The organism is Paraburkholderia sp. GAS38 (assembly GCF_050434965.1).
Taxonomy (GTDB): domain Bacteria; phylum Pseudomonadota; class Gammaproteobacteria; order Burkholderiales; family Burkholderiaceae; genus Paraburkholderia; species Paraburkholderia phenazinium_A.
Map to the genome: position 1 here is coordinate 230,321 of NZ_JBNDJO010000003.1, position 55,594 is coordinate 285,914.

The window sequence follows — 55,594 nt, forward strand, 5'->3', positions numbered from 1 at the left end:
AGGGGCGCACCGACTGGTCGCAGTTCATCAAGGCCGACTGGCTCGGCATCGTCGGACTGGCCGCAGGGCTCAGTTCGTTGACCGTCGTGCTCGAGGAAGGGCAGCGCGAACGCTGGTTCGAATCGTCGATGATCACGTGGCTCAGCGTCCTCTCGGCGGCGGGCATCCTGCTGCTGGTGATCGCGCAGTTCGTGGCGAAAACGCCCATCGTGCGCCTGAAGCTCCTGAAGAACACCCGCTATGCCAGCGTCATCTTCATCGTCTTCACCGTCGGCGCAGGGCTCTATTGCGTTTCGTACCTGCTGCCGCAGTTCCTGAGTGGCGTGTCGGGCTACAACGCCGAGCAGTCCGGCGCGGTGATGCTGGTGTCCGGCGTGCCCGCGTTTCTGTTGATGCCGGTGCTGCCGCGCCTGATGGGCCGCGTGGATACGCGCCTGATGGTGATTGCCGGGCTGTGCTGCTTCGCCGCGAGCTGCATGCTCGACATTTCGCTCACCGCGCAAAGCGTCGGCCATGATTTCACGTGGTCGCAACTGCTGCGCGGCGTGGGGCAGGTGCTGGCGATGATGCCGCTCAATCAGGCGTCGATGGCAGCCGTGCCGCGCGAAGAAGCGGGCGATGCCGCCGGTCTCTACAACATGGCGCGCAACCTGGGCGGGTCGGTCGGGCTCGCGCTGCTCGGTACCTTCATCGACCGCCGCAACACGTTTCACGAAGACGTGATCCGCGAATCGGTGACGGCCAATTCATTGATCGGGCAGGAACACCTCACGGCGAGCGCGGCCAGTTTCTTCGCGCAGGGCGGCGACATGGCCTACGCCAAGCTTCAGGCAATCGGCCAGTTGAGCGCGACCATGCAGCTGCAAGCGCTGGTCATGACGTACTCCGAAACGTTCTACGTGCTTGGCGTCGCACTGTTGCTTTGCATTCCGCTTGCGTTCTTTCTTAAGAAGCCGGCTGTCGGCACGCCGTCGGCAGGACATTGAAAACACCATGAAGTCACTCAACACCGCTCTCTGTCTTGGCCTGCTTCCCGTGACGGCCGCGCTGATGCTGGCCGGTTGCACGGTGGGACCCGACTATCACGGCGCACCGCAAGCCGCCCCCTTGGCGGCGAAAGCCGGCGCGTTCAACCGCGCGCCACCGGGCACGGTGTCGACGGCGCCGGTGGCCGCCGCATGGTGGCTGGCGCTGAACGACCCGCAGCTCAACGCGTTGATCGATACCGCGCTCAAGAACAGCCCCGACCTGCACGCCGCCGAGGCGCGCGTGCGAGAGGCACGCGCCGGGCTCACGGAGAAGCAGCGCGAGGAATTGCCCAAGAGTTCGGCGACCGCCGGGTATCTGCGCACGCGTTCTCCAGATCTGACGTCGCTCGAAGGCGGCTCGAGTTCGTCCTCGAGCGGCGGCGGACCGATTGGCTTTTACCTCGCGGGCTTCGATGCGACCTGGGAAATCGACATCTTCGGCGGCACGCGGCGTGCGATCGAGGCGGCGTCGGCCGAGGCGGATGCCTCGCAAGCCGATCTCGCCGATGCGCATGTGCAGCTCGCCGCCGAGGTCGCCCAGGCGTATGTGGGCTTGCGCGACCAGCAGCAGCGCGTGACGATCGGCCATGAATCCGCGGACCTGGAATCGCGCATCCTCACGCTGACCGAGCAGCGCCGCGCGCGCGGGGTCGCTTCCGATCTCGACGTCGAACGCATCCGCTCGCAGGTCGAGAACACCCAGGCGAGCATCATTCCGCTCGACGCCCAGGTGGCCGAGTCGCTCGATGAACTCGCCGTGCTGACCGGCCGCGAGCCCGGCGCGCTGGATAGCGAACTGGCCGTGCCCAAAGCGCTTCCCACCTTGCCGGCCACGGTGGCAGTGGGCGACCCTGCGCGCCTGTTGCGCCAGCGTCCCGACATTCGCGCGGCGGAGCGGCGCCTCGCGTCGCAGAATGCGCAGATTGGCGAGCATGTCGCCGACTGGTTTCCGAAGGTCACGCTGTTTGGCGACCTGAGCTTTAGCGCGTCCGATCCGGGGCATCTGCTGCGCAAGAGCAACTACACCTGGCTCGGCGCGCCGTACCTGCAATGGAATATTCTCGATTTCGGCCGCAACCAGGCGAGTGTCAATCAGGCCAAGGCCGGCCGCGACGAGGCCGAGGCGAAGTATGAGAGCGCGGTGCTGGGCGCGCTGAAAGACGCCGACGTGGCGCTGTCACGTTACGGACACGAGCGCCAGAACGACGTGAGTCTGCGCGAGGTGGAGAGCTCCGCCACGCACGCCGCGGTGCTGACGGAACAGCGTTATCGCGCGGGCACGACCACTGCGCTCGACTGGCTCGATACGGAGCGAACCCGCTATTCGGCGGAACAGAACCGCATCCAGAGCGACGCGCAATTGATCAACGATTACGTCGCGCTGCAAAAGAGTCTGGGGCTGGGGTGGGAGACGCCTGAATAAAAGCTTGCGCTGCTGCGTGGGGCGGGTGCGCGTCGTCAACCGTACGGCGTTGGCGTTGGCGTCGATGGCACGCCCTGCAGCAAACGTGGAACTCCGTTAGTCTTCTGGTTCGCCCACATTATTTGCCCACCTGGCGGCAATGGAGACTTTATGGCACTCGCGTTACACGATATTCCCCTGAAAGCGATCGACGGTCAGGACAGCAGCCTCGCGCACTATCGCGGCAAGGTTCTGCTGGTGGTCAACGTGGCGTCCAAATGCGGCCTCACGCCGCAATACAACGCACTGGAGAGCCTGTACCAGACGAAGCGCGCCGACGGCCTCGAAGTGCTGGGCTTTCCCGCCAACAACTTCAAAGGCCAGGAGCCCGGCAGCGACGCGGAGATCGCTTCGTTCTGCTCCACCGAGTACGACGTGCACTTTCCGCTGTTTTCGAAGATTTCCGTGCTTGGCGAAGACCAGCATCCGCTGTACGCGGCGCTGACGGAAAAGCAGCCGGTCGCGACCGGTGACGGCCCGTTCCGCGAACGCCTGAAGGGCTACGGCGTGAATCCCGAGAATCAGGCAGACGTGCTGTGGAACTTCGAAAAGTTTCTGATCAGCCGCGACGGCGAAGTGGTGGGGCGCTTTGCGCCGGACGTCACGGCGGACGATCCGCGTCTGGTTGCCGCTATCGATGCGGAATTGGCCAGGCAGTAAGTCTTGCGAGGCGGCCAGTGGGAATCTGCTGGCCGCCAAATGCTTTATCGAAGGCTCTGCGTTCCGCGGCTTGCTGCTGCCAGCCTAACGCTTGCCGTCGTCTTCAATTCAAATTCAACTGACCGCGTAATGCTCGAGCCAATGCGCATACGGCGGCGGGTTCAGGCGCCCTCGCCGCAGCGGAAGTGTTCGATGCTTTGTCCGGCTGCTACGGCGCGCTGCAGCCACTCCGGCAGATCGCCGCGGCCGTTCCAGGTGTTGCCCCATGCATCCCGGTAAGACACGACCTGCTGTTTCTTGAGGTCGGAATCGAGCGACTGCGCGAGCGCCGCGTGCGTAATGCCGAATTCTTCCATGCGATGGCGAATCCAGCGGATCAGACGTTCGCGCGCTTCTCCGTCAAGGCGTTCAATCGTCGTAGACATGGTTTCTGACAAGCCAAAACAAAAGCCGACGGACGACGCGCTCAGTTGGTCCGCTTGAGCTGCGGCGAGATCTTGCCGACCGCCGAGTCGAAGAAATCCTGAGCCTCGGCGAGTTCGTCCAACGCCTGTTCAAGCTGGCGAAGGGCCAGCGAATGCTCGATATGCCGGCTGTGCGGCACGTCCTCGCCTCTGACCACGCGAAAGGCGATATCTACTTGCCTGGTTGCACGAACGAATCGTTCGGCAGCGTTGGCTTCACGCGAGTGTGCATGGGTCGACATGGTGAACCTCCACGCTTTAAGCGAAAGATGGTGGATTGCAGGGGTACCGGGATAGTGTGGCAGTCCCAGGCAAATTCAGATGATGTCGATTACACCACTTTAGTTGGCGATACGCCAGGAGAAATACCTGAGAACAGCGACCGATTTCCATAGCTTGCCAGGAACTGCGGCGAAGCGCCAGGGCGTGTTGCGAAATATCACTTTAGGGCTGTTAACTGGGGCCGATTGGTGTTAACTTGTCAGGCTCGGTTCGCGCGAATGCGTTGCAGCATCGGTCAAGCGTGCGTGGATCCGCATTCCGGGCGCGCCTCGGTTATCCTTTCATCCTTCAAGCACGTGCGCATACCTTGAGGCGAGCCAGGATGGAACCGTACGACGACGAACTCAGGCAGTTTGCAGCACACGGCGCGGCACCTCTGCCGCCGGCGAGCCGTGAGGGCCATGTCGAGCATGACGGCGCCCGGATCTGGTACGCCACGTATGGCGCGGGCACGCCGGTGATTCTGCTGCACGGCGGCCTCGGCCATAGCGGCAACTGGGGGTATCAGGTACCTGCGCTGATCGGCGCAGGGCATCGTGCCGTCGTGATCGACAGTCGCGGACACGGACGCAGTACGCGCGATGCGCGTGCCTATTCCTATGAATTGATGGCGTCGGACGTGCTTGCCGTCATGGATGTCCTGCAACTCGGGAAAGCCGCCCTGGTGGGCTGGAGCGACGGTGCCTGCATAGCCTTGATTTTGGGCGCGCAAGCGCCTGAGCGTGTTGCCGGGGTATTGTTCTTTGGCTGCAACATGGACCCGAGCGGCACGAAGTCATTCGTCGCCACACCGGTGATCGAACGGTGTTTCGGCCGTCACGCCACGGACTATGCGCAACTGTCGGCCACACCGGACCAGTTCGACGCATTTGTCGGCGCAGTCAGTGAAATGATGAAGACGCAACCGAATTACACCGCCAACGATCTCGCGAGGATTCGCGTGCCGGTCACGGTCGTACAGAGCGAGCACGATGAATTCATCAAACCGGAGCACGCGGAATATCTTGCCCGCAGCATTCCCGGTGCGGAGTTAATCACGATGCCTGGCGTGAGCCATTTCGCTCCGCTACAGAGGCCCGAACAGTTCAACGACGTGATGGCCGGCTTTCTTGCCGGGGTTCTGGATTGACCATGAAAAACGCTGCGATCTCATCGACGAAGGAAACCGCAGTCCAGAGCTTCTGGCGCGATGAAGCGCTGCCGTTTATCGAAGCGCGCTCGGTCGAGGATGGCCGCGAGGTGTGCTACGGCAAGCACGCTCACGAAGCGTTTTCAATCGGCGCGGTCACCGGTGGCCGCAGTACGTACGTGAACGGCAAGGTGCTGGAACGCGCCGGGCCGGGTTCGGTGGTGGTCATCAACCCGGACGTGGTGCATGCCTGCAATCCGGACGACGATCAGCCCTGGTCATACCGCATGCTGTATGTAGACGTGGAATGGCTGGGCAATCTGCAGCACGAACTGGGCGTCAGTCAGGACCCGGGTTTCCGCCCGTTCTCAACCACCCTGACGACGCAAGTGGGTCTGTACGACGGCTTGAACCGTTTGCATGCCGCGCTCACGGACGAGTACGCCGACACACTGCAAAAGCACAGCGCCGCCGTTGAGTTCTTTTCCGGCATGTGTCGCACACTGAGTCCTGCGCCGGTTCCGGTGGCGGGGGGCGACAACCTCAAGCTGGCGCGTGCTGCGCAATACATCAGGGAGCATTGCGTGCGCTCGTTGCGGCTGGAGGAGATCTGCGCCGCAGCGGATCTCTCGGCGTCCTATCTGATTCGCGCCTTCAAGGATCGCTACGGCATGACGCCCCATGCTTACCTGGTGAACTGCCGCATCGAATATAGCCGCTCGCAGCTCAAACGCGGACGCGCGATTGCCGAGGTGGCCGCGGAAGCAGGCTTTGCCGATCAGGCCCATCTGCAACGGGCCTTCAGGAAATTCGTAGCGGCTACGCCGGGGCAATATCGCCGCTGAGCGTAACGCGCGAAGCGCGAAACACGATATCGCCGGTCTTCAGGCTTCGAGCAGATAAACGGCGCTGGCGACTAGCAGCAGCGCCATCAGGCGATTGAACAGCCGCACCCGGGCGGCGTCGCGCAGATGCTGACGCAGAAACGACCCGGCGAAGGCCCAGCACGCAATGGATCCATAACAGATCAGGAAGTAGAGCGCGGCGAACTGCCAGACCACGCTCCGGTCGCCGTTTGCGGCATAGGCCCCCATGCCCGCAACGGACGCTAGCCATGCCTTTGGGTTGAGCCATTGCATCGCGGCGCCGGATAGCGCGGACGGTCCCCGGCCTGCTTGAGCGCGATCGGCGCCCAGCCGTCCATCGTCGACGGCGAGCTTATAGGCCATGAAGAACAGAAACCCCACGCCGGCCCATTGAATCACCGTGGTGAGCCACGGCCACTGATTGAGCACTTCACGCAGGCCCAAACCGATTAGCAGGAGCAGCAACGTAAAGCCGACCGTCGCACCGGTTACGTGCCGCATGCTGGCGCCCAGTCCGTATTGCGCGCTGCTACTGAGGGCGACGAGATTGACCGGCCCGGGAGAAATGGACGAAGCCAGCGCAAACGCCGCCATGGAAAGAAAAATACTCATCGCCTGCCTTTGATCGATTGGTTCGGAAGTGGTGAGGTCCGAAGGTATCGGGCGAGGGCGTGATGCGTATTGAAGAAAACTACCCTTTGGCGGTTTTTCAGACCGGAGCGACGCCAAACGTCGGCTCGGACCCAATGCTAAGATGGCCCGCAGAAGTCAGATCGCGCCCGCCAACCCGCAACGCAAGGATGAGACGACATGGCCGCAGGAGACCGCATCAGGAACGGCACGGGCGCTGCGGGCATCGAGCGCATGGAGGCGAGTTTCCATGGCCGGCCGTTTGCCCCGCATCGTCACGACACGTATGCCATCGGCGTGACGCGAGCGGGGGTGCAGAGCTTCAATTTCAGGGGGCAGCGCTGGCACTGCCTGCCGGGTCAGTGCCATATCCTTCATCCCGACGAGACGCACGACGGCAGCGCGGGCACCGAGGAAGGCTTCAGCTACCGGATGGTGTATATCGATCCGGCGCTCGTGCAGGAGGCGCTAGGCGGAAAGCCGCTGCCGTTCGTCGCCAATCCGGTGGTGGAGGCAACCCGTCTTGCGGCGTTGGGTGTGACCGAGGTCTGGGATATCGACGAGGACATCGACGAGCTCGCGCGCGTCGACCTTGTGGCGGCCATCGCCAACCTGCTCGTTCATGCCGCGAGCGGGCCGCAGACGAAAGCCGCGCCGCTTGCGCTCGATCGTCTGGCGCAAGTCCGCGACCGGCTGGCAAGCGCGCCGGTCGTGCGTCATCCCATGGACGAACTCGAACAACTGGCCGGTCTCGACCGTTGGGCACTAGCGCGGCAGTTTCGCGCCGCCTTTGGGACCAGTCCGAGCCGCTTTCGCACCCATCGGCAACTGGATCTGCTGCGTCGTTCGGTGACGAGCGGCGCGAGCTTGATGGACGCCGCGCTCGAAGCCGGCTTCGCCGATCAGAGCCACATGTCGCGGCAATTCAAACGTGCCTATGGGCTGACGCCCGCAAGATGGGCGGCGGCGCTTCAATAGCGCCTCGGCCCTCACGCGCCGGATTCGGTTCGCGCCTCGAGCGCGTGGACGACCGCCGCCATGTCTTCCTGGCCGTGCCCTAGCGCGAGGGTCTCGCCGAATAGCGCGTAGCAGACGTCGAGCAGTGGCGACGCCACCTTGGCTTCTCTGGCCGCCTCCGCGATCAGCCGATTGTTTTTTAGCACGTCGGTGATGGCGGCCTGAACCTCGAAGTCGCGCGTCACGAGCTTGAGGATCTTGACGCGTGAGATGCCGCTTGCCATCTGCCCCGCATCGACCACGGCGCGGAATTGCTGCATGTCCAGTCCATGCTGTTCGGCAAAATGCGCCGCTTCCGCAAGACCGGTGACCGTGGTGATGAGGAACAGGTTGACCGCGAGTTTCATCAGGAGTCCGCTCGGAACCGAGCCGCAGACGATTGTTTGATGGCACATGGGCTGCAATAGCGGACGGACGCTTTCGACCGCTTCGCTCTCGCCCGCGAGCATCGCGACCAGTTGCCCGGCCTCCGCGGGTTTGCGCGAGCCGGAGACGGGCGCTTCCACGTAACTGCCGCCGGCGGCGCGAATCTCCGCTTCGAGTCCGCGCGAGTATTCGGGCGAGGTCGTCCCCATATGGACAATGGTGTGCTGCTCGACGTTCGTTCGGAACTGCGGCGTGCCGCGGCCTAGCACGGTGTCGATTGCGTGGTCGTCGGCCAGGATCAGGATGACGACACGCGCTTGCCGGAAGATGTCTTCAGGATTGCTTGCGATGTGAGCGCCGGCCGCGCGCAACGGTTCGCTTCTTTCGCCGGAGCGGTTCCATACGATAAGTTGTGTGCCCGCGCGGGCCAGATTGAGCGCCATGGGCTGTCCCATGACACCCAGGCCGATGAAACCGATGTCCATATGTGCCTCCATCCCATGCTGTGGCCGCGTGCGCGACGCGGCGGGTGCGTTGCTTTTGCCGTTCGTATCGTACGAGTGCCTGGCTTCGTACTTCATACGCACGGCATCCGCTCAGGATGGTAGGCCCGGGTGGCGTGTATCGTCTTGAACGATTGTGCAGCGCACGCGCCGCGTTCGCGGCGACGCCAAGACCTCTGAGGGACCGCTTTACGGCCGCTTCGCGGCCTGCTGAAATGCAGGACGGGTGCAGCAGCGGTCGAGCCAGTTCGAGACGTTGGGCCGCTTCTCTCGCTCGAAACGCCGCACAACACTGATCACGCTTGCAACGTTGAGATCGGCCGCGGAGAACGCGGTTCCGACCAGCCATTCCGATCTGGCCAGCGCCCGTTCCAGGTGGTCTAGCGGACCCTGCATCTGCACTGCGGCCGAGGCCGCGAGCGCGGCGTCGCGCGCCGCTTCCGGGAGCCAGTAGGTATGCGACGCCCACTGCGTATAAGCGGTTTCGAGGGAGGTGGCGACCCACAGTGTCCATTGCAGGGTCAACGCCTGATCTTTCGCGTTGCCGGGCCACAGCATGCCGGACTTTTGCGCGAGATAGAGGTTGATGGCTAGCGATTCCGCAAGGACGAAGCCGTCGTCGGAGATGGAGGGGATCGTACCGGCCGGATTCACCAGTCGATACGCGGCGTTTTGCCGACAGTCCCGCCAGTCGAGCGGCTCGTGGTCGAATTCGAGGCCGAGCTCGGTTGCCATCCAGAGAACACGTAAAGCGCGCGAGCGGCTGGTGCCGTAAATGATCAAGGACATGAATCGTCAGATGCCGAATGAATGGGTTCGAATGGGCTTCTACGAGTATGGCATTGCGCGATCTTTGGCTGCAACTGTGAGCGATGGGTCAAGCCATGCTCCGTCCTGGCGTCTCGTGCTTCGGCGCGCGGTTCACCCGGTCCCCATAAGGGTTTTCTCGATGCAATGCGTGGCCGGAGCCAATCCCGGAAGGCGCTCTGCGGTTGGAAAATCCATGTCGCGCAGATCGCCGATAAGAAAAAGAGATGGCAATTGCGACTGGTTTGATAGGCGGCCCTGGGGGCTTCGGGCCTAGAATCAAAAACTGCTCAAAGCGTTTGGGCAGGTGGCGTCATCGCAATCAAGGGCCTCGAAGAGCTCACGATGGAGCCGCCCCAAAGGAGACAAAGAATGCTGAAGTGGTTCACCGAATTATCCGCGCCCGAGAAGCGCACCTTCTGGGCATGCTTCAGCGGGTGGGGCCTCGACGCCATGGACACCCAGATGTATGCCCTCGCAATTCCAACCCTCATTGCGTTATGGGGCATGACGCGAGGACAGGCAGGGCTGCTGGGCACGACAGTGCTGATCATGGCGGCACTCGGAGGCTGGGGTGCCGGCATTCTCTCCGACCGTTATGGACGCGTGCGGATCCTGCAACTCACCATCTTGTGGTTTTCCGCCTTCACCCTGCTGTCCGCCTTCACGAATTCGTTCTGGCAACTGATGGTGACGCGCAGTTTGCAAGGTATCGGTTTTGGTGGCGAATGGGCCGTCGGCGCGGTGCTGATCAGCGAGACCATCAACCGCGAAGTGCGCGGACGGGTGGTGGGTGCGCTGCAAGCGGGCTGGGCACTCGGCTATGGCGTCGCGGTGCTGCTGTCCACAATCATGTTCGACTATCTGCCGCCCGCTATCGCATGGCGCGTTCTGTTTGGCCTCGGCATTTTCCCCGCTGTGCTGGTGCTGTGGATCCGGCGCAATATCCAGGAAGCGCCTGTTTATGCAAAGACCCGCGCGCAGCACAAAGGCAAAACGAGCGTATGGGATGTGTTTTCCGCGCCGCTGCGTGGCACGACGCTCAAGGCGATCCTCCTCACGTTCGGCATCTATGGCGGCAACTATGTGATGATCACGTGGCTGCCGGCGTACCTGAAACTGGCCTTGCATCTGTCGATCAACAGCATCGGCGGCTACCTTGCGTTGAATATCCTCGGCTCCTTCGCCGGTGCGTTTCTGAACGGCTGGATGGCCGATCGCCTGGGACGCCGCTACACGTTCATCACGATCGCCTGCTGCCAGGCGGTGGCGGTAGCGATCTACACGTTTGCACCGATCAGCCTGACTGTGACGCTGTTCTTCGGCTTCCTGCTAGGCACCTTGCAATCGGGGACAGCGGCCGGCACGGGGGCTTATATTGCGGAGCTGTTTCCGACCAGCATCCGCGGCTCGGCACAGGGCCTGTGCGGCAACGCCGGCCGTGCACTCGGCGCGGTGATGCCGACGCTGGTCGGCGTGCTGAGCGCAAAGGTGCCGCTGGGTGCCGCGATGGGATTGTGCGCGGCGCTGTCGTACTTTCTGGTCGTGGCGGCCGCATGGATGCTGCCGGAGACGCGTGGTCGCGATCTGGCCGACGTGGCCGATCCCACGGAGCATACGGCGCACGCCTCGCGACCGGGCGAGGCGCACTCCTGAGGGTGTCCTCGCCGGTGGCGCTGGGTGACGGTTAGCCGTTGGCTTCCGTTTGCGCGGCGGACACGATCGTAATCGAAAACCCGTCCCAGCCTTTTGCGCCGACCGTCTGCACCGCGGTGCTGTCGGCGCCCGGCGTTGCGGCGAGCATCTTGAAGAACGAGCGGATACCCACGATATCCGGCTCCTGATTGGCCGGGTCGCCGAGTCTGCCGCTGCGAACCACGTTGTCCGCTACGATGACCGTGCCCGGTCGCGATAGCTGTAGCGTGAGCCGCAGGTAGTCGGGATAGCTGCTTTTGTCCGCATCGATAAAGATGAAGTCGAACGGCGGCGTCTTGCTGCGGATCAGTTCTTCGAGGCTCTCGGCTGCGAGGCCCGTGAGTACCGAGACCTTGCCGGACAAACCCGCTGCGGCGAGGTTCGCTCTCGCGACATCGGCGTAGTCCGGATTGGCTTCCAGCGAAACCATCGCACCATCCGCAGGAAGCGCTCGCGCGAGCCAGATGGCGCTGTATCCGCCGAGCGTGCCGATCTCGAGAATCCTGCGCGCCCCGTGTATCTTCGCAAGCAAGTGGAGAAACTTGCCTTGATTCGGCGCGACGCTGATGGCGCGAAGGCCGGCCTTCGCGCTGGCGTCAAGCGCGGCTTCGAGTGCCGCGTCGGATTTGACGAGCTCGCGAGAAAAGTAGTCGTCTACGGTGTTCCAGAGTTCGGTCGCCATGAGGTTCTCCGTGCCTGGGAAATGGGGTGATGCGGGGGTGTACGGGCTGCCATACGCTTGCCAGTGTAAGGCGTTTTCGCATCCCCGGCACGCTGCCCATCTCTCCCCCGCTTACCAATGCGGAGCCGCATCCCTGAGCCGGTTGGCCCGATGCTGCCGCATGATCAGCAGCATCACGACGATCACGAACGAACTGAATATCACAATGATCGTGGTGATGGACACATGAAACCAGACCAGGACGGTGTACAGGCACAGCGTCACGAGGATGGACAGATTTTCGTTGAAGTTCTGAACCGCGATCGAATGTCCCGCGGAGAGCAGGACATGGCCGCGATGCTGGAGCACGGCATTCATCGGGACAACGAAGAACCCGGACAAGGCGCCGATGCAGGCCAAAAACACGCATGCAATCGCGATGTAGGCGGGGGCATGGTAAGGGCCGATGCGAACAACCCACGTGGCCGGCACCAGATCGTGCGAGAAGAACGCCATCATGAGGATCGAGCCGCCAATGGCCAGTCCCACAGGCAGCGTATTCAAGGCGCGCCGTAGCGGAATCTTCGCTGCGGCGACGACCGCGCCCACCGCCACGCCGATTGCGACGAACGCCTGCAATATCGAGGCTTGCGACAACGACAGCCCCAGCGAATGTTGAGCCCATTGCAGCACGATGAATTGCAGGGTCTGGGCCGCGCCCCACAGGAGCGTCGTGACGGCGAGAGAAATTTGCCCGATACGGTCGGTCCACAACACCGTAAAGCAGTTGGCAAAATCCTGCGCGAGGCGAATGGGGCCGTGCTGCTGTGGCGGATAGCGAACGCCCGTGTCCGGAATCCGCAGGTTAAAGACGGCTGCCACCAGGTAGATGACGGTGATGATCAGGATGGCCGCTCTGGGGGCGTGGCCCGTGAACGGCATCGGGTGGTGAATCATGTGTTGAACGATATGCGGACTGATCAGGATGCCGCCGCATACCGTGCCGAGGACAATCGACAGCACCGTGGTGCCTTCCATCCAGCCGTTGGCGGCGACCAGCCGGTCCGGCGGCAGGAGCTCCGTGAGGATGCCGTATTTCGCGGGAGAGTAGGCCGCCGCTCCCAGTCCGACGATACCGTATGAAATCAGCGGCGGAACGCCGGCCAGCATGGCGACGCAACCCACTACCTTGACCAGGTTGGTGCCGAACATGACGCGTCCCTTGGGGAACGCATCCGCGAAGGCCCCGACGAACGCCGCCAACGCCACATAGGACAGCACGAAGAACAGCTTGAGAACAGGCGTCATCCAGGGCGGCGCATGTTGCTCGGTGAGCAGGGCGATGGCGGCGATAAGCAGCGCGTTGTCGGCAAGCGAAGAGAAGAACTGCGCGGCAATAATCGTGTAGAAGCCTCGTTTCATGCGCGTCCGGCGTCAAATAAGCCTGGCATGCAGAAAGAGTGTGCTGCTTCGGAGGGGGCGGTTTTCATGGCCGTTATTTCTCTCGTGGATTCCGCCTGCCATAGTCGCCGACGCGGTAAAGCACAGCCACTGCCGCAGTAGCCATGACCGCGGACGTAATGTCTTTCCAGTAGGGGATGTCGACGCCCGGTTGTAAAACCTGGACAAACAACGTTGCCAGAAGCGCTGCAACAAAAATCCGGGCATCGCGCATTGGTGCACTCCCATCGGATATCAGTGCCGTTGGGCATGATACCGCATGCAATCCGGATGATTGTCGATGTCAGCCACGCGCGCCGGTTGCCGCCGCCAGGCCGAAGAGGCTCGCGGCTCGTCTGCGGCGCGCGTTAGCGAAGCCCGCAAGGCCTGCTAACGCGCGGCAAAAAGCGAAGGATTTCGCTTAGTTCGAAACGTACGCCACATAAGGGCCGGTGCCGCCTCCTGTCGAAGTGGCGCCCGTGAAGCCGTAGTACACATGCCGGCCATAGAAGAACGGCAGACCGAAGTCCAGCGTGCCGCTCGAGTACGCGCCCAGGTCGTTGAACGCGTTGTTCCCCGATGCGCTCAGCGTGAAGCCGTTCGCAATGTTGAAGCCCACCGTCGCCGTGCCCGAGTTACCCGTGAACAGCGTGGCGGTACGGCCCACCGTCGCGGTCGGGATATACAGCGAGCTGTTGCTGCTGCTGGCGTGCGGGATCGTCAGGTCCCCGAAGAACAGCGCGCTCGATCCGGAGTCGAGGAACGCGCCGTTAAACAGCGTGGCCCCGTTGAAGCTGGCCGTGAAGTTGCCGCCGGAGACGGTGGGGATCAGCGTTGCGCCGGTGCCGTTCAGGCCGTTGTTGCTCTGCGTGTCGATGCCGAACACCAGGGTGCCGGTTGCGGTAGTGCTGCCGCTGTCTGCGACTTGAGCCATTTCCAGAATCACGCCGTTGTTGTCTTGCGCGAACATCGTGGCCGGATTGGTGACCTGTTGCGAGAGGGGCGCCGTCGTGACGTTGCCGGCGTTCGTGTAATAGAACTGGTCCTGCGGTGTGTTGACGCAGCCCGACCCGCAGTCCTGTTTGTTCACACCGATCCCGATGATGCCGTTCGCGCCGAGCGCGGTGGGCGCGCTCAGGTAGGTACCCGTGACGCAGGCGCTCGGCACGCTTGCCGTCAGCGCCGAGTCGGCCATGACGTGAATCGGTACGCTACCGGCAATCTCGGTTCCGAGCTTGACGTCGGCGGTGTGCACCGTGCCCCACCCGTAGGCGCTGACGAAATCCGCGCATTCGGCGAGCGGCAAGCCGGAGCCTGTGTCGTTGACCGCGCCCAACGCGGCGAAAGTGGCGCTCGGAATGACCGAGCGGAACAGGCGCAGCCCATACGAGCCTGTGTCGACCAGCACGTTCGGAATGGTCGTGCAGGTGGCACCCGTTGCGTTGGTACCCGGCGCGCAGAGGGTGACGCTGACCATCGGCTGATTCTGGATGCCGGTGGCCGACACCGTGACCGGAATCGCATTGGTCGAGTTGACGACGGCCGGCACAGCCGAGGCGTCCACCGCGAGCGTGTTGCTCGACGATACGCTTGGGCTGTTGACCGGCGTGTTCGTGCCGTTCGACGTATTGGTCGCCGTGGGGGCCGGCGTGTCGCTGCCCCCGCCGCCGCCGCATCCGGCCAGACCCAGCCCGAGCGTCGCGACGATGATCCATGCAAGTTGGCGCATGTTGTTTCCTCGATTTTTTATTGGCGATTTATTTGATGTCGTCGGCGCTCACGCCCTGCGGCAACGCTTGCGGCAGATAGGCGCGTCCGTAGAAGGCGCCCATGTGGCCCCCGGTTTCGACGACGAGGGCCGACTGATGCACGGCAGCCGGTCCATGGCCGCCGCCGTTCGCGGTGTGCACCGCGGCGAGGCCTTGCACGTAGGACGGGAAATAGCTGCCCAGTAGCGTTTGCAGCGGAGCGATCGTCGGGCCGCGCCAACTGAGTCCGAAGACCGTGTTGCCGGCGCTCACGTACTCGCTGACCACGGTGCCCGAGGAGAGCGTGGTCTCGTTCACGGTATAGCTCGCCGCATTGCTGGTCGACGCCTGAGCGAGGCTCGCGGTGCGGGTGGCGCCGGTGCTTGCAGCGTAGGTCGGGGCGCTGCCGAGTGCGGCGTAGGCGGGCGTGAGCGCGGCCAGGTCCGCGGCAAGCGCGGCAAAGACCGCCAGCGTACGAAGTTGGGTTATTGTCATTTTGATCATCGGTGTTTTGAAAGCAGGTCTGCGATGTCGCGACACGCTGCTTGCGGTCGCTGGGAGCCGATCATACCGACGCGTCCGCCAATTGAACTGACGAATAGCGGTGTGGATTGGGTGTTGTTGGCGCAATAGAAAACAAGGCGAAAGTGCCGTCCAGCCCCGTCGCCGATCGCTGCCTATCGCGCGCCCGGCTCAAGCCCCATACCGGACGGCCGACGTGCTCGCGAGTCCGGGCGTGGCGGACAACGGCTAAACCTTGGCGCATCCATTCGACGCTTCAGTCCGTACGTGACGAGGTAAAGGCCAGGAGTCACTCGGGCGGCGCTTGCAGCAGCGTGCAATGCGCGTACGCTATGCACAGCATGACGGGATAGACCTCATGATCACGAACCCGATTGTTCAACCCAAGGTAGCGATCGTAGCGAGCCTTCTGATCGGCGCGCTAACGCTCGCGGCGTTCTTGCTGCGGCCCGACACGGGCCGGCAGCCGGCGGAGCAATCCGGCTTCGGGCATCGTGACGCCTCGTCAGCAGGCGGCCCGGAGGGTCCGCGCTCCACCGCACTCGCGTCGGGCAAGGTGGCCGCACAGAGCCAGTCGGATGCCGACGTCGCGGTGGTTCTCGACGCGGTCCGCACCAGCCTGAAACGCGACGATCTTGCGTCCGCCCGAGTCCTGCTGGGCGCCGAGCAGGCGCTTTACGCAAACGATCCACGGGTCATCGCACTGCAGCGGGAACTGCAGGCGCGGGAAGAGGCCGGTGGTCATGGGATGGCCGTCGAACCTACGGTAGCGGGGTCGGTGTCGGTGCCGCCGCCTGCGTCGTCGCGCTCGAGCCGGTATGTGGTGCGATACGCGGCCCGAGCCGAGCGTGTTCACGGCGCTTCATCGCGGAGTCGCGAACGCGCTGGCAGTCCTGTGGAATATGCAGGAAGCGGGCACGTCCTGCCAACCGAGGCGGTATCGGATCCGGGTGTGAGGCGGTCCGCGCCGAGCGTTGTCCCAGCTAACCCCGAGACGGATTCCACCGCACTGCGGGTGGTCCCTTCCGCGGCCGCAACCTCTTCTTCTTCTTCTTCGTCTTCGTCTTCGCAATCAGGCGCGCTCCCGCCGCCGCTGACGCAGGCATCGCAGAACAACCCGAGCGCGCAGACTGTGCAGAGCGCGCCGAGTGCGCAACCAGACTCGACCACGACCACGCCAGCGCCGCCGGGCGCATCCACTCAAGCGCCGAAAACCCGTGCCCAGGTGCGCATGGAAGTGGAGCAGGCCCGCGCGGACGGCGCTCTGCCGCGTTTCGGCAACCCCGATCCCGCCGGACCGGGCGGCGCACCGAGCCGCATCTCGCATGCCGTGGTGCTCGACTGGTAGCGTGTCGATTGAACGGCCTCAACCGAACCGGTAACCCGAGCCTCTCACCGTCTGAATCACCGGGCGCACGCCCAGCGCCGCCACCTTCTTGCGCAGGCGTCCCACATGTACGTCGACGAGGTTGGTGCTGGGATCGAAGCGGATACCCCACACGGCCTCGAGAAGCATGCTGCGCGTCAGCACCTGACCCGCGTGTCGCATCATGAATTCGAGCAGACGAAACTCGGTGGGCTGCAAACGCTCGGCGCTGTGCTGGTGCGCCATCCTGCGTTTGATCAGGTCCAGTTCCAGCTCGTCGATGCGCAAGACCGTCTTGGGACTGGGGAGGCCTGGCCGTCTGCGCAGCAGCACTTCCATTCTGAGCAGCATTTCTTCCGATGAAAACGGCAGGCAAAGATAATCGTCCGCTCCGGCGCGCAGTCCCTCGACGCGCTGCGCGGCGTCGGCGGTCGCGCTCAGCATCATGATGGGCGTTTCCAGGCCGATACCGCGCAAGGTCGTCACGACGGCGAGGCCATCGAGATCGGGCAGGATGCGATCGAGAACGACTGCGTCGTAGGGTCGCGCCATCGCGCGGCTCATACCGATGCGGCCCGACAGGGTCACGTCGACGCTAAAACCGCTTTCCTCCAGCGTAGGGACGAAGTCGCGCGTGACGTGTTCGCCACCCTCGATAGTCAAGACGTTCCGCATGAGCTGCTCTCCGTTGATAAGCACGGGTCTTCTTCGTAGGCGCTAACACGAGCACCGTCCGCTTTATTCCCATTTCCCCGCGGTTTTGCGCGCGAGCGGAATTTTTGTGGCGCAGCACCTGAATTTTCGTTTTGCCGGGAATAAAAGCCGGGCAAGCCGGGTTCTCCCACATGTAGGCCGACTCACATTCACAGGAGTTCATCATGAAGAAGATCGTATTTGCCGCGCTGTCTGTCGCCGTACTCGCATCGTCAAGCGCTTTCGCCGAAGGGAAGACACGCGCACAGGTGTATCAGGAACTGATCGAGGCCCAGCAAAACGGCCTTAACTTTGTAACCGATTCCTCGTATCCGGATGTAAATCCGATCTACGCGCAACAGGTGGCCCATATGAAACAACAGGCTCTGGCTTCCTCGGCAAACGCGAGCAAGATTGTTGGCGTCAATGTATCTGATAGTAGTGCAAACTAAATTGGCAAAGGTTCGCTGCTGGTCCTTCGCCCGTTCATCCGTCATCCGTTTAGGTTCGGTCTTGATCAATCAAGGAGATTGACATCATGAAAACGCTCATCTGTCTTAGCCTCGCCGTCAGTGCGCTCGCTAGCCCGGCGCTTAGCTTCGCGCAATCCACCAACGCTCCGGTCACGCGCGCCCAGGTGTATACCGACCTCGTGCGCCTCGAGCAAGCCGGTTATAACCCGTCGACCTCCGGCGACGCCAACTATCCCGCCGACATTCAAGCGGCCGAAGCGAAAGTCGCCGCGCAGGATAACGAAGGTCTCGCGAACAATGCCAACGCTGCCGCCGAAGCGACCGGCATGGGCGCGGGTCTTTCGGGATCCAGCGAAAGCGGCACGCATGCGCCGGTCAGGGGCACCGTGAACAACCCGGCATGCGTCGGTCCGGTCAGCTTTTGCTCGCTCTACTCCGGCAGCTAGGATCGCGATGACGGGCGAATTCGAATCTCCGCAAGTGGGCAGGCTCAAGTCGATGCATGACTGATTGTCGGGTTTGCCGCACTTGCGCGATTTATTCGTCGAGCTTCTTATTTCAGATGTGAGGTTCTGTTCGGATGCCAACCGCGGAGGCGTTACCCATGAAACCGATGCTCGGCTTGCTCGCGTTGTTTGTCGCAGCGTCCATCGTCACGGTGTTTGCCGGTTCCTACGGCGACGGTGTGGTGCGTGCGGCCGGCTATGTGGCGACGCTTGCATTGGGTGGCGTGATCGCGCTGCTGGTGCAAAGCTGGAAGAGCCGCCGCCCAGGCACTCGCCCGCCGCGTTAGCGTCCTGCACGCGTAAGACCTACCGGGTGGATGTCGTTTTTCCCTGGTAGCGCGACCCCTCGGCGCTTCTCCATGCGCCTCTCCCTCTCCTTGCTTGCCTCGCTTTCGGGTCCGCTACGGCGTGCCTGTTGCATCTTGACGTCTTCTACTCGTTCCATTCTTCGACCTGGCCCGCAATTTGCGTTGTAGAGGGCAGCCGCGACACGCTCGCTCATCGTCCAGGGAGGCCGCATGAACCAAGACCAGATCAAAGGCGTGGCCCTAAAGGCCAAAGGCAAGCTGAATGAAGCAGTCGGCAAGGCAACCGGCAATAGATCGCAAGAGCTTAAAGGCGGTTTGCAGCAGGCTGCCGGCGGAATCCGTCAAACCTTCGGCAAGGCCAAGGCGCGGATCAGGAAATCGCTCGGCTGACTCGTTGTCCGAGGCTCGTGACCGAGACTCGGGCGGCGCTGCCGGCAACCGTTGCATCGACTGATCGCTGCATCACTCTCTCTTCTACATAAAACAAGGAATCAATCATGCGTCGCCGACAATTCATTCTTTCGGGCAGTGCTGCTCTCGCCGCCAGCGGTTTCGCGCTGGCCGGCTGCACGACGACTCCGCCGTCCTCCGATACGGGCGCATCGCAAGATGCAGGCAAGCGTCAGACTATCAATGCGGGGGTCGACTCGACACTCTCCCGTCTCTATGACACCGTCCATGGCTCGCACGAACTCGTCGCCAAGGCGCAGGGCGTGCTGGTGTTCCCCTCGGTCATCTCGGCCGGCTTCTGGGTGGGCGGCCAGTACGGCCAGGGTGCGCTGCGCGTAGCAGGACACACCTCGGGGTACTACAGCATTGCAGCCGGATCGTTCGGTCTGCAGATCGGTGCGCAATCCAAGGCGATTGTGTTCCTGTTCATGACGCAGGACGCGCTCAACAAATTCCGCGAAAGTCAGGGCTGGGCGGCGGGTGGCGATGCAACCGTGGCTGTGCTGAAGGTGGGCGCGAACGGCGATATCGATACTTCGACCGCGACGAGCCCGGTGCAGGCCTTCGTCATGACCAACGAAGGGCTGATGGCCGGCGTCTCGCTGGAAGGCTCGAAGATTTCGCGGCTGGTGATCTGACCTCGGCTTAAATAGCCGGGTAGTGTAAGAGCGGCAAGACGGTCACGCGGTGACCGTCTTGCCGTTTGTGCAGGGTGCGCGGACGTTCAATGCCGGACGTTCAATGCAACACCGGCGACAGCGCTCGCGAGCCGGGCGGGTTTTATGCCACCCCTTGAGCGTATGCCTCATGCCAGCCGCCGAGCAGGCGGTTGACGGTTTCCCGCGCGTCGCGAATAGCTTGCGAGAGAGCGTCTTCGGCTTCGCTTGCCGGACGCGATCCGGCGTCAGTGTGCTCGTAGCGGGCGGTGTAGCGCTCGCCGAGTTGCCGCGTGATCTGACGACGAACCCGCAGGCTGCGACCGTCATCCACGACGGCCTCGACCTCGATCTGAAACCCGCGGTACGTCTCGCTGTGCGCTTGCGCCATGGCAATCGTGCCTCTGCGTTCGGTGGAATGAACCAGCGTCAACATCGGCTCAAGCCGCCGCGGCGCTCAGCGGACGTTTCAGCAAACCCACCGCCAGCGCGGTGACGACGGTGCCCACCGCGATCGCGACCACATACATGCCGAGATGCGTGACGGCATTCGGAATCGGCAATACGAAAATGCCGCCGTGGGGCACCTTCAGTTCGACGCCGGCCGCCATCGAAATGGCGCCGGTGATGGCGGAGCCGACCACACAGGCCGGGATGATCCGCATCGGGTCGCGGGCCGCGAATGGAATCGCGCCTTCGGTGATGAACGCCATGCCGAGTACGGCCGCCGCATTGCCGGCTTCGCGTTCGTCCAGCACGAAGCGGTTGCGGAAGACCCAGGTGGCGAGGGCGATACCGAGCGGCGGCGTCATGCCGGCGGCCATCGCGGCTGCCATCGGCGTGTACACCTGGCTTGCGATCAGCCCAGTGCTGAATGCGTACGCTGCTTTGTTGACCGGACCGCCCATGTCGAACGCCATCATTGCGCCGAGCAGGAGGCCGAGCGTCACGGCGCTGCCGGTTTGCATCGAGCGCAGCCAGTTTTCCAGGCCGTGCAGTGCGGTGGCGACCGGTGTGCCGACCACGTAGATCATCAACAGCCCGACCACCAGCGTCGAAACCAGCGGAATGATCAGTACCGGCTTGAGTCCTTCGAGGTTGCGGTGCAGCTTCAGCTTGCGACTGATCAGGAGTGCGGTATATCCGGCGAGGAAGCCCGAGATGATGCCGCCGAGAAAGCCCGCGCCCAGGCTCGCAGCGAGCATGCCGCCCACCATGCCGGGCGTGATGCCGGGCCGGTCGGCGATCGAATAGGCGATATAGCCGGACAACACCGGCACGATCAGCGCGAAGGCCGATTTCGCGCCGATCTGGAACAGTGCCCACGCGAGGGTGCCTTTGTGCGCATCGTCGAACGCGTAAATGCCGCCCAGCGCAAACGAGATGGCAATCAGCAAGCCGCCTGCAACCACGAACGGCAGCATGAAGGACACGCCCGTCATCAGATGCCGGTACGGGCCGGAGCTTTTGGCCGAGCGTTGCTTCTTGGCGGCGGCGACCTGATCGGCCAGTGCCGCGCCTGCAACGGCCGGCTGATTCGCCGCATTGGACGCGCCGCTCACGTCGCCTTCGAGCGCCGCCTCGGCGATGGCCCGTTCGATCAGTGCGGCGCCTTTGCCGATAGCGCCTTTGGTGCCGGTTTCATAGAGCCGTTTACCGCGAAAGCGGCTTTTGTCGACTTGCGTATCCGCGGCGATGACCACGAGGTCGGCGGCGGCGATCTGTTCGTCCGTCAGCGTGTTTTGCGCGCCGACGGAGCCCTGCGTTTCGACATGAATCTCATGGCCGAGCGATTTGGCGCCTTGGGCAAGGCCTTCGGCGGCCATGAACGTGTGGGCGATGCCGGTCGGGCACGATGTGATCGCAACGATTTTCAGCATGCGCGGGGCGGTGGCTGCCGCGGCTTGCGTCGACGCGGAAGCTGCGCTCGCCGTGCTAGAGGAACTCGCGCTCGCCACGCGTGCCAGCACGGCATCCGCTTCGCGGATCGCATCGTCGAGCGACACGCGATGAATCGTCTTGCCCGCGAACGCGCTCTCGTCGATCCGCTCGCCGGCGTCTGCTGCAATCAACACGCTGTGCGCGGAAGCGATCTGCGCGGCGGTGAGCGGGTCCTGCACGCCGAGCGCGCTGCGTGTTTCGACGGCCAGGGTGGCGCCGCGTTTTTGCGCGGCACGGTTGAGCGCTTGTGCGGCGACTGCCGGCGCTGCGCTTTGTTTGGGTGACGACACCAGTCCAATCAGCTTGTCCATGGTTCTCTCAGGTTTGCGCGGCGTGTTGTTGGGTGGCGTGCCGCGTGTTTGCGGCGACGCTGAAGGTGGCGACCTGAACCTGCGCGGCAAGCGCGTCGAGGCTTGGGCGATCGGGCAGATGAGGACCGACGCGCGCCAGCTTGCCTGCGGCAAAGGCGGTGGCGCGCCGGCCGAGTTCCGGCCATGGGCGTACTTCGACGAGACTCGCGATCAACCCTGCCACGAGCGCATCGCCCGCGCCGACGGTGCTGGCGACCGGCACGCGCAACGGCGCGGCGTGCCAGCCTTCATACGCAGGCGCGGCGTCTGGGGCAGCGGCGTTGGAGGCACGCGTGACGCCCAGCGCTCCGCGCTCGCCGAGCGACACCACGACGTGCGCAATGCCGCGTTCGACCAGTCCGCAGGCCGCATGGATCAACGCGTCTTCGTCGACGAACGACAGACCCAGTGCGGCTTCCAGTTCGGCCCGGTTCGGTTTGATCAGGTCCGGCAATTCGGCGGCGTCGGTTGCGGCGAGCGCATCGGCGAGCGGCGCGCCGCTGGTATCGAGTGCGACGCGCGCGCCCACGGCATGCAAAACCCGCGTGACGCTACGATAAAACGACACGTCGACGCCCGGCGGCAAGCTGCCCGCCAGCACGAACCAGCGGCCCGGCACGGCCAGCTCGACGATGCGCTGCTGCAGGGCCGCGACATCCTCGGCGCTTGGCAACGAGGTCGCGAGATTGATGTCGGTCGTCTCATGGCGCGCGGTGTCGACGAGTTTCACATTGATACGCGGCCGTCCGGCGATGCGCACGAAGCGGTCCACAATCCGCTTCTCTGCAAACATCGCCTCGAACGCCGCGGAATCGTCGGAGCCGAGCAGACCCGTGGCGATGGTTTCGATGCCGTAGTCCGCGAGGCAGCCGGCGACGTTCACGCCCTTGCCACCCGCATTGAATTCGAGCGACGCCGCGAGGTTGACTTCGCCGAGCGCGAGATTCTCGACGCACACGGTCTGATCGAGCGCCGGATTGGGCGTAACGGTTACGACGGTATTCATGCGGCGGCCTTGATTTCGGCGTTGTCCAGCGCGCGCACGGCATCGACGTCTTCGCAATCGAGTGCGCGTCGCGCGAGCGCCTGCAGCGCATCGAGACGCGAGCCGCGCAGCCGTGTCTTCACGGCGGGAATATCGCGCGAGCTCATCGACAATTCGTCGACGCCGAGGCCTGCGAGGATCGACGCACCCAGTGGATCGCCCGCGAGGCCGCCACATACGCCGACCCACTTGCGATGCTTGCGGGCGCCATCGACGGTCTGCTTGATCATCCGCAGCACGGCCGGGTGCAGACTCTCCGCCATGCGCGCCAGCTCGGGATGCTCGCGGTCCACCGCCAGCACGTATTGCGTCAGGTCGTTGGTGCCGATCGAGAAGAAATCGACCAGCGCCGCGAAGTGATCGGCAAACGCGGCGGCCGATGGCGTTTCGACCATGATGCCGAGCGGTACCTTGGGCGCGTCGAGTTCGGCGCGCACGGTTTCCGCGAGGGCGATGGCCTGGCGCGCTTCGTCGAGCGTCGAGACCATCGGGAACATGATCCACAGCGGGCCTTCTTTCGCCGCGCGATACAACGCGCGCAATTGCGGCACGAACAGGTCGGGGCGGCGCAGGCACAGACGCACGCCGCGTACGCCGAGGAACGGATTCGATTCGTGCGGCAGGTTCAGATACGGCACCTGCTTGTCGCCGCCAATGTCGAGCGTGCGGATGATCAACTGGCGCCCGCCGCTGGCTTCGATCATGCGCCGGTAGGTGTCGTATTGTTCATCCTCGCTCGGCGCGTCGTGACGTTCGAGAAACAGGAACTCGGTGCGCATCAGCCCAACGCCGTCCGCGCCGTTGGCGAGCGCGTCGCGCACCTGCTCCGGACGGGTGATGTTGGCGCCGATCTCGAGGACGTGGCCGTCGAGCGTCGCGGCCGGCAGCGCGCGATTGGCGGCGGCACGTTCGGCCTGCTCAAGCAGGTGCAGTTGCGTTTGACGGGCCCGTTCGCGGTCCTGCGCCGACACGCCGACATAGAGGCGCCCCGAGGTGCCGTCGAGCACCGCTTCGCTGCCGTCGGCAATCTTCAGCAACGACGCGCCGCACGCCACCGCGGCGGGCACGCCGAGCGTGCGCGCGAGGATCGCGGTATGCGAGGTCGGGCCGCCGGACACCGTACAAAAGCCGAGTGTCACGGCCGGGTCGAGCATCGCGGTGTCGGAGGGCGTCAGGTCTTCGGCAATCAGAATCGCGGGCGTGTCGAGACGCATAGGTGTGGCGACGTTTTCGCCGAGGTGTTTCAGCACGCGCCGCGCGACGTCGCGCAAATCGGTGGCGCGCGCGGCGAGCAGCGGATCGGGCAAGGCGGCGAGGCGCGCCGCCTGTTGCTCGGCGGCCTGATGCCACGCCCAGGCCACGCCGTGACCATCCAGCAGCAGACGTGCCGCGTGCTCCAGCAACGTGCTGTCGTTCAGCAACTCACGATGCGCGGCGAAGATTTCGCCCTCGGCTGCACCGAGGCGAGCGGCCGTGTCGCGGGTCAGGGCTTCCAGTTCGTTAGCGGTGCTATGGAGTGCGGCATCGAGCTGATGGGTGGCGTCGACGGTATTGCCGGGACGGTCCTCGATCTCCAGTTGCGCGGCCCGCAGCACGCGCACGGTGCCAATCGAAAAGCCGGGACCGGCACTGACACCTTCGAACACGTCGGCCGGATCCAGCGGCGTCCACAACACCGGTTGCGCCTTCTGACGGCGAGCACGGGCCGCGGCGGCGCGCTCGTGTTCCTCGGCCGAGAGCGCCTCGATGGTCCGCTTCAAGGCCACGAGTGCATCGCCTGCGTCGACGCCTTGCGCGGACAGCACGAGCTGCGCATTCGCGCTCGCACCCAGTTGCAGCAGGCTGACGAGGTTCTTCGGATCGGCGGCGGTGTCGCCGTGACGCACCCGCAAGGCCGCCTGATAGCGTTTCGCGGTGGCGACCCATGCGCTCGCGGGCCGCGCGTGCAGGCCGTGCGGATAGTCCAGCACGAGTTCGACGCGCTGTTCGAAGTCGGCCGGGGTGCTGTCGACGACGCTCGGACCCGTATGGGCAACCGCACCGTTCAGGGCGTCGACGAGAATCTGCGGATCGCGCGCTTCGACCAGCGTGCGCAATTGTTGCGGATCGCCGATCAGGCGCGTCAGACGCTGCAGCAGCGTGATGTGCTCATCGGACTGCGCGGCGATCGCCACCACCAGGTGAGCCCGTTCGCCGTCGTGCCATTCGACGCCCTCGGGCAATTGCAGCACCGCTACGCCCGTGCGGCGGATCAGGTGGCGGTCTTCCTGCAAGCCATGCGGAATGGCGACGCCGTTGCCGAGATAAGTGTTCGAGACCTGCTCGCGACCCTGCAGGCTCTCGAGATAGCCGGGCTCGATGAAACCCGCTGCAGCCAGCAACTCGCCGGCCTGGACGATCGCGTCCTGTTTCGAGGCGGCACGGGCGTTGAGTCGGACCAACTCTGCGGTAAGCAGCGACGGCATCGCGTCTCCTGGATAGGATCGTTAAAGTGAGCGTATTGGAATCGATACCACATTGAGAGTCAAGCGCTCCCGTGGTCTGCGGAAATTCGCTGGGATTCGCGCAAAGCCAGCTAGAATGGTCGGAGAAGGCCGTGTGCCAAGTGTTCGGCGCTGGGCGGCCGTCGGACGGCTACAAAGGGAATCCAGGGAAAATACCGATCAGCTTAAGGAATCGATACCACTTTCATGAATCTACGAATCAAGGATGTTGCGGAAGCGGCAGGGGTGTCGGTCACCACGGTTTCGCGCGTGCTGTCGAATAACGGCCCGGTGCGCGACACGGTCCGGCAACGCGTGCTGAGTGCGATCGAGCAGTTGGGCTACCGGCCCAATGCCGCCGCGCGCCGTTTGCGCTCGGGCGACACCGCGACCATTGGCCTGATCGTCTCGGACGTGCGCAATCCCTTCTTTACGGAGGTCAGCCGCGCCGTGGAGGACGCCGCGTATCAGCAGGGCCTGCGCGTGATCCTGTGCAACACGGACGAGAACCCCGAGAAAGAAGCGATGTACCTGCGGCTGATGGAAGAGGAGCGCGTGACCGGCGTGATCTATTCGCCGACGCATGACGCCGCGCAGCGTTTCAAGGCGCAGCACTACGATTTCCCGGTGGTGATGATCGACCGGCCGGGGCCGGCGGGCAGCGCGGATGCGGTGGTGCTGGATAACCGCGATGCGTCGGCGCGTCTGGTCGAGCATCTGGTGGAGCGGGGCTACCGGCGCATTGCCGGCCTGTTCGGCAACGCCAGCACGACTGGCCGCGAACGTCACGAAGGTTTGATGGATGCGCTGCGCCGTCATGGTTTGCCGGCGCAGGCCGAGTTTGTCGATCCGAATCCAGACAGCGCCTTCGTGCATGTCGGTGCGTGGCTGGCCGGCGAGCGCGACACGCGTCCCGATGCGATTGTCGCGAGCAATGGCTTGCTGCTGCTCGGCGCGTATCGCGCCATGCGCGCGTGGCGTGCGCGCAGCGCCACGTCGACCGATGACGTGGCGCTGGCCGGTTTCGACAACGATGCGTGGACCGACCTCGTGTCGCCGGGCGTCACGGTGATTGCACAGCCCGTGTACGAGATCGGCAAGAACGCCATGCAGTTGCTGACCCAGCGGCTGGCCGATCCGTCCATGTCGACCCGCACGCTGGTATTGCCGGGCGAACTGGTGATCCGCGGTTCGACCGAGCGGCGGGTGCTGCCCGTAGGCGGCTAGTTACTGCACCGTCGGAGGGAGCGGCGGCGCTGGCAGGTGTCAGCGCGCCGATCGAGAGCAGGCTGCCGAACATGAGCGCGGCGGCCAGACACTTTTTGAGCAGGGTACTCATAATATGGGTCCTCGTAGGGACGTGGGTCAGAACGGGGTGAAGGATGCGCGGAGCGGTCAATCCGCCGTATCGGTCAAAAAATGACCGGGGCCGGGTGATGGCGCGTGCATCTTCGCTTTGCGGCGGCGTCCCACGAGGTGCCGTGACGTCTCGTCACAATGAGCGGCGCTGGTCGGCGCCGTCGAAGCGGCGAACCTCCGGACAGAACTCAAACAGGTCGACATCTATGGCAGACGCTTCAACCATCCGTGCACTCGACGCCGTCAAGGCGCTGGCGTTCATCGGCGACCTCAGCATGGGCCAGCCGACGGATCATTCGCTGCGCACCAGTTGGCTGGCCGCGCGGCTCGCTGCCGAGGCCGGCCACGACGACGCGCAATGCTGCGTCGTGCAGGAGGTGTCGCTATTGCGCTGGTCGGGCTGCACGGCGAACGCGGCAGGTTTTTCGGAGTGGCTCGGCGACGATATCGGCGGCCGCGAAGCGATGCTCGCCATGCGGCCCGGCTGGGGCGGCGAGGCTGACGTCGAAGGACGCATGGAGGCGACGATCCAGCCGCTCGCACAGATTCACTGCGAGGTGTCGGGGGAAATCGCCCGCATGCTCGGTCTTGAGGAGATGACGCAGACGGCGTTGCGCCACATCTTCGAAGCCTGGGACGGCGGCGGCTTTCCCGAACGGCTCGATGGCGCACGGGTGCCGCAAGCGGTGTTTCTGGTCGCGCTCGCGAGCGACCTGGAGATTCTCAGTCGTGTCTACGGGCTGGAGGGCGCGCAAACATTGATTGCGCAAAAGGCCGGCCGCCAATACCCGGCGGCGCTGTCGCGGATAGCCTGTGAACGCGCGGCTGGCTGGCTCGCCGAACTCGACCAGCAAAGCGCCGCAAACCGCGACGCGACGCTCGATGCGCTGCCCATGCAGCAATCCACCGCGCCTGAAATCGTCGCCGACGTGATCGATCTGAAACTACCGTGGATGGCCGGTTATTCGCGGCGTGTGGCCGAAGCCGCGGCGGGCTGCGGGACGCGCCTCGGCTTCGACGCGGAGCTGCGTCAACGGACCTATCTGGCCGGCCTGATTCACGGCATGGGACGCATGGCGGTGTCGAATGCGATCTGGAACACGCCGGGACGCCTGTCGCCCGCTGCGTGGGAGAAGGTGCGGCTGGTGCCGTATTGGACGGCGCGCGCCGGCAAGCAGATCGGGGCGCTTGCGCGGGAAACGGAGATTGCCTCGCAGGCCTACGAACGGCTCGACGGCTCCGGTTATTTTCGCGGCGCGGCGGGCGGTGCGATCGGAGCGGAAGCGCGCGTGCTGGCTGCGGCGGCGTGCTGGGTGGCGCTGCGCTCGCCGCGTCCGTGGCGCGCCGCGCTCTCCACCGACGAGGCTGCTGCCGTGCTCGGCGAAGAAGTGCGCGCGGGACGCCTCGACGCCGGCTCGGTGGATGCTTTGTTGTCCTTCGAGACAGACGGTCACGAGCCGGCGGCCGATCGAAACCGGCCGGCCGCGGCCCGTGCCTCGCTGCTCTCGCCGCGTGAGGCGGAAGTGCTCAAGCACATCAGCCTCGGCGCAAGCAACAAGGAAGTGGCCCGCACCCTGCAGATGAGTCCGAGCACGGTACGCACGCATGTGGAAAGCGTGTTCCGCAAGCTCGAATGCTCAACCCGGGCCGCCGCTACCTTGAAGGCGTCGACGCTCGGGTTGATCTGAGCTCGCGTTGCGCGATTTATAGCGGCGCGCCCTTGTTCTTGCCGTCTTCCGGGAAGTCCGCGCCGACGGTCGTGGCTTCCCAGGTGTCGAAATCCTTGCGCAGGAAATCGAGCTTCTTGCGGGCCAGTTCGAGCGCGGTCTTGCCGAGCAGCAGCCGCAACGGCGGCGTGTCCGAGAGCGCGGCGTCGATGATCGCCTGCGCGGCGCGCACCGGATCGCCCGCCTGGTTGCCGCTGCGCGCCGCGGTCTGCTTGCGGCGCTCGCCGGCGGTGGCGGCGTAATCGTCGATCTGCGTGGCGGACTGCTTGATCGACGGCCCCGCCCAGTTGGTGCGGAACGGTCCCGGCTCGACGATCAGCACGTCGATGCCGAGCGGCTTCACTTCGGTCGCGAGCGATTCCGAAATGCCTTCCACCGCGTACTTGGTGCCGTGGTAATAGCCGGTGGCCGCAAAGCTGGTGAGGCCGCCAATCGACGACACGTTGACGATCAAGCCGCTGCGTTGCTTGCGCATCACCGGCAGCACGGCCTTGGTCATGTCGACCAGGCCGAACACATTGGCCTCGAACATCTCGCGCACGGCCGCGTCTTCGCCTTCCTCGATGGCGGCCAGATAGCCGTAGCCCGCGTTATTGACCAATACGTCGATGCGGCCGAAACGCTCCTTGGTCGCTGCGACGGCGGCGTCGATCTGCCCGCGATCGGTGACATCGAGCGGCAGGACGAGCGCCTGGCCGGCGTGACCTTCGGCGATGTCCGCGACTTTCGATGCATCGCGCGCCGTGACCACCGCGCGCCAGCCGCGTGCCAGCACCAGTTTCGCCAGTTCGCGGCCGAAGCCCGTTGAACAGCCCGTGATCAGCCAGACGGGGTTGTCTCGATTCATCATTTGGGAAACTCCTGTTCGTTTTGCAAAAGCAAAGGGAGTGGATGTGCCTCACGGCGTGGTGAGCCGCGACGGACACAGGTGACGGGGGCGAAAAACATGCCTGACCGACCTCCGCTTCGCACCGGCTGCATGCGTGGTGCGTGGAGGCGTCGTTGCTGCCTTGTGCCGCAGGCGCGCCGGGTCGCTGTGCTTGCTTGCGTACGGTACGTACGCGAAGGGCGCCTGGAGGACGGCAAGATAGCCAGACTATTGTCGCTGATCTGGCGATTCGGCGTGAGAACGCTGCCATGCGTCGTGGATTGCCGCACAGGGCGCGTTGGCCGGGGAGGGCGTGCGGTATTCGGCTCGGCGAGCTTTGATCGATAGACGCAGCGCGTGGCGGCTGCAGGGACGAACGGGCGACCGCTGGGTTGGTGCCGCTCGCGCCCAGGCGGGCGGAGAAGCGTCAGGCCGTCAGTGCAACACCAGCATGATGGTCGAAGCCACAACGATGATGAAGAGGCAGGCTGCGGTCAAAACGTCATACGGATAGGTCATTTTGGGTAACCCTGAACGTAGTGAATTGATGACCCAATCATAATCTCAAAATAGCGCGGTTGACTGTCAACGATTGCAAAATATTGGCATTGTGTGGCGTTTGTAGGCCTTCAAATTTCGTGCTTCACATTCCCGTAGAGCATGTGATCTGCACCGAAATGTCGTTTGAGGCCGGGCGGCGATTTCGCTTCAATGGAGAGACGGACAGTTGGGCCAGACGCGGCGATCGTGCTCGCGCCTGTGCGACTGGCCGTTTATCTGGAGCGTCCATGTCTACTTTTGCTGAACCGTCCTTGGGATTCTCTTCGTCCTCTCCGCCCTCTCCGCTCTTGCATCCTCGCGGCACGCCGGTCCGCTCGTCCACGCCCGGCGATCGCCAGGCGGTCGTCGCAGGTCTGAGCTATCTCGCGCCCACCGCGCAAAGACCGGTCAGCTATGCCTACGATCCGCCCGCCGGCGAGCCGCGCGAAAACTGCGCCTATGTCTCGCACGCCATGCCGATCACCGACGCGCGCAGCCTGGCCGGAGGCGCCTCGATCCATCGCGAAGGCTTCGAACTATGGGACGCGCCGAGCGCCGTCAAAGACTTCTTCGACGAGGAGGCCGTGCGCTCGACCTACTACGCCGAAGCGGCCGAGCTCGCCCTCGCGGCGACCGGCGCGCAGCGGGCCTACGTATTCGATCATCTGGTGCGGCGGCGTGAACCGCGGCGCGCGGCGCTCACCTTCGGGCGGCGTGGCGAGGATGGGGTGGCGGCCGCCAACGGCCGCATCCATAACGACTACACGGAGGCCTCAGGACGCAGCCGCCTCGCTCGTGTCCTGACCGATCCCGCGCTGGCTGCGCAGGTGCGGCGCTACAGTATCGTCAACGTGTGGCGCTCGATCAAAGGTCCGGTGCTGGACACGCCGCTCGCCGTCTGCGATGCACGCACCGTGCTGGCGGCCGATCTGGTGAGCAGCGACGTGCGCTACCCGCGCCGCACCGGGGAAATCTACGTCGCGCTGCATTCGCCGTTGCACCGCTGGTCGTATTTCTCCGCGATGGATCGCCACGAGGCGCTGGTCTTCAAGCAGTTCGACGCGCAGATGAGCGGCGTGGCGCGCTATACGCTGCACGCGGCCTTCGATCATCCGCAGGCACCCGCCGATGCACCGCCGAGGGAAAGCATCGAATTGCGCTGCCTGGTTGTGTATGAATGAGTGTGTACGAACGAGTGTGTACGAATGAAGGAGTAAGTCCGATGACCACCGCATTGTTTGACACAAGCTCGCCGGCGATCGATTTCTGGTTCGACTTCGGCAGCAACTACAGCTACCTGAGCGTGATGCGGATCGAGGCGCAAGCCGCGCGGCATCACGTGAAGATTCGCTGGCAGCCGTTCCTGCTCGGTCCGGTGTTTCAGGCACTCGGCTACGAGACGTCGCCGTTCGTACTGCAGAAGGAGAAGGGCGAGTACGTGTGGCAAGACATGGCGCGGCAGTGCGGCAAATATGCGCTGCCGTGGCGCAGGCCGTCGGCGTTTCCGCGTCGCGCGTTGCTGCCTCTGCGAGTGGCGATGCTGGGAGCCGACGAGCCCTGGATCGGCGCGTTTTGCCGCGGCATCATGCGCTTGAACTTCGCGCAGGATCGCGAGATCGACTCGCCCGAGGCTGTGAGCGAGGTGCTCATGCAACAGGGACTGCCGGCGCAAACCATCATCGCCGACGCGCTCGCCGATGCCAACAAACTGGCATTGCGCGAGCAGACCGAACGGGCGCGAGCGAAGGGTGTCTTCGGCGCGCCGACCTTCTTCGTGGGCGCGGAGATGTTCTGGGGCAATGACCGGCTGGACGATGCGCTGGCCTGTGCGGCAGGGCTGCCGCTTGCGGGCAATTGAGCGTTCGCCGTGACGCGGACGGGGCCGCCGCTCCGCCGCGTCGATGCCTCACCGTCTCAAACGCTGCGTCTGCGCCTCCGACTCGATCCATGCCGCGACCTGACGCACGGCGTCGCGCGCGTGGTCGTCGCCGTGGAGCAGCCAGTACGCGTGGGAGGTTTCGCTTGCCGCCAGCGCGGGCGCGAGCTGGATCAACTGCTGTGTATCGAGCAGCGGCTGGATCAGTTCGAGTCGCCCGAGCGCAATGCCGTGGCCGGCAAGCGTCGCCTGGATCACCTGGTCGTACTGGTTGAAATGCAGGACCCCTTGCGGCTTCACCTGCTGCAGACCGTGCGCGGCCAGCCAGTCGGGCCACTGCAGCCACTGATGCCGCTCATCGTCGAACTCCAGCAGCGTGTGCTGCGCGATGGCGCGCTCCGAGCGCAAGGTCTTGATGCCGAGCGACGGATGCGCCACCGGCGCGATCGATTCGCCGAACAACTGGATTGCGCCGGCGGGCGCGAGCGAGGGCGAGGTGTAGCGAATCGCCAGATCGATGCCGTCGCGGCGCAGGTCGACGAGGCCGTTGTTGGCGCTGACACGCACATCCACGCCCGGATGGCGCTGCTGAAAGCGGCTGAGGCGCGGCAGCAGCCAAAGCCCCGTGAAGCCGATGCTGGCGCTTAACGTCACCGGGCGCGGCACGCCCGTCGTGCTGATTTCGCCGATGACATCCTGCATCTGTTGCACCGCACCGTCCGCGCTGCGAAAGAGCCGCTCGCCCTCGGCGGTGAAGCTGATGGCGCGATGGCCGCGCACCAGCAGCTTGGCGCCGATCTGTTCTTCGAGCGCATGGATTTGCCGGCTGACCGCGGACTGGGTGATGCACAGGTCTTGCGCGGCGAGGGTGATGCTCATGCGCCGTCCCACCGCGACAAAGCCGCGAATCAGTTCCAGCGAGGGCAAGCGGACGAGCGGTATTGACATTCGCATGGCGCATGTGAGGCTTCGATTGGACCATTGGAGCATACGCGCCGGGGTCGCGCAATCGGATGCGGAGTGTGTCGCCTGGCAGAGGCATTCGCCCGAAGCGCGAATTCAGGCTCGGGACTGACAAGGCACGCCGCGACCGCACCGCGAAGCGCATCGGCAATCAGGCCAGTCATACTGACAGCACGCTGGCAGTAGCCCCTCCCTAGAATCATCCTCAAGCTCACATTCGAGCCTTTCCCATCAAGGGTTGCGGAGATTCAGCCATGAAGAAGACTTATCAGGGCAGTTGCTATTGCGGCAAAGTACGTTTCGAAGCGGATATCGACGTGAATGTTGGACGTCGACGGTGCAATTGCTGGATCTGCGCGAGGCAGCGCGCCTGGGAGACGCTGGTGAAGCCGGAGGATTTTCGCCTGCTGGCCGGCGAATCCGAACTGGGCGACTATCAGTTCGGCGCCGGCAACGGCCACCACCTGTTCTGCCGCAACTGCGGGGCTGCCAGCTTCGGACGCGGCGTGGTGGATGCAACGGGCGTCGAGTACGTATCGATTGCCGCGGGGTGCTTCGACAATGCCAATCCCGTTCTGACGCAGGGACTTCGTGCGCACGCGCGACTGGAGGCTGCGCGATGATGAGCCTCTACTTTGCGCCCTTGGCGTGTTCGCTTGCCACCCGTATTGCCTTGTACGAAGCGGGCGCGCATGTGACATATATCCAGGTCGACACCCGCACGAAGCGCTTGCGCGACGGCTCCGATTTCTATCCGGTCAGCCCGCTTGGGCAGGTGCCGGTGCTGCGTACCGAGGAGGGCTGGCTGCTGAGCGAGAACGCGGCGATTCTGCCTTACGTGGCGGATCGCTTTCCGGCCGCGCAACTGGCGCCGGCCGCCGGCACCTTGCAGCGCGCCAGATTGCAGCAATGGCTGGGTTTTATCGGCACGGAATTGCACAAGGCGGTGTTTATCCCGCTGCTCGATTCTCACGCACCGGACGAGGTCAAACGCTATGCACGCGAGAAGGTTGCGCTGCGGATGGAGATACTGCAGAAGCAGCTTGCTGAGACCGACTATTTGCTCGACGGTTTTAGCGTAGCCGATGCCTATCTGTTCGCCGTGCTTAACTGGTCGCCCTACACCGGTGTGGATCTGGCGGCATGGCCGGCAGTTGGCGCTTACTACAAACGGCTACTGGCGCGCGCCAGTGTCGCGGAGGCGTTGTCCGAGGAGATGGCGATTCATCAGCAGGAGGTGACGCGGCAGGCGGCGCGCTAGCGCTCGTGCTGGCTGTGCGGGTGGTGCACTGTTTGCACGCGCCCTGGACTGAGATGAGGACTGCCTGGCGGTGGCGTGGTCGATTCCACGCCGCCGCTATGCCAAAGCGGTAATCGTCAACTGTCGGATTGCTGGCAGAAGCGGCGTCCCGGAATATGCGACACCACCGCCTGAGCGATTTCGAGCGGCGTGCTTTCGGCGGGCACCACGCGGCGGCATGAGTCGGGCGTGTGCTTCATGGTCCATTCGACCAGCCGGTAAGAGCGTCCCCATGGCGGCTGCAAGGGGTCCGAGACTGTGCAGGATTGAATCTGGCGCACCCAATCGTGGCCGGGCATGGCCCGCAGATGTTCGAATACCGTATCTTCAACCATGGTGTGTTGTTTCCCTCGCAGGAATGCGCTGCATCTCGCGATGCGCCGGCAGCATCCCCAGGATAAAAAAACGCCGCCGATACTCAGGCGGCTCAACAGGGGATGTTGAGTGTCATAGTTGCAGGGGAAAATTAAGCCAGACTTAAGACCACGCACAAAGAGCTGCGATTTGCGCTTTGTCGCTCGCGCGCTTGTATCCGATTGTTTCCGTTTCTGCCGTTTGGTGCTCCTACGCGGTGTGACCCTCAAGACCGCGTAAAAATGGCCGTTATTAGAGCCGTTGGGGTTGCCGATCCCGCCTCGCCCTCGGGCTGCCTTCTCTATATCGTGACCAATCTCGCCCAAACGCCACTCTCCGACCGCCTGCGCGCGCTTGTCGATACCGTGCAGCACAACGAGCGCACGTTGCGCCGCTTCCAGGATGTGGAGTTACGCCTGATCGGTGCGCAGGATTTCGCTTCGTTTCTCGATACGCTGTTTGTCCACTTGCCGCAGGAATTCGCGCTTGCGAGCGTGAGCGTCTGGCTCGACGACCGCGCGCCGATGTTGCGCGATCTGCTCGAACCGGCCGCCCTGCGCGCGCTCGACCAGCATCGCCTGAAAACCAGCCGCGAGGGTGGGCTGGCGGCTTCACGCCTATGCGAGACGGGTCGGCCCTGGCTTGGGCGCGTCGGCGAGATGGACGCGGTCTCGTGTGCGACGTTTTTCGACGATGCCGCCATGCCGGCCAGTGCGATCGTGTTGCCGCTGGCGGCGGGCAGGAAGGTCTCCGGCTATCTTTGTCTCGGCAGCCAGGATTCGGCGCGCTTCGGCGTCGGTATGGCGACCGATATTCTCGAACGCTTCGCCAGCATCGTCACGGCCAGTCTCGACAATGTCGCTCACCGCGAGCGGCTGAAGCAACTCGGCATGACCGATTCGCTCACCGGACTTTCCAATCGCCGCTATTTCGATGAACGGCTGCGCGAGGAAATCCAGCGGGCGGCGCGTTATTCGGTGCCGGTGGCGTGCCTCTTTATCGATGTCGATTGTTTCAAGCGGATCAACGATACCTACGGCCATTTAACCGGCGACCGCGCGCTCGCAGCGGTGGCCGCCTGTGTGCGCCAGCAGGTGCGGCTCGGCGACACGCTCGCGCGCTACGGCGGCGAGGAGTTTGCCGCGCTGCTGCAAGGGGACCGCTCCGACGCGCTGATTGCCGCCGAGCGCGTGCGCCATGCAGTCGAACGGCTCGATCTGCAGGACGACAACGGCGAGCGGATTGCGTTGACGGTCTCGATCGGCGTGGCGGCACGCACGATTGTGGGCGGTGGGCATGATGCGGCCGCGCAGGGCCAGTCGCTGATCGAAGCCGCGGATCGCGCGATGTATCAGGCGAAGAACAAGGGCCGTAACCGGGTTGAAGTGCTCGGCGACGATGTGCGCGAAGGCGGCGATAAGGTCTGATGCGCACGCGCGTCCTGCAGGCGCTCTGAAGACTGTGGCCCCTGGCATCCCCCCAGGGGTATCAACCGCTAGCCCAATCATGACGTGTTGACACAACCTATCCCCCTGGATAGGATGCGTCACATGGACAAAAACACACTCCACCAATCGCATCCCGACATCGTGCTTCGCCTGAAGCGTGCCGAGGGCCATTTGCGCAGCACGATCGCGATGATCGAGGCCGGTCGAAATTGCGTCGAAGTCGCGCAGCAGCTTCACGCCATCGAGAAGGCCATCACCAACGCGAAGAAGGCGCTTATCCACGACCACGTGGATCACTGCCTTGACGCGCAGTCGAGTTCGGACGTCGAGTCAGCCAAAGCAGCGCTCGCCGAATTCAAGGAAATCAGCAAGTACCTTTAGGACCGTCTCATGAGTCTCCTTTCTTTCCAGCACCTGGACACCAGTTCAGCGGTGCTGCTGGTCGGTGCTGTCCTCGTTGTCGGCATCCTGCATACCATCGTCCCGGACCACTGGGTTCCCATCACGCTGATTGCGCGCCAGCGCGGCTGGACCCGAGGGCAAACCGCACGCGCCGCGCTTCAGGCCGGGACCGGGCACGTCGTCACCACGCTGATCCTTGCGGCCATCGTATGGCTGGCGGGTGTGGCCGTCGCAGCGAAGTTCGGTCACTGGATCGATACGATTTCGAGCATCGCGCTGGTCGCGTTCGGGCTGTGGATCGGCATTTCCTCGTGGCGCGAGCTGCGCTCGGGCGATGGACATGGGCATAGCCATGGTCCGCACGGACATAGTCACGACTTCTCGCATCTGGCGGGAGGCAGGGGCGCTGCCGATTCGATTCACGGCCCCGAATTGCAGCGGATGTACGGGGAACATGGCGTGCTCGAGCTGTCCATCTACGAGTTCGGGCAAGCCCCGCGCTTCCGCTTGACTGCAACCCGGCCGCAGACGGTGGAGACCTTGACGGTCGAAACCCGCCGGGAAGACGGTGGCCGCCAGACCTTTGCGTTCGAGCGACGCGGCGCGTATTGGGAATCGGTGGAGGATATCCCCGAACCCCATGGCTTCGACGTCAATCTCACGGTCAGCCACGAAGGCCACGCCCATGCGTATCAAACCGCTTTTGCCGAGCATGAGCATCATCACCAACACGACGACCACGACCACCACGCACACGGGGCCGCTAGAAAAACCTCGTCGCGGACCGCCTTGCTGTTGATTCTCGGCTCGTCGCCGATGGTCGAAGGCATTCCGGCCTTCTTCGCGGCCGGCAAGTACGGGCTGAGCCTTATCCTGATCATGGCAATCGTCTTTGCTGCGAGCACGATCCTGACCTACGTGCTGCTCTGCGTGTATTCGACAGCCAGTCTGCAGCGCGTGAAGTTCGGTGCGCTCGAACGTTACGGCGAGGTGCTCAGCGGCGCGTTCATTGCGCTGGTCGGATTGACGTTCTGGGTGTTTCCCGTTTTGTGATCCCGGCAACGGCCGGGATGCCAAAAGCGCGGCGCGTCACACGCCGCGCCTCCGTTAAACGGCTACGCATCGATTCGAATGAGAGAGGGGGTGACCTGCTTATCGGCGCGCGGGGACCTTAACTTGAGTCCGATGTTTTGCTGGGCGTGTTTGGCGGTGGGCGATGCAATACACTACGTCGCATGCGGCAGACGCGCAGACCGCGGCCGATGCCATCGTACGAAACGCCAAGGGAAAATCCATGACGGATCCGGCTCACGACACGTCCGACTTTCGCCGGCAGCGCACTACCGGCATAGCCGGCATCGCGGCTGCTTCGCTGTTTGCAGCGGCGCTGTGGTTGGGTATCGACTATTCGATGTCGCCGCTGCCGGGCATGGACAGCCTCGGCGCCCGCATGTTGCTGACGCTGAAATGCTGCTGCGTTGCCGTGCTGTTCTGCCTGGTGACGGGCGTCGAAGCCGTGGCGCACGAGCGCTTGACCTCGCCCGCATTCGATCCGCTGGTGGGCTTCGAGACACGCCGGTTGCGCGTCAATCAAAGGTACCTGCAGAACACGGTCGAGCAGATCATCGTGTTTGCGGCGGCGCTGTTCGGCCTTGCCGCCTATTCCCCCGACGGCTCGGCCATGCGTGCGGTCGTAGCGACAACCGTGCTCTGGATCGTCGCCCGGGCCGCGTTCTGGCTCGGCTATCAACGCAGCGCGGCAATGCGTGGACTCGGAGCGCCAGGCATGGCGGTCAGCATGTTCGTGCTGCTGTATGTGACGAGCCGGTTCGGAGGCGAGATTGCGGGGACGGTGGGAGCGATTGTGCCGCTTGCCGTTTTCTTCGCGATCGAAGCGGTGTTGTTTTGGGGAACGCGCCCAGTGAAAAAGGATTGATTCGATAAGGCCGGCTTGCGTGGCCGCTCACCAGGGAACGACTCTTCCCAGGTAGTCCAGATAATGCAATCCGCAGCGCCCTTCGTAAGCCTCGATCGTGCTCAGCAGGTTCGGGATACTTTCCTCGATACTCAGACGCGCCCCAGGACCGCCCATGTCCGTTCTGACCCAGCCAGGCGCCATCAGGAGCAAGGTTTTCGGGTCGTCTTGATGGCGCGCCGCAAAGCTGCGCATGAGCATGTTGAGCGCCGCCTTGCTGGCCCGGTAGACCTCGTAGTTGCCGTTCGTGTTGTTGGTGAGGCTGCCCTGACCGGACGACATGACGCCGATGGTTCCGGTCGGCCGCACGAGGTGCTGAAACGCCTCGACTATCCTCATCGGACTCAACGCGTTCGTCACCATGACGCGCACGAATTCCTCGGTCGAGACATCGGCGATCGTTTCCCCATCGTCGTTCTTGACGCCGGCATTCACGAACAGCACATCCAGTTGCCGATCTTTAAGACGACTGAGCAATGCGGCGACCTGGCCGGCGAGCGTGATGTCGACGGCTTCGACTTCCAGCGCGCCCTCGGCGCTTGCCGAGAGTTGGCGCAGCTTTTCTGTTGAGCTTTCTCGCCCGGTGGCAATCACGCGCCAGCCGCGCTTGAGGTATTCCTCGATCATGGCGAATCCGAGGCCACGCGATGCGCCGATGAGAAGGACGGTTTTCTGCGGAGAATGGTCTTGCATGGATAACTCCCTGTGAGCGAGACCCGCCGGAGCGCGACGTTGAGGCGCCACGCGCGGGTTGATGAGTCGGTACAGGAAATATATCGACGTGAGCGGCACGGCGGAAGACGCAGCAGTTGCACTTATAACCTGCATCGAACGCCATGTCTGGACGGGCCATGCTAGGATCGGACATGCCAGAAGCCGATCTGAATCTACTCGTTGCGCTCGACGCATTGCTTGCCGACGGCAGCGTGGCCGGCGCTGCGCGTCGACTGGGATTGAGCGCCTCGGCGATGAGCCGAACCTTGACCCGGCTTCGCGAGGCGACCGGCGACCCGCTATTGGTTCGGGCGGGGCGCCGTATGGTATTGACGCCTCATGCGGAGGCGCTGCGTCAACGCACGCAGAGTGCGGTTCATGAGGCACGTGCCGTACTGCGTCCGTCAACGACGGAAGCGGATTTTTCAACGCTGCAGCGCACCTTTACGATTCGCGCCAACGACGGTTTCGTGGAGGCCCTCGGCGCCGCACTGATCGCCGCGGTGACCGCAACTGCACCGCATGTGTGCTTGCGCTTCGCACCCAAGCTTGAGAAGACGGCGGCGCACTTGCGGGACGGCTCCGCTGACCTTGAAATTGGCGTGCTGGGCGAAATGGGCCCGGAAGTCCGCGTGCAGGCCTTGTTCCGGGATCGCTTTGTGGGTGTGGTCAGACAGGGTCATCCGCTTGCCATGGAGCGTGAGGTGACAGCCGAGCGCTACACCGCCTTCGGCCATGTCGTCGCGTCGCGACGCGGCCGCACAAGCGGACCGGTTGATGAAGCGCTGGCCGCGTTAGGGCTGCAACGAACGGTCGTGGCCGTGGTTCCGAGTTTCCCCGCCGCGCTCGCGGTGGCACGCGCCTCCGACCTGATCGCCCTCGTGCCTGCGTCCCTTCTGGGCAAACAGATTGAATCGCAGGCATGGTCCGCATCCGCTACCGCTCATGCCTTCGAGCTTCCCGTGAAGACCGGGGAGATAACGGTATCGCAGATGTGGCATCCCCGTTTAGAGGTCGATCCGGTTCACCGCTGGCTCCGGCAACTGACGCTCACGGTGTGTCGGGAACGGCTGCCCTTGTGAAGCGGTAGCGTTCGCTGCACGGCCGTTGTCACGGGTGGGCGCGCCGGCGCCTGCGACACGGCTCCAAACCACGAATGCCACTTTCACCCCGTATGGCTGACGGACTGCATATCCGTTCGAGCCGCGCACCGATGCCGAAGACAGGTCCTTGGCGAAGAGCAGGGTGGAACTCGTACGCAGCAATGCAACCACTACGGCTGTCGAAAAGTACTGCTTCATGATGTCCGCTCCAGAGCGATGACGAAGTCACCGTTGCATTTGACTGTAGCGGGCGCAACGGCCCCTTTCGTTACGTACCGGTTACGTCGGTTTACGTGCCGCCTCGCGTCTGGACGGCGCTGCTTCTGCACAAGACGCATTCCGCGGCCTTACCTGTTCACGCTTCGTAAACCGCCGCAACCTCTGTAAGGATTGCTTGGGCTATAAGTTTGTTTTCTGTCCGCGACGCTTCATGCCATGACCACGAATTCAATCCGCCCACCCCACGATTTATTCGAACCGTGCGGGGTCACGGAGCCTTATGTGTCCCGGATGGCAAACCGCCTGCACCGAACGCTCGACTCGCTGTTTGGGCGGCTGGCGTTGCTGGTCATCGTCGTGTTGCTGCTCTCGCATTTCGCCGGATACGCGCTGTTTCGCCTCGAAGGCGATCAGATGCAAGCCCGCTATGCCGTGGAAGAGGCCGTGTTCCTCGTGGACGCCGTGCGCCAGCACATCGCCAGCACGCCTAACCTGCCGCTGCCCTCGCGGGTGCGGGTCGTCGAACTGACGAGCGCGACCGTTCCGCCGTTGCCGACGCATACGGACACGCCGTTCAGCCGCTTTCTCGACGCGGTGCGCGAGCGGATGCCGCCGGGCACCGAGGTGCGCGTCGGCAAGCTGGGCAAGGCTCCACCTACGCTGTGGGTGCATCAATCGGGGGATCGCGACTGGATCGTGGTGCCGCTCCAGCCATTGGGGGGGCCTCGTCCGCTCGAGAATACGGTGCTATGGCTTACTCTCATCTTCGTTTCCGCCGTCATGGCAGGCCTCTTTGCGGCGTGGCAATTGCAGCAGCCGTTGCGCTCGCTCGCCAGCGCGGTGACCCGCTTTGGCCGCGGCCAGCCGGTGCCGCCGGTGACGGAACGGGGTCCGCGCGAATTGCGTCAACTGACGCATGGCTTCAACCAGATGGTCCAGGAAGTGGCGCGCACGGAGAACGATCGTGCGGTGATGCTCGCGGGGGTCGCGCATGATCTGAAGACGCCGCTCGCGCGGCTGCGCCTGCGCGCCGAGATGATGGACGAGGTCAAGGTGCGCGACGGCGTGGTGCGCGACGTCGATTCGATGACGCATATCGTCGAGCAGTTTCTGGTGTTCGCTCACGACGGCGCCGATCGCAGCGAAGCCGTCGAGGTGGATGCGCAGTGCGAGCGTGTGGTGCGCAGCTACCGGGCCGTGGGAGAGGGCGCGGCCCGCGTGCTGACCGATCTGAAGGCGGGCCCGGGCTTCCTGCTGCCGGCCGCTACGCTCGACCGCATTCTGTCCAACCTGCTCGACAACGCGCATGCCTATGGTGCGCCGCCTGTCATGGTGGCGACCACTCGCACGTCGATGGGCTACGCCTTGTCGGTGCAGGACAGCGGCGGCGGAATTGCGGCACAGGATCTGATCAACGCGAGCCGACCCTTCGTGCGGCTCGACCCGGCGCGCGGCGGCAGCGGTCATAGCGGGCTGGGGTTGACGATCGTCGAACGGCTGGTGCGGCGCGCCGGCGGGGAATGGGAACTCGGCAATCACGATGGCCGCGGCCTGCGGATATTGATGAGCTTCCCGCTTGCGTCTATTCCTGCGCCCATCCTGCTGGCGCCGCTCGTGCCTGAGGCGTTGGGGTAGCTCAGGCCCCGCTCAGGCACCCGCTCAGGTACCCGGTAAGCCGGTCACCTGGCATGACGCAGGTGACCGGCTCTTCGAGGCTGTCAGCGTGGTTACCCGCGCGTGCCGTTAGAACTTGTGACGGATGCCAATGCTGACCATGTCTTGCGAACTGGTGCCTGCCACGCCATACGAACCGATAGACGCCTCGGCGCTGCTGACGGTGCCGTCGCTGTTCAACTGATCGCCACTGGCGTGTTGCCACGCGCCGACCAGGTACACGTCCGTGCGCTTCGAGAGGCTGTAATCCGCGCCGAGCGAAATCTGGTTATACGACGCGCCTGTGTCGCCGCTCGCTCTCGTGTAGCTGTAGCCGAGACCCAGCAACAGTGCCGGGGTTGCCTGGTAGTTCAGGAAAGCCTGCCCGGTGTTGTACTTCTCCGTATCCACGAACGCCGATTGGGCGTCGGCCTTATACATCGAGTTGCTGTAGCTCAGACCGAACGTGTATGGGCCTGCAACGTACTGGGCTGCGACGCGCGCAATGTTGATCGACTTGGCCGTGTCGTAGCCGGAGTTGACCGGTCCGTCGAAGGTGCCGTCCGATGTCGACGACCAGCCCGTCCGCACGGTGGTGGAGTTCGCGTTGTCCGCCACGAAGTAACCGGCGGAGAGCGCGAGCGGGCCGTTGTTATACGCCGCGGCTAACGACCACGTCTGGCCGGAGCCGGTCGAACCCGCTGTCCCGCCCAGTGCATAAAGCCCTTCGACCTGCAGGCCGCCGAACACCGGCGACACATACTTCAGCGCATTGTTGGTACGCGAGCTGTTGTCGTAGTTGTCGACATCGCCCGCGGTCGCAAACGTGCTGCCGAAGTAGTTATCTTCGGTCATGCCCTGAACGAGGTCCACGAGCGGATCGTACTGACGGCCGGCGGTAAACGTGCCGTAACGGTCGCTCTGCAGGCCGACGTAGGCTTGGCGGCCAAACTCCGAGGTGGTGCCGTTATAGCTGCCCATCTTGCCGTTGTTCACGTTGAAGCCGTCTTCCAACTGGAAAATGGCCTTCAGTCCATCGCCCAGATCTTCCGAGCCCTTCAGCCCCCAGCGGCTGCCCGACAGGTTGCCGGAATAGAGTCCAACCTGATTGCTGCCGGTCGACGTGGCGTTATGGGTGTACTGGATCGATTCATCGATGAGCCCGTACAGGGTAATGCTGTTTTGAGCGTAGGCGACTTTGACGGCTGCAACCAGCAGCGCCAGAGTCACAACGGACTTTTTCATTTGCGATTCTCCGAGGATAAGCTTGAATAGCGCAACGCGCGCTGCAATCGGATCGACTGCAACATCCGGATCCTTTCGGGCGAGCATGCGACATTGCCTTTGATATCCGGCTGACTGGCCAACGTTCGCCGGATGTCGTCATTAGCTCACACCGCTTTGCGCGAACCGTTGGCCTCGCACCACAACGGACTTACACCTCCTTTCGTGCTCCGAAGTTAGTAATTAAGGGCGGATCGCGTCGTGTCCTTGCCATGCTAATAACGCGTAAACAGCCTGAAACATCTTTCGTGGCGATCTGAACTATGCTGGGTTCTCAAGGCAGCATCTGGCTTTCCGTATCGAGAGGTATCCCTATGTATCAACGCATGTCAGTCGAACCGCTGCAAGAATCCGGAACCGCCGCGCTCCGTTTTGTCATTGGTAACAGTGCCGCACTGCTCGATGCCAATGAAATCGATAAGCTCATTCTTCAATTGGGCCAGATCCGCGCCCACATGCTGCCGGCGCCGCCGCCGCAACCGGAGGCGTCGACGAGTTACCCACTGGAAATCGACCCGTGCTGGCATGTCGACAGAACTCCGATCTTCGAGGGCGTCGTTCTTCTTCTCCGGCACGCCGGTTATGGCTGGCTCGCGTTTTCGCTGCCCCCGCCGAGTCTTTCCAGACTGGACATGGCGTTGACGGCGCAGCCGTCCATGCAGTTCGCGATGAGTTCCCTGGTCAATTGAACTGTCTTTCAGCGTGACGCGTTCAACGAGGTGAGCAACGGGGATGCGCTGCTGCGGCCCCGTCCTACTCGTAGTTGCTAAAGCGCGAGTCCTGCGGTGTTGAGGACGGCAATGGCGTGTAGCCGGGAACGCTCGCCTTGAACTGCTCGAGCAAGCCATTGTCGACCTTGGAGAATCCCTTGAGTTGCAGTTGCAGCAGCACCCGTGTGCCGCTGGTGGGCTGACCTGTGGTGTCGTCTTCTTCCGTGTACTTCTGTACTGCCAGACCCAGCGACCAGCACTGCGCGTCGTATTGAACGCCGAGCAAGCCTGCAATCAAGCGATGCGACAGCATGTCGTAGTTGATCCGGCCGACGCTTGAGAGGTGGCGAGTCAGCGGCCACTGGGCCGACACAATGACCTGATTTTCGGGCTCATCGTCAATCGTCGTGTTGTCGCGAATGTAGCGATACCCCACGTTGACGACCTCATGGTCCGCCGGCTTCCACGTTAAGCCCGCGGTGACATCGTCGATACGGTCGTACTCTTCGTCGTACTGCGCGGACTGCTCTGCCGAAAAGCCGCGCCCGATCTTGTATGAAGCCCCAACGGTGACGTCGGCGCCGCGCAGGTCGGTTTCCGGTTCGTCGGGCACCAGCGTGACTTCCGGATTGGTGAAATAGTATTCCTGAGCAATCGTGAAGCGTGCGCGCTCGTCGCCCGTAGATGGGTCAATGAAGCGCGTCGTCAGGCCGCTCGTCAGGCGATTCAGATCGGCGACACGATCGCCGCCCACAAACGTGTTGGCCGTGAAGATTTCTGCGAGACCGAAGTCGGCCTGAGCGGTATCGAAGATCGGTGCGAACGTCTGGTTGCGATACGGTGTGTAGACGTAGTAGAGCCGCGGTTCCAGCGTCTGGATATAGTCCGTGCCGAAAATGCGGACGCTTCGCTCGAAGATCATGCCTGAGTCGAGACTCAGCGTCGGCACGTTATAACTGAAAGTCTTGGGTTGGCCGACGGGCGCGGTGCTGCTGATGGAGGACAGATCGTACGCGGCAAAGTGCCATTGCAGCTTCGGCGTAAAGAACCAGTCCGGATGCACCATCGGGTAGCTGACATATGGGTCGAACACCAGGCGGCTGCCCTGGGTGGAATCGGCGGTGGCGATGGTAAAGCGCGTCGCATCGGCGTCGGCGCCGAAATCAAAACCACCGACATTGTATTTCGCGTACTTGACGTCGATTTCCGGTTCGCGGTTGTAAGTCGGACTGGTCGTGAACGATTGCCAGTGCTGATCCCGCAGCAGCACCGACCAGGGCCCATTGTTGTAGGTCAAGCCCGCTTCCTGCTGGAACTCCGTGGTTGACGTCAGCGGGACTGCGCTGCCTTCCGCCAGGTCGGTTGTGACATTCGAATCCGATACGCGGTTGTAGTTGGCGTACACAGCAAAGCCATCACCGAGATTCTGATTGTGGACGAAGCTGATCGCATAGCGGTTGGTTTTGGTAATCGCATCGTCGGGCAGGTAAGAAGCGGTTAGGCTTCCAGAATAACTGGGAGAAAGATAGCGAAAGTTCTCCGAAAGCATTTCGCCGCGCTTCGACAGAATGCGCGGCGTGAGGGTCAGGTCATAGTTCGGTGCGAGATTGAAGTAATACGGAAGCTCGATGTCCACGCCATTCGTCGAGCTCACTGAGAAGGTGGGCGGCAGCAGACCGCTGCGGCGGTCGCCGTTGAGCGGGAACGACATCCAGGGGCTGGCGAAGATGGGTACGCCCTGGAAAAAGATGACGCCATTGCGCGCTACACCGGTATTCGTTGCATTGTCGATATCGAAACGCGAGGCTTTCACGTACCAGGCCGGATCGTCCGCGCACTGGCACGCCGTATACGTACCTTGATGGACCACCGAGCGGTCGTTGTCGACGATATCGATACGCTGCCCACTGCCTGAGCCGCCTGTCAGGTTGAAGCGATACTTCGGCGTCGTCATGTAGCCTTCCGACGCATCGATCCGCATGTGCGCCTCGGGACCGACGAAGACGTCGCCATTCCTCACGACGTGCACGTGGCCGTAGGCATCGGCCACGTCGGTATCTTCGTCGTAGTAAACGGCATCGCCTTTCACGACGGTGACGCTCGCCCGTATTTCGCCGTGGCCCTTAAGCGCGATGCCGGTGTCCGCTACGCCGTAGGCCATATCGGCCAGACCGAATTCGACCGCCGATTCGCCCGCTTGCAGCAGATGCTCCTCGAGTTGCGGCGCAAAGCGCAGACCCCAGGGGCCGTCAAGCGACTGGGGTTGCGCGGACGCGCCGCTGAGTTGCGCGTGAGCCTGAGAATAGGTGAGACTGGCTACCGTCGCGGCGATGGCTGCGAGGCGAGGCGCACGCAGACTCCAGACGATAGACGCGCGTTTCAGGTACCTGCGTAACAACCGCACCGTCATACCGGGTGGTACGCGCAGTTGATAGATCCACTTCCTGCTATCGGACAATGACTCTGGCTTCCCACAAGAATTGATTTATCACGGACGTGCGGAGCCCTCGCGGGTCCGCGCTTGGCTTCGGGCGTGATGGGTGCGCGACGCGTTGCGTTGCGTAGACAGGCACAGTAACTTGCGCGCTCGTTTCTCGTGTTACGGGTTCGCTACGGATTCTTATCGAGGCATCCGAAGCACGCGTTTTCACTCCTGCTATGCTGGCGTCAATTCATTTTGGCGATCAGGCATCCGCTATGTGTGCATCACCGTCGGGCGACCCATCCAGCACTGGCAGCGGCCGTCCGGCCGTTGCGCCGGACCCGTCCGCGAAATTCACTGAAGCGCTGAATAAAGTGTTGCCGCTGATCGACTCGCAGCTGCCTCTAGATGCAAAACTGTTAGCCGAGCTATTGCAGGTTGCCGCCGTCAGTTCTCTGGGTCTGGGGCGGCTGGTCGATGCCGAGTCTTATTGGCGCCGGTCCATCGAAGCGAACCCCGCATTCGTGGACGCGTATACGAACCTCAGTACGTTCCTGAAAGGGCAAAACCGATTGCACGACGTGGTGACGCTGCTTCGCCAATTGCTCGACGTGCGTCCTGATCTTGTCGATGTTTACAATGAGCTTGGCTCGCTGTTGCAGGATCTCGGGCGCCTGTCCGAAGCCGAGACGGCCTACCGGCAAGCGGCGTTGACGCGTCCCGAGCGCGTCGAGTTTCACTACAACCTTGCCACCGTGCTGCGTCCGCTTGGCCGTTGGAACGAAGCGGCGCAGGCGTATCAGCGGGCCATTGCCTTGCGTCCCGACTTCGTTATGGGCCACAGCAACCTCGGCAACGTGCTGAAGGAACTGGGACGTCTGCCTGAGGCAGAGGACGCCTACCGCCAGGCACTCGCCATTCACAGCGACTACCACATCGCGCGATACGGACTGGCTATGCTGCTGCTCAGCGTGGGACGCTTTGACGAAGGCTGGCGTCTATACGAAGCACGTCACGCGGACCCCATGTCGCTCCAGTACAAGACGCAGAGAGTCATAGGCCGGCCGCGTTGGCAGGGCGAACCGCTGGCGGGGAAAAAGCTACTGGTCTGGCAGGAGGGCGGCCTCGGCGACGCGATTCATTTTGGCCGCTATCTTCCGCTGCTCAAAGCACAAGGCGCCGCGCAGATTGCGTTTGTCTGCGCGCCATCGTTGCACCGGCTGTTTGCGACGGTCGAAGGGGTGGATGTGCTGCTGACCCATGAGGCCGGATGGGCAGCGTCGGCGCAGTACGATTACTGGATGAGCCCAATGAGTGCGCCGCTTTATATGCGCACGACGGTGGATACGATTCCGCCGCCGGTTCAACTGAAGCTTGAATCGTCGCTCGTGGAAGTCTGGCGCGCGCGTCTTGCCGCTCTTCCTCCGGGACGCAGGATTGGCCTCGTATGGAAGGGCAATGCCCAACATCAGAACGACGCCCACCGGTCGCTCGAATCGCTCACGATGCTGGCGCCGCTCTGGCGCGTGCCTGGACTCAGCTTCGTGAGTCTGCAAAAGGGCGAGGACGAAGCCCAGTCGCCGCCCGTCGATCAGCCGTTGCTGCATCTCGGTTCAGAGGTGACGGACATGGCCGATAGCGCTGCCGTCATCGCGCAACTGGACCTTGTGATCTGCGTGGATACGTCGATTGCGCATCTCGCCGCGTCGGTCGGAACGCCGTGCTGGGTGATGTTGCCGGCTGAGGAAATCGACTGGCGCTGGATGCATGGACGCACCGACTCTCCCTGGTATCCCGAGACGATTCGTCTGTTCCGCCAGCCTTTGGGCGCGAAGTGGTCCGAGCTGATCGAACAGGTACGGCAAGCGTGCAGCAGTGGCGACTTGTGACGACGTATGGCAAGATCGCGATGATCTCTCAATCACGTTAGGCTTCGCGCAGGCCTGCACACTTCAGGAGACCTCATGTTCGACCACGTCAAATTCGGAGTCAGCGACTATGCAGCGAGCAAAGCGTTCTTCGTCAAGGCACTCGAACCGATCGGCGTAGCGGTGATCGCGGAGGGGGTGCCGACGTACGGTGTCGAGCTTAGCCCGCCGGGTAAGGCTTCATTGTGCCTGTATCAGAGTGAGGAGAAGCCGGCGCATCTTCACCTGGCGTTCACTGCCGAGAATCGCCAGCAAGTCGACGCTTTTTATCGCGCAGCGCTGGAAACGGGCGGCAAAGACAATGGTGCGCCGGGTCTGCGCCCGCATTACCACGCGAACTACTATGCCGCTTTTGTCATTGGTCCGGACGGGCACAACATCGAAGTGGTCTGCCATCAACCTGAGGCCTGATCCTTTCATCAAGCGGACTCGCCAGGCCAGGCTGCGTGCTGCCGATCGCAGCCTGGCATAAGCCGACTGTAGGCTCTTACAATTCGATCACAGTCCCGGCGTCGTCAAAGTAATAAATGTTTTCGTGCTTGAAGCCCCAGGGCCCGCCGCGCTCGCCTATATGAGGTTCGAAGGTGAAACATCCTGCCTCTCCCAGACGGCGACGATTCCCAGCTTCGATATACAACCGGTCGTCTCTGTGCCGGCAAATGCTGTGGCCCACGTTACCGAGAAAGTCGAGGTTCTCGAATCCTTCCAGACGGATCTGCTCGTTGGCGAATTCGTACAGATCGTGAAACGAGGTATCCGGCTGGACAAACAGACGCATCCTCTGATGCAGACGGCTTTCGGTTTCGTACCCGGATCTGAACTCCGAAGAGATGGGCGCGAGGCGTGCTACGCCTTCTTCGATGTAAAACGAGCGCGCACAGTCGCCCCAGATATCCCCGCTTCGCGGACTGAGGTCGACGGTCACAAGATTTTTCAGGCCGACAGGTTCACTGCTGGGCTCGTACACTCGCCCCGACAACGAAGCCTTGCTGCGAGAACCCAGTAAAACAAACGCGGGACAGTCGTAATACCACGTGTCCGAATAGCCGCGTTCGGCGAGCATCGCAGTCGCTGTCGATGCGATCGAAGACTCTGTGGACTCGGGTGTTATGTATTCAACCAGCCGTTGCAATACCTCTTTGGCCGCGGCTTGAACTGGTTTATTCAATGGGATCGGCAAGACAGGCTCCGTGGTTGCAATCTGGGCGGACGGGATGGATTGACGTCGGGCGGATCGGGGGTGTCGAATCGACGATAGTCCAAACACTGTGGAACGAAAGATTTTGCAAGACGAGGGCGCATAGAAATGCAATGCACCGTATCGTACTCTTGGTCGCACGGGGTTTCCTGTTGTTGCACGCGAGTGTGGAAACGCCGTTTCCACACAGTGTCTTCGTCGAAACGCGTTCCTGGCACTGCGGCGCCGGGCTATTCCCGAGTGGAGAGACGCTTGACCCGGTTACAACACATTACGGAGAATTGATCATGAAGAATGCGCTTATTGCTTCGCTGCTGATGTTGGCCGGTTCAATGGCATATGCTCAATCGCAAAACAATGGAGACGGCGGAGGCGGTCAGTTTCATGGCAACCCGGCAATCGCCGCAGCTTGCGACGGGAAGCCGGTGGGTACAAAAGTTTCGGTGACGCTTAGGGATGGACAGCCTCACGAAATAGAATGTGGAGTGCATCATCGCCCCCAACCGCAAGATGGCGGAAATTCCGGAGCAGCTAACCCAGCGCAGTAAGGGCAGGTCCGACTACGCTGTCGCCACAAAAGAGTACAGACAAGAGATAAGACGCCGTATGAAAAAGCCCGTCCGCGTAGGTGAAACGATGAAAACGAAGCTGGGGGCCGCGATTGCAGCGGTATTGATCGCAGGCGTGTTCACCGGTTGCGCCGATGTGCCTGACAAGAACACGCCGGAGGCCGGGACCTACGGCACCTACCCTAAGGACTACAAGGCTCTGATCGATGCTTATCAGCAGACGACGTTCAAGGAACCTTCGAGCGCCGTGGTGCAATATCTGAATGAACCGTCGACAGGATGGACGCGAACTGCACCCGGAGCGCCTGCCGTGTTCGGTTATCGCGTGTGCCTGATAGTCAATACGAAAAACAGTTACAGCGGCGATGTCGGCAACCTGCTCACCGAGGTTTTCATCCGCAATGAAAAGGTGATGAGTTACCGCGTCGCCGATCATTCGAGCAGTGCATACGACGCCGTTGTGCAGAGTGCGTGCGACTCGGCCAGCCCCAAATAAAGCGCGTGCACGCCATAAGGCACTCACTACCCGTGCTATTGATCGCCTGCGACTGCCGTTCCGTTCGGGCGGATCAGCGAGTCGCCTTGAAAGACATGATACGGCGACTCTTCGAGATCCATGTGATCGGGGACAGGTAATCCGTAGCCGCGTCCCTCGGCCGATAGTCTGGGAACCGTTTCCCGACGGCGCGCGGCCCATCTCGGGACTCCGTGACGACCAAAATGGCGCGATACCAGAAAGGTGCTCAACACGGCCATGAAGCTAGACCCGTGCCGAGATACTGCTCAGTCACCGCCGCCATGCACATCTGAAAAAATAAATGCGGACGATTGTCGAATTCGATGGGCGCCATTCGTCAACCTGATGAGTTGCTAAACATGCTCATAGAAAGGATGGAAACCGAATGAAATTTCTTCTGACGTCCGGCGGCATCACCAACGCGAGCATTCACGCCGCACTGGTGGATCTGTTGGGCAAGCCTATCGCCGAGTGCAGCGCGCTCTTCATTCCTACTGCCATGTATGCCTATCCGCGCCATGCTGCCATGGCGTGGCAGGCGTTCGCTGGAAAAGCGCGAAGTCCATTGTGCGAACTGGGCTGGAAGTCGCTGGGCGTTCTGGAACTCACCGCACTGCCGAGCCTCTCTAAAAAAGATTGGATCCCCCTGGTGGAAGAGACGGATGCCCTGTTGGTGTGGGGCGGTGATCCTGTCTATCTCGCTGACTGGATGCGTCGTTCCGGCCTTGCCGAGCTATTGCCTTCACTGCGAGATGAACTGGTTTACGTGGGCGTTAGCGCCGGTAGCATGGCGGTGTCTTCGACATTTTCGGAAAACTACACCCAGCCGCCCAGTGGTAATCGCGATGCGCTGATGTCTGAGAACTTTTCGTTCGCAACTGCAGAGGGCGAGGTTGCAAGCCTGCTCGTCACCGCTCACGGAGCAGGTTGGGTCGACTTTGCATTGATCCCGCATTTCGACAATCCGGCTCATCCGGATGCCTCCTTGGAGAATGCTGAAAAATGGGCCGCCAGGATACCGCTGCCGGTCTATGCCATTGATGATCAGACCGCCATCGCGGTGAGCGATGGTGCAGTCCAGGTCGTTTCCGAAGGTCAGTGGAAATTGTTTTTGCCCGTTGCGTAGGGGGGCCGTGCGTGGCGAAAAAAGCGCAAATGGTGCCTTTGTTTCAAAGGAGACTCCCTGGTTTAACTAGACGCGGTGAACCGGCCGGCGCTGCCTCAATTTGCTCACTGATGAAGGCGAGCAGGAGCTCGCTGAGCCGAACCGGCTGCTCCTGTTGGATCCAGTGACCGGCGCCGTCTATCAGCTCGATGCCACCCATTCTCGTCGCCGCTTTCATCCTCATAAGATCGAGCGCGCCCGGCGCCGAATAGGTGCCCCAATCGCTCTTCCCGCCAATGAAGAGCGAAGGGACATCGATCGTCTTGCCCGAAAACAGGCGTAACTCGGCGTTCAGGTCAGGATCGGACAAGACGCGATAAGCCTGCAGGGCGCCCTGAAACCCAGTGCGGCCATACTCCTCCGTGTACACCCCAAGTTCCAGCTCGGTGAGCCATTTGCAGGCCAGGACCTCGGCGGCCGAAGGTTGGAATGGAGCAACGGTCTCGGGCATCGTCCTGCCGAGATCCATGACGTAATAGGGGGGCATTTGTGCAAGTTCTGCGGCGGTTAGCGCGTTCAACGGATGCGGCTTGTTCCCCGGCCAGTCGGCGCTCTTGACGTAGAAAAATGCACGAAGAAACGCGTGTAAGCCTTGAGGGGGCTGCCACATGTCCTGGTTCGCCTTCCGTGTGCTCAGGTATTGCTGGTAATACTCTCTCGGCGGGTTGAGCGCCGCCAGCGCGGCCGCCAGGTTTTGAGTGCCACTGTTCGGTTGAACCGACGATACCTCGCTTTCCGCAATGTTAAAGGGAAGCGTCGGCGGACCGGGGAACGGTGCGCTCATCAGCACCACCGAGGGAAAGACGTCAGGTCGGGCCAGCGCACAATAGGCCGCCACGGGCGAGCCGAGGTCGTGCCCGACAAGCATTGCCGTGCGCCGATACCCCAACGCCAAAACCAATCCGAGGGCGTCGCGCGTCATATTCAAGAGGCTGAAGGGCGCTAGCTGGGCGTCATAGTCGTTCACCCAACCGGTGGTACGGCCAAAACCCCGCTGGTCGGGCGCCACAACATGGTAGCCGGCGTCAGCCAGAAGCGGGATCAGGTGTCGCCAGCCGTAAGCCAAATCGGGAAAGCCATGCAGAAGCAATGCGAGCGGCCGGCCGGGGTGTTCGTAACCGGCTTCGAGAATATGGACATCAAGGCCGTTGACCCCACGGATCATGCGCGAGCGGACCCCCTTGGGAAGCGTTCCCTCGCCATATGTTGATGTGGTCAAATCAATTCCTCCTATGGGGTTTGCGCGGACGGGTCGAATTAAAGCCGCAACGAGGCTGACCGCGCCCATCGCTAAGACGGCTCGTCGGGACGCCGATGGCTTGAAGCTAAGTGGATGACTCATGACGGAACGTACCGTCCGCTTGCAAGCGCTGTCTTCAGCTTCAGCGAAAACCCACGCGGCAAACAATTCGCAAGGCGGCCGGGCAATCGAGGACGATCAGCCCCGACACGAAGGCGCTCTGCGTACGGTGAGCGAGCAAACCCGCACGTTTCGTCTTCATTGACTCCTGCCGCAATCTGGGCAGGCCGCGCATCGCTGAACGAACCTTCCTGGCTGGCGATTGGGTCGGGGCGCATCACCGGACTCCTAATATGGTGATCACCATAGTATGTCAATCACCATAGAATCATCAAGCGAAACGTGCTATGTTCCCGGCATGCCACGTAAGACTGACGCCCGCGCTCGCGCGATTGCCACGGCCGAACGACTGTTCCGCATCCAGGGCTACACCGCGACGGGATTGATCCAGATCCTTGAAGAAAGCGGTGCGCCTAAAGGATCGTTCTACTTTCACTTTCCACGCGGCAAGGCACAACTCGCAGAAGAAGCAATCGATAATTACATTGCGAATCGAATTGCTGTATTACGGGACATCTCGGCGAATACGACGGGTGATGCCCTGAATTTTGTCCATCAGATTTTCAGGACATTCGCGGCCGAAATGGTCGCCTCTGATTTCCAGTATGGATGTCTAATGCAAAATCTGGCGAATGAGTTGCCTGCGCTCGACGCTGAGCTGACCAAACGGGTAGCGCGCGGATTTGTTGAGTCGACCGAGATTATTGCGGAGCATTTTAGGGGGTGCGGTTTTGCTCCCGCGCGCGCGTCCTCTACCGCAGCCGCATTGGTAGCCGCCCTCGAAGGCGCGCGGACGATCGCCCGCCTGGAACGCACGCCGGCTATATTCGAGGCGCTGGCAGACGTTAGTGTCCAACGGTGGGTTGCCTCCGAGGGGTGATCCGGTCCAATGTTCCCGGTCGGACGCAAGTCGAACTGGCCGTCGGGCTCACGGCGGCTGAACGACGGCTTCTTGCCGTTCAGCGCACATTGGCAGCAAAAAAATTGCGGGGGAGATGGGCTATCTCTCCCCGCGACGGGAACGCTCCAGTACATCCACGATTCGCCGTGGACGACAATGCGCGGATCGTGCCCTGCATCAGTGTTGATGGGATCTATTTCCGGATCAACACAGTCTTCGGGTTGGTGAAAAGCAGCCGCCCTTCGAAGCCATGCTCCGTGCCCAGGCCAGACTGCTTGTGGCCTCCGAACGGAATATCGACCCCTTGGGTGTGGATTTCATTCACCCATACCATGCCCGTTTCCAGACGGTTTGCGACAGCAACTGCTGCCGCCGTATCGCGCCCCCACACCGACCCACCCAATCCAAAAGGGCTGTTGTTCGCACGCGCGATCGCATCTTCTACATCATCGTAAGCGATGATCGGAACAATCGGACCGAACTGCTCTTCCTGCACAATCCTGGCGCTTTCGGGCGGGTTGTCGACCACGGTGACCGGGATGAAGTAGCCGGGCAGATTCTCGTCGACGTCGCCGCCAAGGACGATGTTTTGGCCATTGGCCTTAATGTCATCGATGAAGGCTTTTACCTTGTCGAACTGCATCTTGTTCTGGACCGGACCAACAGTGACCTCATGATCGAGACCGTCGCCCAGCTTTTGCTGCCGTGCGTAGTGAATGAACGCCTGCACGAATTCCTTGTGAAACGAGCGATGGACATAGAGTCGTTTGATGCCGACACACCACTGCCCCGAGTTTCCAACTGCTCCCCAGAACAGTTGCGGGATGATTGACCTGTAGTCCGCATCTGGAAGTATGATCGCAGCGTCATTGCCGCCCAATTCCAGAGTCACACGCTTCACGGTACCTGCGGCTGCACGCAGCACGTGCTTCCCGGTTTCCGTCGAACCGGTGAAGCTTATCTTGGCGATGTCTGGATGACTGGTCAGTTGCGGGCCGAGCTCGTTGCCTCCTGAGACGATGGAAAGCACGCCGGGCGGCAGTATGGACTGGGCAATCTGCCCGAAACGCAGCGCAGAGAGTGGCGTGAATGGCGAAGGCTTGATCACCATCGTGTTGCCGGTGATCAGCGCCGGCGCCACTTTCCAGAGCGCGAGCAGCACCGGGAAATTCCATGGCGTGATTGCGCCGATCACGCCAAGCGGCGTGTGATGCAGTTCAACGATGTGTTCGGCGGTCTCCTCGACAACTTCTACGAGGATGCGGCGCTCGGCGATCTGGCGGATCCACGAGATCGACTGGTCAACCTCCGGCTCGGCCATGGTCCTGAGCGGTTTGCCCTGTTCCTGTGTGAGCAGGCGTGCCAGCTCGTCGCGGTGGGCTTCAAGTGCGTCGGCATAGGCGTTCATGTATTTCTGACGACCGTCATAGCCTAGTGCCGACCAGCTTTTGAACGCAATTTTGGCTGCGGCAATGGCTGCGTCGAGTT

Annotated in this window: 55 protein-coding genes (2 of these 55 cut by a window edge); 32 read left to right on the forward strand and 23 right to left on the reverse strand. The window is 62.8% G+C overall.

The genetic code is table 11. From position 1 onward, the window contains the following. From P3T42_RS08560 to P3T42_RS08570, 3 genes are all read left to right on the forward strand, one after another. Positions 1 to 986, forward strand: partial view of an MDR family MFS transporter gene (locus P3T42_RS08560; protein ID WP_253190113.1) — the 3' portion only. The gene continues 526 nt to the left of window position 1, outside the view; the window shows 986 of its 1,512 coding nt (coding positions 527-1,512); its start codon lies off the left edge, out of view; it ends in the stop codon at positions 984 to 986. 7 nt (positions 987 to 993) lie between these two features. Next, positions 994 to 2,451: an efflux transporter outer membrane subunit gene (locus tag P3T42_RS08565; RefSeq protein WP_429305742.1), complete on the forward strand. Its 1,458-nt coding sequence runs from the start codon at positions 994 to 996 to the stop codon at positions 2,449 to 2,451. A 150-nt stretch (positions 2,452 to 2,601) separates the two neighbouring features. Continuing rightward, complete coding sequence (locus P3T42_RS08570; protein WP_074294439.1) at positions 2,602 to 3,150, forward strand: glutathione peroxidase; 549 nt, start codon at positions 2,602 to 2,604, stop codon at positions 3,148 to 3,150. Positions 3,151 to 3,311: 161 nt separating this feature from the next. Here P3T42_RS08570 and P3T42_RS08575 read toward each other — a convergent pair whose 3' ends face one another. After that, positions 3,312 to 3,575: an H-NS family nucleoid-associated regulatory protein gene (locus P3T42_RS08575; RefSeq protein WP_429305743.1), complete on the reverse strand. Its 264-nt coding sequence runs from the start codon at positions 3,573 to 3,575 to the stop codon at positions 3,312 to 3,314. A 41-nt stretch (positions 3,576 to 3,616) separates the two neighbouring features. Next, positions 3,617 to 3,856 (reverse strand): hypothetical protein, encoded by a 240-nt coding sequence (locus tag P3T42_RS08580; protein WP_074294441.1) that lies wholly within the window; start codon positions 3,854 to 3,856, stop codon positions 3,617 to 3,619. A gap of 362 nt (positions 3,857 to 4,218) precedes the next feature. Here P3T42_RS08580 and P3T42_RS08585 point away from each other — a divergent pair, with 362 nt between their 5' ends. Together P3T42_RS08585 and P3T42_RS08590 are read left to right on the forward strand one after the other, a co-directional pair. After that, positions 4,219 to 5,025: an alpha/beta fold hydrolase gene (locus tag P3T42_RS08585; protein WP_429305744.1), complete on the forward strand. Its 807-nt coding sequence runs from the start codon at positions 4,219 to 4,221 to the stop codon at positions 5,023 to 5,025. A 2-nt stretch (positions 5,026 to 5,027) separates the two neighbouring features. After that, on the forward strand, positions 5,028 to 5,870 hold the full coding sequence (locus P3T42_RS08590; protein ID WP_429305745.1) for an AraC family transcriptional regulator: 843 nt from the start codon (positions 5,028 to 5,030) through the stop codon (positions 5,868 to 5,870). 39 nt (positions 5,871 to 5,909) lie between these two features. On the opposite strand, the gene P3T42_RS08595 is transcribed toward P3T42_RS08590, so the two are convergent. Then, positions 5,910 to 6,503 (reverse strand): LysE family translocator, encoded by a 594-nt coding sequence (locus P3T42_RS08595; protein WP_429305746.1) that lies wholly within the window; start codon positions 6,501 to 6,503, stop codon positions 5,910 to 5,912. A 198-nt stretch (positions 6,504 to 6,701) separates the two neighbouring features. Here P3T42_RS08595 and P3T42_RS08600 point away from each other — a divergent pair, with 198 nt between their 5' ends. Then, positions 6,702 to 7,499, forward strand: coding sequence for an AraC family transcriptional regulator (locus P3T42_RS08600; RefSeq protein ID WP_429305747.1), 798 nt, complete (start codon positions 6,702 to 6,704; stop codon positions 7,497 to 7,499). Between the two features lie 11 nt (positions 7,500 to 7,510). On the opposite strand, the gene P3T42_RS08605 is transcribed toward P3T42_RS08600, so the two are convergent. Together P3T42_RS08605 and P3T42_RS08610 are read right to left on the reverse strand one after the other, a co-directional pair. Next, on the reverse strand, positions 7,511 to 8,401 hold the full coding sequence (locus tag P3T42_RS08605) for an NAD(P)-dependent oxidoreductase (protein ID WP_429305957.1): 891 nt from the start codon (positions 8,399 to 8,401) through the stop codon (positions 7,511 to 7,513). 195 nt (positions 8,402 to 8,596) lie between these two features. Beyond that, positions 8,597 to 9,196 (reverse strand): glutathione S-transferase family protein, encoded by a 600-nt coding sequence (locus tag P3T42_RS08610; protein WP_429305748.1) that lies wholly within the window; start codon positions 9,194 to 9,196, stop codon positions 8,597 to 8,599. Between the two features lie 390 nt (positions 9,197 to 9,586). Between P3T42_RS08610 and P3T42_RS08615 the strand changes: the two genes are divergently transcribed. Further along, a complete protein-coding gene (locus P3T42_RS08615; protein WP_074294448.1) occupies positions 9,587 to 10,870 on the forward strand; it encodes an MFS transporter in 1,284 nt (427 codons plus the stop codon). Between the two features lie 31 nt (positions 10,871 to 10,901). Here P3T42_RS08615 and P3T42_RS08620 read toward each other — a convergent pair whose 3' ends face one another. The 4 genes from P3T42_RS08620 to P3T42_RS08635 all read right to left on the reverse strand — a co-directional run bounded on the left by P3T42_RS08620 (position 10,902) and on the right by P3T42_RS08635 (position 15,253). After that, a complete protein-coding gene (locus P3T42_RS08620) occupies positions 10,902 to 11,591 on the reverse strand; it encodes an O-methyltransferase (RefSeq protein WP_074294449.1) in 690 nt (229 codons plus the stop codon). A 111-nt stretch (positions 11,592 to 11,702) separates the two neighbouring features. Further along, the gene (gene lplT / locus P3T42_RS08625; RefSeq protein ID WP_074294450.1) at positions 11,703 to 12,992 is read right to left on the reverse strand and encodes a lysophospholipid transporter LplT; all 1,290 of its coding nucleotides are present in this window, start codon (positions 12,990 to 12,992) and stop codon (positions 11,703 to 11,705) included. Positions 12,993 to 13,431: 439 nt separating this feature from the next. Then, positions 13,432 to 14,739, reverse strand: coding sequence for a DUF3443 family protein (locus P3T42_RS08630; protein WP_429305749.1), 1,308 nt, complete (start codon positions 14,737 to 14,739; stop codon positions 13,432 to 13,434). A 28-nt stretch (positions 14,740 to 14,767) separates the two neighbouring features. Next, complete coding sequence (locus P3T42_RS08635; RefSeq protein WP_429305750.1) at positions 14,768 to 15,253, reverse strand: DUF2844 domain-containing protein; 486 nt, start codon at positions 15,251 to 15,253, stop codon at positions 14,768 to 14,770. Positions 15,254 to 15,638: 385 nt separating this feature from the next. Between P3T42_RS08635 and P3T42_RS08640 the strand changes: the two genes are divergently transcribed. Continuing rightward, positions 15,639 to 16,628, forward strand: coding sequence for a hypothetical protein (locus P3T42_RS08640; RefSeq protein ID WP_429305751.1), 990 nt, complete (start codon positions 15,639 to 15,641; stop codon positions 16,626 to 16,628). Positions 16,629 to 16,646: 18 nt separating this feature from the next. Here the strand turns inward: P3T42_RS08640 and P3T42_RS08645 are convergent, their stop codons facing one another. Continuing rightward, positions 16,647 to 17,321, reverse strand: a complete 675-nt coding sequence (locus tag P3T42_RS08645) for a response regulator transcription factor (protein ID WP_074294454.1) — start codon at positions 17,319 to 17,321, stop codon at positions 16,647 to 16,649. 203 nt (positions 17,322 to 17,524) lie between these two features. Between P3T42_RS08645 and P3T42_RS08650 the strand changes: the two genes are divergently transcribed. The 5 genes from P3T42_RS08650 (at position 17,525) to P3T42_RS08670 (ending at position 19,714) form a co-directional block, all read left to right on the forward strand. Next, entirely contained in the window at positions 17,525 to 17,791 is a 267-nt protein-coding gene (locus P3T42_RS08650) for a DUF4148 domain-containing protein (RefSeq protein ID WP_074294455.1), read from the forward strand. Positions 17,792 to 17,874: 83 nt separating this feature from the next. Beyond that, complete coding sequence (locus P3T42_RS08655; RefSeq protein ID WP_074294456.1) at positions 17,875 to 18,258, forward strand: DUF4148 domain-containing protein; 384 nt, start codon at positions 17,875 to 17,877, stop codon at positions 18,256 to 18,258. 158 nt (positions 18,259 to 18,416) lie between these two features. Continuing rightward, positions 18,417 to 18,605, forward strand: coding sequence for a hypothetical protein (locus P3T42_RS08660; RefSeq protein ID WP_074294457.1), 189 nt, complete (start codon positions 18,417 to 18,419; stop codon positions 18,603 to 18,605). 231 nt (positions 18,606 to 18,836) lie between these two features. Beyond that, positions 18,837 to 19,016, forward strand: coding sequence for a CsbD family protein (locus P3T42_RS08665; protein ID WP_074294458.1), 180 nt, complete (start codon positions 18,837 to 18,839; stop codon positions 19,014 to 19,016). 107 nt (positions 19,017 to 19,123) lie between these two features. After that, entirely contained in the window at positions 19,124 to 19,714 is a 591-nt protein-coding gene (locus P3T42_RS08670; protein WP_074294459.1) for a BPSL1445 family SYLF domain-containing lipoprotein, read from the forward strand. A 142-nt stretch (positions 19,715 to 19,856) separates the two neighbouring features. On the opposite strand, the gene P3T42_RS08675 is transcribed toward P3T42_RS08670, so the two are convergent. From P3T42_RS08675 to ptsP, 4 genes are read right to left on the reverse strand one after another with little or no spacing between them, the layout of a single operon-like run. Continuing rightward, positions 19,857 to 20,168, reverse strand: a complete 312-nt coding sequence (locus P3T42_RS08675; protein ID WP_429305752.1) for a DNA-binding protein — start codon at positions 20,166 to 20,168, stop codon at positions 19,857 to 19,859. 4 nt (positions 20,169 to 20,172) lie between these two features. Next, complete coding sequence (locus P3T42_RS08680; protein WP_429305753.1) at positions 20,173 to 21,984, reverse strand: PTS fructose-like transporter subunit IIB; 1,812 nt, start codon at positions 21,982 to 21,984, stop codon at positions 20,173 to 20,175. Positions 21,985 to 21,991: 7 nt separating this feature from the next. After that, positions 21,992 to 23,029 carry a 1-phosphofructokinase family hexose kinase gene (locus tag P3T42_RS08685; protein WP_429305754.1) on the reverse strand — a complete coding sequence of 346 codons (1,038 nt, stop codon included), beginning with the start codon at positions 23,027 to 23,029 and terminating at the stop codon, positions 21,992 to 21,994. Beyond that, positions 23,026 to 25,533 carry a phosphoenolpyruvate--protein phosphotransferase gene (gene ptsP, locus P3T42_RS08690; RefSeq protein WP_429305755.1) on the reverse strand — a complete coding sequence of 836 codons (2,508 nt, stop codon included), beginning with the start codon at positions 25,531 to 25,533 and terminating at the stop codon, positions 23,026 to 23,028. Before ptsP ends, P3T42_RS08685 begins: the two co-directional genes overlap by 4 nt. Before the next feature lie 225 nt (positions 25,534 to 25,758). Here ptsP and P3T42_RS08695 point away from each other — a divergent pair, with 225 nt between their 5' ends. After that, positions 25,759 to 26,778 (forward strand): LacI family DNA-binding transcriptional regulator, encoded by a 1,020-nt coding sequence (locus tag P3T42_RS08695; RefSeq protein ID WP_429305756.1) that lies wholly within the window; start codon positions 25,759 to 25,761, stop codon positions 26,776 to 26,778. 338 nt (positions 26,779 to 27,116) lie between these two features. Beyond that, positions 27,117 to 28,598, forward strand: a complete 1,482-nt coding sequence (locus P3T42_RS08700; RefSeq protein WP_429305757.1) for an HD domain-containing phosphohydrolase — start codon at positions 27,117 to 27,119, stop codon at positions 28,596 to 28,598. Between the two features lie 16 nt (positions 28,599 to 28,614). Here the strand turns inward: P3T42_RS08700 and P3T42_RS08705 are convergent, their stop codons facing one another. Beyond that, positions 28,615 to 29,487, reverse strand: coding sequence for an oxidoreductase (locus P3T42_RS08705; protein ID WP_074294465.1), 873 nt, complete (start codon positions 29,485 to 29,487; stop codon positions 28,615 to 28,617). Between the two features lie 806 nt (positions 29,488 to 30,293). Between P3T42_RS08705 and P3T42_RS08710 the strand changes: the two genes are divergently transcribed. Further along, entirely contained in the window at positions 30,294 to 31,226 is a 933-nt protein-coding gene (locus tag P3T42_RS08710; RefSeq protein WP_429305758.1) for a CmcJ/NvfI family oxidoreductase, read from the forward strand. A gap of 41 nt (positions 31,227 to 31,267) precedes the next feature. Further along, positions 31,268 to 31,903 (forward strand): 2-hydroxychromene-2-carboxylate isomerase, encoded by a 636-nt coding sequence (locus P3T42_RS08715; RefSeq protein ID WP_429305759.1) that lies wholly within the window; start codon positions 31,268 to 31,270, stop codon positions 31,901 to 31,903. Between the two features lie 48 nt (positions 31,904 to 31,951). Here P3T42_RS08715 and P3T42_RS08720 read toward each other — a convergent pair whose 3' ends face one another. Further along, entirely contained in the window at positions 31,952 to 32,869 is a 918-nt protein-coding gene (locus P3T42_RS08720) for a LysR substrate-binding domain-containing protein (protein WP_429305760.1), read from the reverse strand. Positions 32,870 to 33,138: 269 nt separating this feature from the next. Here P3T42_RS08720 and P3T42_RS08725 point away from each other — a divergent pair, with 269 nt between their 5' ends. Then, positions 33,139 to 33,507, forward strand: a complete 369-nt coding sequence (locus tag P3T42_RS08725) for a GFA family protein (RefSeq protein ID WP_074294469.1) — start codon at positions 33,139 to 33,141, stop codon at positions 33,505 to 33,507. Then, the gene (locus P3T42_RS08730; RefSeq protein WP_429305761.1) at positions 33,504 to 34,145 is read left to right on the forward strand and encodes a glutathione binding-like protein; all 642 of its coding nucleotides are present in this window, start codon (positions 33,504 to 33,506) and stop codon (positions 34,143 to 34,145) included. The genes P3T42_RS08725 and P3T42_RS08730 overlap by 4 nt, the downstream gene beginning before the upstream one ends. A 116-nt stretch (positions 34,146 to 34,261) precedes the next feature. Here the strand turns inward: P3T42_RS08730 and P3T42_RS08735 are convergent, their stop codons facing one another. Further along, positions 34,262 to 34,519 (reverse strand): DUF2866 domain-containing protein, encoded by a 258-nt coding sequence (locus P3T42_RS08735; protein WP_074294470.1) that lies wholly within the window; start codon positions 34,517 to 34,519, stop codon positions 34,262 to 34,264. A 327-nt stretch (positions 34,520 to 34,846) separates the two neighbouring features. Here P3T42_RS08735 and P3T42_RS08740 point away from each other — a divergent pair, with 327 nt between their 5' ends. The 4 genes from P3T42_RS08740 (at position 34,847) to P3T42_RS08755 (ending at position 38,324) form a co-directional block, all read left to right on the forward strand. Beyond that, a complete protein-coding gene (locus P3T42_RS08740; protein ID WP_429305958.1) occupies positions 34,847 to 35,965 on the forward strand; it encodes a diguanylate cyclase in 1,119 nt (372 codons plus the stop codon). A 123-nt stretch (positions 35,966 to 36,088) separates the two neighbouring features. Further along, positions 36,089 to 36,367, forward strand: a complete 279-nt coding sequence (locus P3T42_RS08745) for a metal-sensing transcriptional repressor (protein ID WP_074294471.1) — start codon at positions 36,089 to 36,091, stop codon at positions 36,365 to 36,367. 9 nt (positions 36,368 to 36,376) lie between these two features. After that, positions 36,377 to 37,441 carry a hypothetical protein gene (locus P3T42_RS08750; protein ID WP_429305762.1) on the forward strand — a complete coding sequence of 355 codons (1,065 nt, stop codon included), beginning with the start codon at positions 36,377 to 36,379 and terminating at the stop codon, positions 37,439 to 37,441. Between the two features lie 163 nt (positions 37,442 to 37,604). Next, positions 37,605 to 38,324 (forward strand): MAPEG family protein, encoded by a 720-nt coding sequence (locus P3T42_RS08755; RefSeq protein WP_429305763.1) that lies wholly within the window; start codon positions 37,605 to 37,607, stop codon positions 38,322 to 38,324. Between the two features lie 27 nt (positions 38,325 to 38,351). On the opposite strand, the gene P3T42_RS08760 is transcribed toward P3T42_RS08755, so the two are convergent. Further along, on the reverse strand, positions 38,352 to 39,056 hold the full coding sequence (locus P3T42_RS08760) for an SDR family NAD(P)-dependent oxidoreductase (RefSeq protein ID WP_429305959.1): 705 nt from the start codon (positions 39,054 to 39,056) through the stop codon (positions 38,352 to 38,354). A gap of 173 nt (positions 39,057 to 39,229) precedes the next feature. Here P3T42_RS08760 and P3T42_RS08765 point away from each other — a divergent pair, with 173 nt between their 5' ends. Together P3T42_RS08765 and P3T42_RS08770 are read left to right on the forward strand one after the other, a co-directional pair. Next, positions 39,230 to 40,159 carry a LysR family transcriptional regulator gene (locus P3T42_RS08765; protein ID WP_429305764.1) on the forward strand — a complete coding sequence of 310 codons (930 nt, stop codon included), beginning with the start codon at positions 39,230 to 39,232 and terminating at the stop codon, positions 40,157 to 40,159. Between the two features lie 543 nt (positions 40,160 to 40,702). Next, positions 40,703 to 42,034 (forward strand): ATP-binding protein, encoded by a 1,332-nt coding sequence (locus P3T42_RS08770; RefSeq protein WP_429305960.1) that lies wholly within the window; start codon positions 40,703 to 40,705, stop codon positions 42,032 to 42,034. 108 nt (positions 42,035 to 42,142) lie between these two features. Here P3T42_RS08770 and P3T42_RS08775 read toward each other — a convergent pair whose 3' ends face one another. Next, complete coding sequence (locus P3T42_RS08775) at positions 42,143 to 43,297, reverse strand: porin (RefSeq protein ID WP_074297096.1); 1,155 nt, start codon at positions 43,295 to 43,297, stop codon at positions 42,143 to 42,145. 353 nt (positions 43,298 to 43,650) lie between these two features. Here P3T42_RS08775 and P3T42_RS08780 point away from each other — a divergent pair, with 353 nt between their 5' ends. Then, positions 43,651 to 44,025 carry a hypothetical protein gene (locus P3T42_RS08780; RefSeq protein WP_074294476.1) on the forward strand — a complete coding sequence of 125 codons (375 nt, stop codon included), beginning with the start codon at positions 43,651 to 43,653 and terminating at the stop codon, positions 44,023 to 44,025. 64 nt (positions 44,026 to 44,089) lie between these two features. On the opposite strand, the gene P3T42_RS08785 is transcribed toward P3T42_RS08780, so the two are convergent. Then, on the reverse strand, positions 44,090 to 46,456 hold the full coding sequence (locus P3T42_RS08785) for an LPS-assembly protein LptD (protein ID WP_429305961.1): 2,367 nt from the start codon (positions 46,454 to 46,456) through the stop codon (positions 44,090 to 44,092). A gap of 287 nt (positions 46,457 to 46,743) precedes the next feature. On the opposite strand from P3T42_RS08785, the gene P3T42_RS08790 reads away from it, so the two are divergent. Beyond that, positions 46,744 to 48,357: a tetratricopeptide repeat protein gene (locus tag P3T42_RS08790; RefSeq protein ID WP_429305765.1), complete on the forward strand. Its 1,614-nt coding sequence runs from the start codon at positions 46,744 to 46,746 to the stop codon at positions 48,355 to 48,357. A gap of 75 nt (positions 48,358 to 48,432) precedes the next feature. Then, complete coding sequence (locus tag P3T42_RS08795) at positions 48,433 to 48,807, forward strand: VOC family protein (RefSeq protein WP_074294478.1); 375 nt, start codon at positions 48,433 to 48,435, stop codon at positions 48,805 to 48,807. A gap of 76 nt (positions 48,808 to 48,883) precedes the next feature. Here P3T42_RS08795 and P3T42_RS08800 read toward each other — a convergent pair whose 3' ends face one another. Continuing rightward, positions 48,884 to 49,576 (reverse strand): M24 family metallopeptidase, encoded by a 693-nt coding sequence (locus P3T42_RS08800; RefSeq protein WP_429305766.1) that lies wholly within the window; start codon positions 49,574 to 49,576, stop codon positions 48,884 to 48,886. Between the two features lie 305 nt (positions 49,577 to 49,881). Here P3T42_RS08800 and P3T42_RS08805 point away from each other — a divergent pair, with 305 nt between their 5' ends. From P3T42_RS08805 to P3T42_RS08815, 3 genes are all read left to right on the forward strand, one after another. Then, positions 49,882 to 50,142 (forward strand): hypothetical protein, encoded by a 261-nt coding sequence (locus P3T42_RS08805; protein WP_429305767.1) that lies wholly within the window; start codon positions 49,882 to 49,884, stop codon positions 50,140 to 50,142. 58 nt (positions 50,143 to 50,200) lie between these two features. Next, positions 50,201 to 50,659, forward strand: a complete 459-nt coding sequence (locus P3T42_RS08810; RefSeq protein WP_429305768.1) for a hypothetical protein — start codon at positions 50,201 to 50,203, stop codon at positions 50,657 to 50,659. A gap of 406 nt (positions 50,660 to 51,065) precedes the next feature. Then, positions 51,066 to 51,806, forward strand: coding sequence for a Type 1 glutamine amidotransferase-like domain-containing protein (locus P3T42_RS08815; RefSeq protein WP_074294480.1), 741 nt, complete (start codon positions 51,066 to 51,068; stop codon positions 51,804 to 51,806). 43 nt (positions 51,807 to 51,849) lie between these two features. Here P3T42_RS08815 and P3T42_RS08820 read toward each other — a convergent pair whose 3' ends face one another. After that, positions 51,850 to 53,010: an alpha/beta fold hydrolase gene (locus P3T42_RS08820; protein WP_429305962.1), complete on the reverse strand. Its 1,161-nt coding sequence runs from the start codon at positions 53,008 to 53,010 to the stop codon at positions 51,850 to 51,852. Between the two features lie 445 nt (positions 53,011 to 53,455). On the opposite strand from P3T42_RS08820, the gene P3T42_RS08825 reads away from it, so the two are divergent. Beyond that, positions 53,456 to 54,085, forward strand: coding sequence for a TetR/AcrR family transcriptional regulator (locus P3T42_RS08825; RefSeq protein ID WP_429305769.1), 630 nt, complete (start codon positions 53,456 to 53,458; stop codon positions 54,083 to 54,085). A 214-nt stretch (positions 54,086 to 54,299) separates the two neighbouring features. Here P3T42_RS08825 and P3T42_RS08830 read toward each other — a convergent pair whose 3' ends face one another. Then, positions 54,300 to 55,594: the 3' portion of an aldehyde dehydrogenase family protein gene (locus P3T42_RS08830; RefSeq protein WP_429305770.1), read on the reverse strand. Its footprint extends 160 nt past the window's final position; the window shows 1,295 of its 1,455 coding nt (coding positions 161-1,455); its start codon lies off the right edge, out of view; it ends in the stop codon at positions 54,300 to 54,302.

Coding starts and splice junctions, on each gene's coding strand:
- P3T42_RS08565 (WP_429305742.1), top strand. CDS start 994: ATGAAGTCACTCAACACCGCTCTCTGTCTTGGCCTGCTTCCCGTGACG.
- P3T42_RS08570 (WP_074294439.1), top strand. CDS start 2,602: ATGGCACTCGCGTTACACGATATTCCCCTGAAAGCGATCGACGGTCAG.
- P3T42_RS08575 (WP_429305743.1), bottom strand. CDS start 3,575: ATGTCTACGACGATTGAACGCCTTGACGGAGAAGCGCGCGAACGTCTG.
- P3T42_RS08580 (WP_074294441.1), bottom strand. CDS start 3,856: ATGTCGACCCATGCACACTCGCGTGAAGCCAACGCTGCCGAACGATTC.
- P3T42_RS08585 (WP_429305744.1), top strand. CDS start 4,219: ATGGAACCGTACGACGACGAACTCAGGCAGTTTGCAGCACACGGCGCG.
- P3T42_RS08590 (WP_429305745.1), top strand. CDS start 5,028: ATGAAAAACGCTGCGATCTCATCGACGAAGGAAACCGCAGTCCAGAGC.
- P3T42_RS08595 (WP_429305746.1), bottom strand. CDS start 6,503: ATGAGTATTTTTCTTTCCATGGCGGCGTTTGCGCTGGCTTCGTCCATT.
- P3T42_RS08600 (WP_429305747.1), top strand. CDS start 6,702: ATGGCCGCAGGAGACCGCATCAGGAACGGCACGGGCGCTGCGGGCATC.
- P3T42_RS08605 (WP_429305957.1), bottom strand. CDS start 8,401: ATGGAGGCACATATGGACATCGGTTTCATCGGCCTGGGTGTCATGGGA.
- P3T42_RS08610 (WP_429305748.1), bottom strand. CDS start 9,196: ATGTCCTTGATCATTTACGGCACCAGCCGCTCGCGCGCTTTACGTGTT.
- P3T42_RS08615 (WP_074294448.1), top strand. CDS start 9,587: ATGCTGAAGTGGTTCACCGAATTATCCGCGCCCGAGAAGCGCACCTTC.
- P3T42_RS08620 (WP_074294449.1), bottom strand. CDS start 11,591: ATGGCGACCGAACTCTGGAACACCGTAGACGACTACTTTTCTCGCGAG.
- lplT (WP_074294450.1), bottom strand. CDS start 12,992: ATGAAACGAGGCTTCTACACGATTATTGCCGCGCAGTTCTTCTCTTCG.
- P3T42_RS08630 (WP_429305749.1), bottom strand. CDS start 14,739: ATGCGCCAACTTGCATGGATCATCGTCGCGACGCTCGGGCTGGGTCTG.
- P3T42_RS08635 (WP_429305750.1), bottom strand. CDS start 15,253: ATGACAATAACCCAACTTCGTACGCTGGCGGTCTTTGCCGCGCTTGCC.
- P3T42_RS08640 (WP_429305751.1), top strand. CDS start 15,639: ATGATCACGAACCCGATTGTTCAACCCAAGGTAGCGATCGTAGCGAGC.
- P3T42_RS08645 (WP_074294454.1), bottom strand. CDS start 17,321: ATGCGGAACGTCTTGACTATCGAGGGTGGCGAACACGTCACGCGCGAC.
- P3T42_RS08650 (WP_074294455.1), top strand. CDS start 17,525: ATGAAGAAGATCGTATTTGCCGCGCTGTCTGTCGCCGTACTCGCATCG.
- P3T42_RS08660 (WP_074294457.1), top strand. CDS start 18,417: ATGAAACCGATGCTCGGCTTGCTCGCGTTGTTTGTCGCAGCGTCCATC.
- P3T42_RS08665 (WP_074294458.1), top strand. CDS start 18,837: ATGAACCAAGACCAGATCAAAGGCGTGGCCCTAAAGGCCAAAGGCAAG.
- P3T42_RS08670 (WP_074294459.1), top strand. CDS start 19,124: ATGCGTCGCCGACAATTCATTCTTTCGGGCAGTGCTGCTCTCGCCGCC.
- P3T42_RS08675 (WP_429305752.1), bottom strand. CDS start 20,168: ATGTTGACGCTGGTTCATTCCACCGAACGCAGAGGCACGATTGCCATG.
- P3T42_RS08680 (WP_429305753.1), bottom strand. CDS start 21,984: ATGGACAAGCTGATTGGACTGGTGTCGTCACCCAAACAAAGCGCAGCG.
- P3T42_RS08685 (WP_429305754.1), bottom strand. CDS start 23,029: ATGAATACCGTCGTAACCGTTACGCCCAATCCGGCGCTCGATCAGACC.
- ptsP (WP_429305755.1), bottom strand. CDS start 25,533: ATGCCGTCGCTGCTTACCGCAGAGTTGGTCCGACTCAACGCCCGTGCC.
- P3T42_RS08695 (WP_429305756.1), top strand. CDS start 25,759: ATGAATCTACGAATCAAGGATGTTGCGGAAGCGGCAGGGGTGTCGGTC.
- P3T42_RS08700 (WP_429305757.1), top strand. CDS start 27,117: ATGGCAGACGCTTCAACCATCCGTGCACTCGACGCCGTCAAGGCGCTG.
- P3T42_RS08705 (WP_074294465.1), bottom strand. CDS start 29,487: ATGATGAATCGAGACAACCCCGTCTGGCTGATCACGGGCTGTTCAACG.
- P3T42_RS08710 (WP_429305758.1), top strand. CDS start 30,294: ATGTCTACTTTTGCTGAACCGTCCTTGGGATTCTCTTCGTCCTCTCCG.
- P3T42_RS08715 (WP_429305759.1), top strand. CDS start 31,268: ATGACCACCGCATTGTTTGACACAAGCTCGCCGGCGATCGATTTCTGG.
- P3T42_RS08720 (WP_429305760.1), bottom strand. CDS start 32,869: ATGTCAATACCGCTCGTCCGCTTGCCCTCGCTGGAACTGATTCGCGGC.
- P3T42_RS08725 (WP_074294469.1), top strand. CDS start 33,139: ATGAAGAAGACTTATCAGGGCAGTTGCTATTGCGGCAAAGTACGTTTC.
- P3T42_RS08730 (WP_429305761.1), top strand. CDS start 33,504: ATGATGAGCCTCTACTTTGCGCCCTTGGCGTGTTCGCTTGCCACCCGT.
- P3T42_RS08735 (WP_074294470.1), bottom strand. CDS start 34,519: ATGGTTGAAGATACGGTATTCGAACATCTGCGGGCCATGCCCGGCCAC.
- P3T42_RS08745 (WP_074294471.1), top strand. CDS start 36,089: ATGGACAAAAACACACTCCACCAATCGCATCCCGACATCGTGCTTCGC.
- P3T42_RS08750 (WP_429305762.1), top strand. CDS start 36,377: ATGAGTCTCCTTTCTTTCCAGCACCTGGACACCAGTTCAGCGGTGCTG.
- P3T42_RS08755 (WP_429305763.1), top strand. CDS start 37,605: ATGCAATACACTACGTCGCATGCGGCAGACGCGCAGACCGCGGCCGAT.
- P3T42_RS08760 (WP_429305959.1), bottom strand. CDS start 39,056: ATGCAAGACCATTCTCCGCAGAAAACCGTCCTTCTCATCGGCGCATCG.
- P3T42_RS08765 (WP_429305764.1), top strand. CDS start 39,230: ATGCCAGAAGCCGATCTGAATCTACTCGTTGCGCTCGACGCATTGCTT.
- P3T42_RS08775 (WP_074297096.1), bottom strand. CDS start 43,297: ATGAAAAAGTCCGTTGTGACTCTGGCGCTGCTGGTTGCAGCCGTCAAA.
- P3T42_RS08780 (WP_074294476.1), top strand. CDS start 43,651: ATGTATCAACGCATGTCAGTCGAACCGCTGCAAGAATCCGGAACCGCC.
- P3T42_RS08785 (WP_429305961.1), bottom strand. CDS start 46,456: ATGACGGTGCGGTTGTTACGCAGGTACCTGAAACGCGCGTCTATCGTC.
- P3T42_RS08790 (WP_429305765.1), top strand. CDS start 46,744: ATGTGTGCATCACCGTCGGGCGACCCATCCAGCACTGGCAGCGGCCGT.
- P3T42_RS08795 (WP_074294478.1), top strand. CDS start 48,433: ATGTTCGACCACGTCAAATTCGGAGTCAGCGACTATGCAGCGAGCAAA.
- P3T42_RS08805 (WP_429305767.1), top strand. CDS start 49,882: ATGAAGAATGCGCTTATTGCTTCGCTGCTGATGTTGGCCGGTTCAATG.
- P3T42_RS08810 (WP_429305768.1), top strand. CDS start 50,201: ATGAAAAAGCCCGTCCGCGTAGGTGAAACGATGAAAACGAAGCTGGGG.
- P3T42_RS08815 (WP_074294480.1), top strand. CDS start 51,066: ATGAAATTTCTTCTGACGTCCGGCGGCATCACCAACGCGAGCATTCAC.
- P3T42_RS08820 (WP_429305962.1), bottom strand. CDS start 53,010: ATGATCCGTGGGGTCAACGGCCTTGATGTCCATATTCTCGAAGCCGGT.
- P3T42_RS08825 (WP_429305769.1), top strand. CDS start 53,456: ATGTCAATCACCATAGAATCATCAAGCGAAACGTGCTATGTTCCCGGC.